At 42.6% G+C, this 57671-nt stretch carries 63 protein-coding genes, 1 pseudogene and 1 riboswitch (2 of these 65 running past the window's edge); of the genes and pseudogenes, 50 read left to right on the top strand and 14 right to left on the bottom strand.

Going from position 1 to position 57671, the window contains the following annotated elements; all coding sequences use genetic code 11:
- The 8 genes from NYE35_RS17605 to NYE35_RS17570 form a co-directional block, all read left to right on the top strand.
- On the top strand, positions 1–848 hold the 3' portion of the coding sequence (locus NYE35_RS17605) for an NADH:flavin oxidoreductase/NADH oxidase (RefSeq protein WP_341121801.1). It extends 187 nt beyond the left edge of the window; the window shows 848 of its 1035 coding nt (coding positions 188–1035); the start codon falls outside the window, past its left edge; it ends in the stop codon at positions 846–848.
- Positions 849–935: 87 nt separating this feature from the next.
- Entirely contained in the window at positions 936–1640 is a 705-nt protein-coding gene (locus tag NYE35_RS17600) for a dihydroorotate dehydrogenase electron transfer subunit (RefSeq protein WP_038571515.1), read from the top strand.
- Positions 1633–2565 carry a dihydroorotate dehydrogenase gene (locus tag NYE35_RS17595; protein ID WP_038571513.1) on the top strand — a complete coding sequence of 311 codons (933 nt, stop codon included), beginning with the start codon at positions 1633–1635 and terminating at the stop codon, positions 2563–2565. The genes NYE35_RS17600 and NYE35_RS17595 overlap by 8 nt, the downstream gene beginning before the upstream one ends.
- Positions 2566–2589: 24 nt before the next feature.
- The gene (lpdD, locus tag NYE35_RS17590; protein ID WP_244886346.1) at positions 2590–2928 is read left to right on the top strand and encodes a prenylated flavin chaperone LpdD; all 339 of its coding nucleotides are present in this window, start codon (positions 2590–2592) and stop codon (positions 2926–2928) included.
- Positions 2929–2998: 70 nt separating this feature from the next.
- Positions 2999–3667, top strand: a complete 669-nt coding sequence (locus NYE35_RS17585; protein ID WP_036687619.1) for a PspA/IM30 family protein — start codon at positions 2999–3001, stop codon at positions 3665–3667.
- Between the two features lie 123 nt (positions 3668–3790).
- The gene (locus NYE35_RS17580; RefSeq protein ID WP_036687618.1) at positions 3791–4195 is read left to right on the top strand and encodes a DUF350 domain-containing protein; all 405 of its coding nucleotides are present in this window, start codon (positions 3791–3793) and stop codon (positions 4193–4195) included.
- 14 nt (positions 4196–4209) lie between these two features.
- Positions 4210–4716, top strand: a complete 507-nt coding sequence (locus NYE35_RS17575) for a DUF4178 domain-containing protein (RefSeq protein ID WP_076130052.1) — start codon at positions 4210–4212, stop codon at positions 4714–4716.
- 168 nt (positions 4717–4884) lie between these two features.
- Positions 4885–6147 (top strand): molybdopterin molybdotransferase MoeA, encoded by a 1263-nt coding sequence (locus NYE35_RS17570; protein WP_341121800.1) that lies wholly within the window; start codon positions 4885–4887, stop codon positions 6145–6147.
- 701 nt (positions 6148–6848) lie between these two features.
- Here NYE35_RS17570 and xerS read toward each other — a convergent pair.
- Entirely contained in the window at positions 6849–7931 is a 1083-nt protein-coding gene (xerS, locus tag NYE35_RS17565) for a tyrosine recombinase XerS (protein ID WP_036687613.1), read from the bottom strand.
- Between the two features lie 165 nt (positions 7932–8096).
- Between xerS and NYE35_RS17560 the strand changes: the two genes are divergently transcribed.
- The 8 genes from NYE35_RS17560 (at position 8097) to NYE35_RS17525 (ending at position 14540) form a co-directional block, all read left to right on the top strand.
- Positions 8097–8606 carry a GNAT family N-acetyltransferase gene (locus NYE35_RS17560; RefSeq protein WP_052097079.1) on the top strand — a complete coding sequence of 170 codons (510 nt, stop codon included), beginning with the start codon at positions 8097–8099 and terminating at the stop codon, positions 8604–8606.
- Positions 8607–8973: 367 nt separating this feature from the next.
- Positions 8974–9075, top strand: a complete 102-nt coding sequence (locus tag NYE35_RS17555) for a sporulation protein YjcZ (RefSeq protein ID WP_197069683.1) — start codon at positions 8974–8976, stop codon at positions 9073–9075.
- A 185-nt stretch (positions 9076–9260) separates the two neighbouring features.
- Positions 9261–9884 carry a TetR/AcrR family transcriptional regulator gene (locus NYE35_RS17550; protein ID WP_038571504.1) on the top strand — a complete coding sequence of 208 codons (624 nt, stop codon included), beginning with the start codon at positions 9261–9263 and terminating at the stop codon, positions 9882–9884.
- Between the two features lie 61 nt (positions 9885–9945).
- Entirely contained in the window at positions 9946–10797 is an 852-nt protein-coding gene (locus tag NYE35_RS17545; protein WP_081382429.1) for a hypothetical protein, read from the top strand.
- Positions 10798–10830: 33 nt separating this feature from the next.
- The gene (locus NYE35_RS17540) at positions 10831–11310 is read left to right on the top strand and encodes a flavodoxin domain-containing protein (RefSeq protein ID WP_076099064.1); all 480 of its coding nucleotides are present in this window, start codon (positions 10831–10833) and stop codon (positions 11308–11310) included.
- 238 nt (positions 11311–11548) lie between these two features.
- Entirely contained in the window at positions 11549–12421 is an 873-nt protein-coding gene (locus NYE35_RS17535) for an AraC family transcriptional regulator (protein ID WP_076099065.1), read from the top strand.
- A gap of 225 nt (positions 12422–12646) precedes the next feature.
- Positions 12647–13621 (top strand): phosphotransferase enzyme family protein, encoded by a 975-nt coding sequence (locus NYE35_RS17530; protein ID WP_076099066.1) that lies wholly within the window; start codon positions 12647–12649, stop codon positions 13619–13621.
- Positions 13622–13799: 178 nt separating this feature from the next.
- Positions 13800–14540 carry a class I SAM-dependent DNA methyltransferase gene (locus NYE35_RS17525; protein WP_080742510.1) on the top strand — a complete coding sequence of 247 codons (741 nt, stop codon included), beginning with the start codon at positions 13800–13802 and terminating at the stop codon, positions 14538–14540.
- A gap of 221 nt (positions 14541–14761) precedes the next feature.
- Here the strand turns inward: NYE35_RS17525 and map are convergent, their stop codons facing one another.
- Together map and NYE35_RS17515 are read right to left on the bottom strand one after the other, a co-directional pair.
- A complete protein-coding gene (gene map / locus NYE35_RS17520; RefSeq protein WP_036687603.1) occupies positions 14762–15508 on the bottom strand; it encodes a type I methionyl aminopeptidase in 747 nt (248 codons plus the stop codon).
- Positions 15509–15515: 7 nt separating this feature from the next.
- A complete protein-coding gene (locus NYE35_RS17515; protein WP_254924482.1) occupies positions 15516–16061 on the bottom strand; it encodes a TetR/AcrR family transcriptional regulator in 546 nt (181 codons plus the stop codon).
- Positions 16062–16244: 183 nt separating this feature from the next.
- Here NYE35_RS17515 and NYE35_RS31445 point away from each other — a divergent pair.
- The 5 genes and pseudogenes from NYE35_RS31445 to NYE35_RS17495 form a co-directional block, all read left to right on the top strand.
- Positions 16245–16457 (top strand): annotated as a pseudogene (locus NYE35_RS31445) (DUF6262 family protein); the annotation flags it as partial.
- Positions 16458–16777: 320 nt separating this feature from the next.
- On the top strand, positions 16778–17590 hold the full coding sequence (locus tag NYE35_RS17510) for a hypothetical protein (protein WP_036687600.1): 813 nt from the start codon (positions 16778–16780) through the stop codon (positions 17588–17590).
- 537 nt (positions 17591–18127) lie between these two features.
- Positions 18128–19090 (top strand): helix-turn-helix transcriptional regulator, encoded by a 963-nt coding sequence (locus tag NYE35_RS17505; RefSeq protein WP_076099069.1) that lies wholly within the window; start codon positions 18128–18130, stop codon positions 19088–19090.
- Positions 19091–19199: 109 nt separating this feature from the next.
- Positions 19200–19826, top strand: a complete 627-nt coding sequence (locus tag NYE35_RS17500) for a type 1 glutamine amidotransferase family protein (protein ID WP_076099070.1) — start codon at positions 19200–19202, stop codon at positions 19824–19826.
- A 317-nt stretch (positions 19827–20143) separates the two neighbouring features.
- Positions 20144–20449, top strand: a complete 306-nt coding sequence (locus tag NYE35_RS17495) for a DUF3889 domain-containing protein (protein WP_076099071.1) — start codon at positions 20144–20146, stop codon at positions 20447–20449.
- A 560-nt stretch (positions 20450–21009) separates the two neighbouring features.
- On the opposite strand, the gene NYE35_RS17490 is transcribed toward NYE35_RS17495, so the two are convergent.
- Positions 21010–21945 (bottom strand): Gfo/Idh/MocA family protein, encoded by a 936-nt coding sequence (locus NYE35_RS17490; RefSeq protein ID WP_076099072.1) that lies wholly within the window; start codon positions 21943–21945, stop codon positions 21010–21012.
- A gap of 111 nt (positions 21946–22056) precedes the next feature.
- Between NYE35_RS17490 and NYE35_RS17485 the strand changes: the two genes are divergently transcribed.
- Positions 22057–23013, top strand: a complete 957-nt coding sequence (locus NYE35_RS17485) for a helix-turn-helix transcriptional regulator (RefSeq protein ID WP_341121796.1) — start codon at positions 22057–22059, stop codon at positions 23011–23013.
- A gap of 163 nt (positions 23014–23176) precedes the next feature.
- Here NYE35_RS17485 and NYE35_RS17480 read toward each other — a convergent pair whose 3' ends face one another.
- Positions 23177–24421, bottom strand: coding sequence for an MDR family MFS transporter (locus NYE35_RS17480; RefSeq protein ID WP_036687590.1), 1245 nt, complete (start codon positions 24419–24421; stop codon positions 23177–23179).
- 143 nt (positions 24422–24564) lie between these two features.
- Between NYE35_RS17480 and NYE35_RS17475 the strand changes: the two genes are divergently transcribed.
- The 3 genes from NYE35_RS17475 (at position 24565) to NYE35_RS17465 (ending at position 27950) form a co-directional block, all read left to right on the top strand.
- Positions 24565–26337 (top strand): ABC transporter substrate-binding protein, encoded by a 1773-nt coding sequence (locus NYE35_RS17475; RefSeq protein WP_341121794.1) that lies wholly within the window; start codon positions 24565–24567, stop codon positions 26335–26337.
- Between the two features lie 244 nt (positions 26338–26581).
- On the top strand, positions 26582–27502 hold the full coding sequence (locus NYE35_RS17470; protein WP_341121792.1) for a ketopantoate reductase family protein: 921 nt from the start codon (positions 26582–26584) through the stop codon (positions 27500–27502).
- A gap of 34 nt (positions 27503–27536) precedes the next feature.
- Positions 27537–27950: a VOC family protein gene (locus tag NYE35_RS17465; protein WP_038571468.1), complete on the top strand. Its 414-nt coding sequence runs from the start codon at positions 27537–27539 to the stop codon at positions 27948–27950.
- Between the two features lie 127 nt (positions 27951–28077).
- Here NYE35_RS17465 and NYE35_RS17460 read toward each other — a convergent pair whose 3' ends face one another.
- Positions 28078–28638, bottom strand: a complete 561-nt coding sequence (locus tag NYE35_RS17460; protein ID WP_076106790.1) for a TetR/AcrR family transcriptional regulator — start codon at positions 28636–28638, stop codon at positions 28078–28080.
- 153 nt (positions 28639–28791) lie between these two features.
- Here NYE35_RS17460 and NYE35_RS17455 point away from each other — a divergent pair, with 153 nt between their 5' ends.
- Positions 28792–29472 carry an SDR family NAD(P)-dependent oxidoreductase gene (locus NYE35_RS17455; protein WP_076106788.1) on the top strand — a complete coding sequence of 227 codons (681 nt, stop codon included), beginning with the start codon at positions 28792–28794 and terminating at the stop codon, positions 29470–29472.
- A 110-nt stretch (positions 29473–29582) separates the two neighbouring features.
- On the opposite strand, the gene NYE35_RS17450 is transcribed toward NYE35_RS17455, so the two are convergent.
- Positions 29583–29975 carry a hypothetical protein gene (locus NYE35_RS17450; protein ID WP_076106786.1) on the bottom strand — a complete coding sequence of 131 codons (393 nt, stop codon included), beginning with the start codon at positions 29973–29975 and terminating at the stop codon, positions 29583–29585.
- Positions 29976–30161: 186 nt separating this feature from the next.
- Here NYE35_RS17450 and NYE35_RS17445 point away from each other — a divergent pair, with 186 nt between their 5' ends.
- On the top strand, positions 30162–31034 hold the full coding sequence (locus tag NYE35_RS17445; protein ID WP_341122478.1) for a GNAT family N-acetyltransferase: 873 nt from the start codon (positions 30162–30164) through the stop codon (positions 31032–31034).
- A 121-nt stretch (positions 31035–31155) separates the two neighbouring features.
- Here NYE35_RS17445 and NYE35_RS17440 read toward each other — a convergent pair whose 3' ends face one another.
- Complete coding sequence (locus tag NYE35_RS17440) at positions 31156–31323, bottom strand: hypothetical protein (protein ID WP_169744777.1); 168 nt, start codon at positions 31321–31323, stop codon at positions 31156–31158.
- Positions 31324–31543: 220 nt separating this feature from the next.
- On the bottom strand, positions 31544–32002 hold the full coding sequence (locus tag NYE35_RS17435; RefSeq protein ID WP_076133714.1) for an Hsp20/alpha crystallin family protein: 459 nt from the start codon (positions 32000–32002) through the stop codon (positions 31544–31546).
- Positions 32003–32116: 114 nt separating this feature from the next.
- Between NYE35_RS17435 and NYE35_RS17430 the strand changes: the two genes are divergently transcribed.
- The 5 genes from NYE35_RS17430 to NYE35_RS17410 are packed head-to-tail and all read left to right on the top strand — an operon-like array spanning position 32117 to position 33780.
- On the top strand, positions 32117–32341 hold the full coding sequence (locus NYE35_RS17430; protein WP_036687577.1) for a spore germination protein: 225 nt from the start codon (positions 32117–32119) through the stop codon (positions 32339–32341).
- Positions 32342–32354: 13 nt separating this feature from the next.
- Entirely contained in the window at positions 32355–32582 is a 228-nt protein-coding gene (locus NYE35_RS17425) for a spore germination protein GerPB (protein WP_341121789.1), read from the top strand.
- Positions 32583–32624: 42 nt separating this feature from the next.
- Positions 32625–33239, top strand: a complete 615-nt coding sequence (gene gerPC, locus NYE35_RS17420) for a spore germination protein GerPC (protein ID WP_036687573.1) — start codon at positions 32625–32627, stop codon at positions 33237–33239.
- Positions 33217–33393 (top strand): spore gernimation protein GerPD, encoded by a 177-nt coding sequence (locus tag NYE35_RS17415; RefSeq protein ID WP_341121788.1) that lies wholly within the window; start codon positions 33217–33219, stop codon positions 33391–33393. The genes gerPC and NYE35_RS17415 overlap by 23 nt, the downstream gene beginning before the upstream one ends.
- Positions 33394–33396: 3 nt before the next feature.
- On the top strand, positions 33397–33780 hold the full coding sequence (locus NYE35_RS17410) for a spore germination protein GerPE (protein WP_036687572.1): 384 nt from the start codon (positions 33397–33399) through the stop codon (positions 33778–33780).
- Between the two features lie 6 nt (positions 33781–33786).
- On the opposite strand, the gene NYE35_RS17405 is transcribed toward NYE35_RS17410, so the two are convergent.
- From NYE35_RS17405 to NYE35_RS17395, 3 genes are all read right to left on the bottom strand, one after another.
- A complete protein-coding gene (locus NYE35_RS17405; RefSeq protein ID WP_341121785.1) occupies positions 33787–35100 on the bottom strand; it encodes an outer membrane protein assembly factor BamB family protein in 1314 nt (437 codons plus the stop codon).
- A gap of 188 nt (positions 35101–35288) precedes the next feature.
- Positions 35289–36245, bottom strand: a complete 957-nt coding sequence (locus NYE35_RS17400) for an alpha/beta hydrolase (RefSeq protein ID WP_341121782.1) — start codon at positions 36243–36245, stop codon at positions 35289–35291.
- A 198-nt stretch (positions 36246–36443) separates the two neighbouring features.
- Positions 36444–37766, bottom strand: a complete 1323-nt coding sequence (locus tag NYE35_RS17395; protein ID WP_094900655.1) for an APC family permease — start codon at positions 37764–37766, stop codon at positions 36444–36446.
- 128 nt (positions 37767–37894) lie between these two features.
- Between NYE35_RS17395 and NYE35_RS17390 the strand changes: the two genes are divergently transcribed.
- The 3 genes from NYE35_RS17390 (at position 37895) to NYE35_RS17380 (ending at position 40813) form a co-directional block, all read left to right on the top strand.
- Positions 37895–38797, top strand: coding sequence for a LysR family transcriptional regulator (locus NYE35_RS17390; RefSeq protein ID WP_341121780.1), 903 nt, complete (start codon positions 37895–37897; stop codon positions 38795–38797).
- Between the two features lie 28 nt (positions 38798–38825).
- On the top strand, positions 38826–39731 hold the full coding sequence (locus NYE35_RS17385; RefSeq protein WP_341121778.1) for a tyrosine-type recombinase/integrase: 906 nt from the start codon (positions 38826–38828) through the stop codon (positions 39729–39731).
- A gap of 110 nt (positions 39732–39841) precedes the next feature.
- A complete protein-coding gene (locus NYE35_RS17380) occupies positions 39842–40813 on the top strand; it encodes a glycoside hydrolase family 113 (RefSeq protein ID WP_341121776.1) in 972 nt (323 codons plus the stop codon).
- 191 nt (positions 40814–41004) lie between these two features.
- Here the strand turns inward: NYE35_RS17380 and NYE35_RS17375 are convergent, their stop codons facing one another.
- Positions 41005–41928, bottom strand: a complete 924-nt coding sequence (locus NYE35_RS17375; protein ID WP_036687562.1) for an L-lactate dehydrogenase — start codon at positions 41926–41928, stop codon at positions 41005–41007.
- 172 nt (positions 41929–42100) lie between these two features.
- Here NYE35_RS17375 and NYE35_RS17370 point away from each other — a divergent pair, with 172 nt between their 5' ends.
- The 4 genes from NYE35_RS17370 to NYE35_RS17355 all read left to right on the top strand — a co-directional run bounded on the left by NYE35_RS17370 (position 42101) and on the right by NYE35_RS17355 (position 45790).
- Positions 42101–43483 (top strand): amino acid permease, encoded by a 1383-nt coding sequence (locus tag NYE35_RS17370; RefSeq protein WP_036687561.1) that lies wholly within the window; start codon positions 42101–42103, stop codon positions 43481–43483.
- A 30-nt stretch (positions 43484–43513) separates the two neighbouring features.
- Positions 43514–44803: a VPS10 domain-containing protein gene (locus NYE35_RS17365; protein WP_036687559.1), complete on the top strand. Its 1290-nt coding sequence runs from the start codon at positions 43514–43516 to the stop codon at positions 44801–44803.
- Between the two features lie 223 nt (positions 44804–45026).
- Positions 45027–45203 carry a hypothetical protein gene (locus NYE35_RS17360; protein ID WP_169744776.1) on the top strand — a complete coding sequence of 59 codons (177 nt, stop codon included), beginning with the start codon at positions 45027–45029 and terminating at the stop codon, positions 45201–45203.
- 194 nt (positions 45204–45397) lie between these two features.
- A complete protein-coding gene (locus NYE35_RS17355; protein ID WP_036687780.1) occupies positions 45398–45790 on the top strand; it encodes a DUF2500 domain-containing protein in 393 nt (130 codons plus the stop codon).
- A 204-nt stretch (positions 45791–45994) separates the two neighbouring features.
- On the opposite strand, the gene NYE35_RS17350 is transcribed toward NYE35_RS17355, so the two are convergent.
- Positions 45995–46420, bottom strand: a complete 426-nt coding sequence (locus tag NYE35_RS17350) for a hypothetical protein (RefSeq protein ID WP_341121774.1) — start codon at positions 46418–46420, stop codon at positions 45995–45997.
- Between the two features lie 294 nt (positions 46421–46714).
- Here NYE35_RS17350 and NYE35_RS17345 point away from each other — a divergent pair, with 294 nt between their 5' ends.
- From NYE35_RS17345 to murB, 11 genes are all read left to right on the top strand, one after another.
- On the top strand, positions 46715–47146 hold the full coding sequence (locus tag NYE35_RS17345; RefSeq protein WP_036687557.1) for a cell wall hydrolase: 432 nt from the start codon (positions 46715–46717) through the stop codon (positions 47144–47146).
- Positions 47147–47267: 121 nt separating this feature from the next.
- Positions 47268–47732 carry a spore coat protein GerQ gene (gerQ, locus tag NYE35_RS17340; protein WP_036687556.1) on the top strand — a complete coding sequence of 155 codons (465 nt, stop codon included), beginning with the start codon at positions 47268–47270 and terminating at the stop codon, positions 47730–47732.
- Between the two features lie 314 nt (positions 47733–48046).
- Positions 48047–49363, top strand: coding sequence for a hemolysin family protein (locus NYE35_RS17335; protein ID WP_036687555.1), 1317 nt, complete (start codon positions 48047–48049; stop codon positions 49361–49363).
- 161 nt (positions 49364–49524) lie between these two features.
- Positions 49525–50277: a DsbA family protein gene (locus NYE35_RS17330; protein ID WP_036687554.1), complete on the top strand. Its 753-nt coding sequence runs from the start codon at positions 49525–49527 to the stop codon at positions 50275–50277.
- Positions 50274–50738, top strand: a complete 465-nt coding sequence (locus tag NYE35_RS17325) for a disulfide oxidoreductase (protein ID WP_036687553.1) — start codon at positions 50274–50276, stop codon at positions 50736–50738. The genes NYE35_RS17330 and NYE35_RS17325 overlap by 4 nt, the downstream gene beginning before the upstream one ends.
- A gap of 194 nt (positions 50739–50932) precedes the next feature.
- Positions 50933–51092, top strand: a riboswitch (cyclic di-AMP (ydaO/yuaA leader).
- A gap of 124 nt (positions 51093–51216) precedes the next feature.
- Positions 51217–53034, top strand: coding sequence for an APC family permease (locus NYE35_RS17320; protein WP_036687552.1), 1818 nt, complete (start codon positions 51217–51219; stop codon positions 53032–53034).
- 203 nt (positions 53035–53237) lie between these two features.
- Positions 53238–54245 carry an iron-hydroxamate ABC transporter substrate-binding protein gene (locus tag NYE35_RS17315; RefSeq protein WP_081384357.1) on the top strand — a complete coding sequence of 336 codons (1008 nt, stop codon included), beginning with the start codon at positions 53238–53240 and terminating at the stop codon, positions 54243–54245.
- 220 nt (positions 54246–54465) lie between these two features.
- Positions 54466–55521: a FecCD family ABC transporter permease gene (locus NYE35_RS17310; RefSeq protein ID WP_076217749.1), complete on the top strand. Its 1056-nt coding sequence runs from the start codon at positions 54466–54468 to the stop codon at positions 55519–55521.
- Positions 55521–56555 carry a FecCD family ABC transporter permease gene (locus NYE35_RS17305; RefSeq protein WP_076273257.1) on the top strand — a complete coding sequence of 345 codons (1035 nt, stop codon included), beginning with the start codon at positions 55521–55523 and terminating at the stop codon, positions 56553–56555. Before NYE35_RS17310 ends, NYE35_RS17305 begins: the two co-directional genes overlap by 1 nt.
- A gap of 55 nt (positions 56556–56610) precedes the next feature.
- Entirely contained in the window at positions 56611–57411 is an 801-nt protein-coding gene (locus NYE35_RS17300; RefSeq protein WP_036687549.1) for an ABC transporter ATP-binding protein, read from the top strand.
- Between the two features lie 152 nt (positions 57412–57563).
- Positions 57564–57671: the start of a UDP-N-acetylmuramate dehydrogenase gene (gene murB, locus NYE35_RS17295; RefSeq protein ID WP_341121772.1), read on the top strand. It continues 804 nt past the right edge of the window; only the first 108 of its 912 coding nucleotides appear in the window; the start codon lies at positions 57564–57566; its stop codon lies off the right edge, out of view.

Here is a 57671-nt window from a genome sequence, read left to right as displayed (position 1 = left end):
ATCCGGACGGTAGAATAACGAACCGGGATACAGGGATTTGGAGTGATACGCATATAGAGGCGTATCGTAAGCTCACAGATAGTGTACATGCCTATGGAGCAAAAATAGCCATTCAACTAGGGCATGCCGGACGTAAAGCGGTCGATGCTGAGCCGCCGGTTGCACCTTCTGCAATTCCTTTTGATGCTCGTTCTAAGCAGCCACAGGCGCTTTCTAAGGAAGGCATCCTTGAGATGATAGAAGCCTTTCGTGATGCCGCTCGTAGAGCTGTGGAGGCAGGATTTGATACTGTGGAGATTCATGGTGCGCATGGTTACTTAATTCACCAGTTTCATTCACCTCTGTCCAACCTCAGAGAGGATGAATATGGACAAGATCCTGCACTTTTTGGAGAACAAGTAGTTGCAGCAATCCGAGAAGTAGTGCCAGTAGATATGCCCTTGATCATGAGGGTATCCGCGAAAGAATATGTTGATGGTGGATATGATGCTGCCTATGCCCTGGAGTTTTGCCGCCGATATAAGGATGCTGGAGTGGATATGTTCCATGTGTCTTCAGGTGGTGAAGGGCCCATTGGCTCTAATGGTGGACCTAATGCGGGCCCAGCCTACCAAGCAGATCTGGCAGAATATATTCGCAGTGGATTACAAGTGCCAGTAATTGCGGTAGGACGGCTTGAAGCCTATTCTGAGGCACAGTCCATCATTGCAGAAAAAAGGGCGGAGCTTGTAGCTATTGGCCGTGGGATGTTAAGTGATCCTTATTGGGCTTTACATGCTGAAGAAGCGCTTGGTGGCGTACATGATGTACCTAAACCTTATGAACGTGGGATTTGGAAAAGAGGCTAGACCGTTTTCGATGTGAAGTTTGTCACAGATTTTATGCTCCTTCTAAGGCAATCTTAATAAAGATAAAATTTGAAGGAGCTTGATAACGTGGGGACGGTTCTAAGTAACGAACGGCTGACAGATGGTGTGTATCACCTTAAGGTAGAGACGAATAGTGGCGGAGCAATGGGTCAATTCTACATGTTACGGGCATGGGGAGCTTACCCCATCCTATCCAGACCCTTAAGTATACATGAAGTACACGAGGATAGTGTTGAATTTCTGTATCACGTAGTTGGGGAAGGTACGGAGATATTCTCACGACTGGGTTCAGGTGATTCGGTAGAGCTTGAGGGCCCTTTTGGAAATGGATTTCCACAGGTTGAAGGGAAGGTTGCGCTCATCGGCGGTGGGATCGGAATTGCACCGCTATATTATTGTGCGAAGCAGCTTCCGGGGAGTGATATCTTTTTGGGCTTTAGCCGTGAAGCTTACCGGACAGAAGCGTTTCGCCCACTTGCAAGTGAACTTGTAGTCGATGTTGGCGGTTTAATTTTGGATAGTGTGGATTTCAGCCAATATGATCATGTCTTTGTCTGCGGCCCACACCCTATGCTTAAAGCTGCTCAACGTAAAGGCATTGCTGCTGAAGAAGCAGGCAGTAGAACGAAAGTATACCTTTCTCTAGAGAACCGAATGGCTTGTGGGATTGGAGCCTGTCTGGTCTGCAGTGTATCCTGCCGTGATGGTCAAAAGAAGGCCTGTGCAGACGGACCTGTGTTTCTTTCTGAGGAGGTGATTTTCCATGACTAAGTTGAACACAACAATTGCTGGCGTTCATTTTAAAAATCCAATTATAATGGCCTCTGGAACGTTTGGTTTTGGCCGTGAATATGGCAAGCTGTATGATGTGTCTCTGCTGGGTGGAATCTCTGGCAAGGGGTTAACCCTCAATCCGAAAGCGGGGAATCCCGGCACTCGTGTATATGAGACAGCTTCTGGTATGCTGAATAGTGTGGGACTCGAGAATCCGGGTGTAGCTGCATTTATAGATAAAGAATGCCCTTATTGGGAAACACTCGATACTGCTCGTTTGGTCAACCTGGGTGGAGGCACACTTGAAGATTATGTTCTTGGTGCTGAGATGATTCAGCGGGATGCAGATGCTCGTGCGAGTGCAGGTAAGACAGCAGTGGACATGATTGAATTGAATATTTCTTGTCCAAATGTTAAAGAGGGCGGCATTGCGTTTGGGATCCAAACTTCAGAAGCTCAAAAAGTAGTACAGGCTGTTAGACGCGCAACTAAACTGCCCCTCGCTGTAAAGCTGTCGCCGGGAGCCGAAAATATCGTTGAAATGGCACAAATGTGTCAGGAAGAGGGGGCAGACGCTGTCTCGCTCATCAACACGATCTCAGGAATGAAGATTGATGTCCGCCGCAGAAGCAGTGTATTCAATAACTTATATGCTGGATTGTCTGGACCTGCGATTAAGCCTGTCGCTCTGCGTATGGTGCATCAAGTTGCACAAAACGTAACGATTCCCGTGATCGGAATGGGTGGCATCACTTCAGCGACGGATATAATCGAGTTTATTATGGCAGGTGCTGCAGTTATCCAAGTGGGAACTTATAATTTCATGAATTTGCGTGCAGGTAGTCAGCTAGTTGCAGAGCTTGAGCAATTTATGGTTGAAGAAAATATTCAATCACTAGAGGAAATACGGGGCATTATATAAAGTGAAGCAGTGAGGGGAATACTATTGACTACTAACCAGATTGATCCTGAGGATATTGAGCTGAAGGCGACGGCTGTCGGACGTGATCTCTTGCTCTTAATTAGTGGAGGTGTTCGGCATATTGGTGCGATGAGTACTGCTTATCTGGAGGGGGAGCAGGTTAAAGTACTGACTTCAGCGGTTCCTCATCATAAAGAGCATACGATAAGCGAGCCCATTGCGATCAGAGTAGCTGAAGCGCTGAACAAGACGGTCACAGTAGTGATGGGGATTCATTACGACAATCTCACGAAAGAAGGTATTATGGAAGTCGTGGAAATTGTGAATTTAAAAGTAAATCAATATTTAGCGCAACAAATATGAAACGGTAGTGGCAATTCTACGTAAAAGATAGCATGTGAGGAATTAAATTATCTTTTGGAGGAATGAAACCATGTCTATATTTAAAAGATTGCGCGATTTAACCATGTCTAATGTGAACGCGATTATTGACAAAGCAGAAGACCCGATTAAAATGACAGATCAATACATTCGTGATATGACCGAAGATTTAGAAGATGCAGAAAAAGCTGTAGCGGCGCAAATCGCCATTGAGAAGAAATTCAAACAGCTGTATGAAGAACAAGAAGCGCTTGTTAACAAACGTACCCAACAGGCTCATGCAGCAGCTCAAGCGGGTAATGTTGACCTTGCTCGCCGCGCTCTGGAAGAGAAAAATGCTGCTGAAGCTAAACTGGTAGAATACAAAGCCAGCTTTGATCAGAACAAAGCCTCTGCGGATAACCTTCGTGGCAAGCTTGAAGAGATGCGCAAACAGCTTACCCAAATGAAGAACAAACGTGAGACATTGGTTGCACGTTATAACGCTGCCAAAGCTCAAACCGAGATCAACAAAGCAATGAGCGGATTTAGCTCCGATTCAGCGTCTGCAGGTCTCAAACGTATGGAAGATAAAATGCTGCAAGCAGAAGCTCAGGCTGAAGCCAGCAATGAGATGAGTTCAGGCAATAAATCTCTGGATGACGAATTCGAGAAGCTGAACAAAGATCAAGCGGTTGAAGATGAACTGGCGGCTCTGATGAAACAATACGAGAAGCAATAACATTTGATCTTTAGCCGGTTCACGGCTGGTGTTCACAGGCGAAGGGGAGACAGAAATTCGTTTCTTCTTCGCTTTATCTATGCTTATGAAAGGCATGCAAAATGATTAAGCGGGGGCTATAGAATGGATCTCCATATTCTGGTGTCCATGGTCGTGTGGACGGTGAGCGGCGCTGTGTTGCTGTTTGTACTGATGTATATAGATTCACTTTTTACTCGTTATAACGATATTGAAGAGTTAAAGGCTGGAAATATGGCGGTGACTACACGGTTTGTAATGAAGCTTTTAGCTCAGGCCTTCATTTTATCTTCATCGATAGCGGCTTCCAATAGTTTGTTAGATGCGTTGCTGATTTCGTTGGTATCATTTTTGCTTTTGTTAATTTTAGAAAGAACGGTTCGGCTTCTACTAGCAAATTGGGGGAAGCTGGATCTGGATCATGGTACACAGCTTGGTAAAATCGGATATGGCCTGCTATCAGGTTCACTGCAAATTACGGGTGCTTTAATTATTACTGCCTTTATGTAGGAGGAACGATCAAGTTGAGTATGTGGAAACGTATAGGTAACCTTTTCTCTAAGCCAGCGCCTCAGGAAGTTCAAAAAAGTATGCTTAATTTGTCTCCCGGAGACATTTGTGAAGTATCGCTTGTCACCTATGAAGTTACTGGCCGGACACATAATCGGGGCCGTAATGCTGTAGTTCTGACCCTTAGAGATGGAAGCCAGATAGCTTATCTTCATATAGAAGAGCGGGAACAGCTGCAATATGGATTGTACAGACCTATCGATGGGCGGTTAGATAATCCTGCTGAGGTTCCAGCAACTCTTGAGCTCGATGGCTATACATTTTTCCTGGAGGAAGAATATGAAGGTTTTGTTGCTGTTGCAGGTCAGACGCCATTTATGAATGGTGGAGAGCAGCATGTGTGGCAATATCAATCAGATGATTCACGTCTACTGCGTGTAGAGTGGCAACATGGACGGTTTATGCTTTATGAAGGGGAGAAAATAATCCCTGGGGATGTAAAGGTAATTAGAGCATCCTAGCCTAGTAGAGAAGTAATAGATCACTATACCGGAAAAAATATTGTAGAAAAGGCTGCTGCCCATAAACATGGATGGTGGCCTTTTGTGTTTATAATTTTACTTCAAGAGGTCTCATGTTAAAATAATACCTATTACTGCAAACATCGACGTTTCAGAGCGGAGGTCTTTATGAAGGATAATAAATTTCAGCGTGAAGCACTGAAAGTAAAAGAAGCTCAGGCCAAAATAATCAAATATGCCAATCCGCTAGAATCAGAAAACGTATCGCTAGATGAGTGTTGTGGACGTTATTTGGCTGAAAAAGTGATTGCCCCACACCCATTTCCTGCGTTTAATCGTTCGAGTATGGATGGATATGCGATTATAGCGTCGGACACCCATAACTGTGTTAATGGACAAGTTGTATGGTTAGAAATTGTGGATAATATTCCGTGTGGCGCAGTGCCTGCGGTAGATATAACTCCGGGAACAGCCGCAAGAATTATGACTGGTGCACAAGTACCGGTTGGGGCAGATGCTGTGGTGATGCTGGAGGTCACGGAGAGACGTGAAGAGGAAGGAAAGACTTACGTTGGTATTCGAAAAAAACTAGAGGCAAACATTAATATCACACCTCAAGGTTTCGAATTAAGCCAAGGAGATCTTGTATTGCCTATAGGAAGGTTAATCTCTGCGGGGGATATAGCTGTTCTTGCAGCGTTTGGATTACATACCGTGAAAGTCTATCGTCGTCCTAAGGTAGCCATCTTTGCCACAGGAACAGAGCTGCTGGAAGTGCATGAGCCGCTGGAGCCTGGCAAAATCCGCAATAGTAACTCCCCTATGCTCGAAGCTCTAGTCAAAGAGACAGGGGGTGTTCCAGTAATGTTAGGCGCTATTGTGGATGATCTGGAGCTGGCTAGAAGTAAAGTACAGATGGCGCTGGAAACTTATGATTTTGTGATCACAACGGGTGGCGTTTCTGTGGGGGACTATGATATCATGGGCGACTTGGTTCGCGAACAAAGTGGTAATATGTTGTTCAACAAAGTGACGATGCGTCCGGGAAGCGTAACTACTGCTGCGGTTAGAGAGGGTAAGCTGCTGTTAGCTTTATCCGGGAATCCGGGGGCTTGTTTCGTTGGGTTTCAACTGTTTGCACGGCCTGTGATTTCACTGATGCAAAGTGCTTCTCAGCCTTTTTTACCGGAATGGAACGTTACACTCGGTACAGATTATAAAAGAGTGAATAATTTTACTAGATTTGTGCGAGCTCGCTTAGAAATAAAAGACGGCAGCTTGTTTGCTTATCCGGCACTCATTGATGAATCTTCCGTAACGGTCACGATCAAGGATAGCGACTGTTTGATAGTTGTACCCCCAGAAGAAAAGGGGCTATCTGCCGGAGATAAGGTAACAGTGATCAAGCTGCCAGGAGAGATTCGGGGCTAGATGTGGAGGGTACTCTGGCCATCGATGATTAACAAAATATCACCGCAGGTCTTGGAGCTATGAAAGGTATTTGATATCCACGTACGCACAGAAATCGCCATATAATTGTTAAGTCAACGTTATTATTTCCAACATTTCAACATATGAAAAATTCACAATAGATAAGCAAAAAAACAGCGTTCCTGCTAACCCAATAGTCGCTAACAACCGGTTTTAAAGGGAGGGTTACCCCAGAAATTAGAATAAGAAAACCCACTTGCGTACCGTAAGTGGGTTTTTAGTGCAACAATAATCGGGTTAGGGGTGCCCGCCGAATGTAATTCAAATTTGAAGAAAAGCGAAAGTAAAGTTTCCGGGTAGGCAACACAAATCGCAGTAAATCTCCTATCGGAAGAGTTACTGCTCTATTGTTTTGAGTTATTGGCTGCGCCACTGCCGAGATTAATCACCCGCGGACGCTTACGGACCCAGATGATCTTATTTGCATATTTATCACCTTTTAAGCGGGGTTTCGGACCTCAGCGTCGCTATTTCATAGAATGGAGCTCATATTTGCGTATTTCAGGCCAATAGCGACCTTGAGGTCCGTTAGCCACCCAAATATGAGATAATCTTGCGTTTAAGGTCAGCTAAGTCCGATAACAACTCTGCAATAGCGAAGAGCGGCTACTCATCCGAAGTATGAGCTCCCTTTGTGATGATTAATTATCGACACGCCGCTCGATCGCCTCAGACATCGTTTTATCCGTTAGATGAGCGTAGATCTCAGTTGTCTCGGTGGATGCGTGCCCGAGCTGTTCCTTCGTTTTATAAATATCATTTTGCAGATAATAATCTGTTGCAAAAGAATGACGTAGCTTATGAACCGTAAGATACGGTTTACCAAAGCGTTTAGCGTACTTAATAATCATTTCTTGAATCGCACGTTTGGTCATACGTTTGCCTTCTTGACGCCCGTTAGGGAGAGAGATAAATAAGGCCTTTTCTCTCTTGGGTGTTTTGTAGCGAGATTGGCGCAGACTAAGATAAAGAGCTAGATCATCTTTAGCTTGCTCTCTAAAATAGACGGGTGTCTTAAACGTTTCGTCATTATTCCCTTTGCGGGTGACATAGAGCAGCTTGTTGTTAATATCCAAATCGTCTACGTTTAGATTGACTACCTCAGATACACGCAGGCCAGAGTTCAGAATCAAGCTGGCAATACAGGCATCACGCTCGTGATTCAATTGAAACGAATAATAAGCCTGTTTGTTGCCTTCCACATCCCGTCCATACCCTTCATAAATGTACCCCACAAACTCCAGTAATTCCTCATCTTCCAAAATCTTACCCTTTAATTTAGCGGCAGTGTCTTTTGGCTTATGTGTTCGTTTGACCTCAACCTTAGCCATAATGTTTCGCTTAAGCAATGGATAAAAGTTCTCGTCCTCAGCGATTTGACTTAAATAATGAAATAAGGAGCGTAATGCAGATAGTTTACGGGATACAGTAACACGAGTGTTCGTACCTTCGGCTCGGGTAGTTAGATGCAACCGATATCCGACAATACTGTCCATATGTAGGGTTTCCAATTCTAGAAGCGTGATCTCGGTATTTGAGCCGGCTTGGGATAAGCCCTCTGCCCGCAACCAGCCGAAAAAAGATTCATAATCCCGGATATACTCCAGCAGTGTGGAGGGGGAGAGATCAGGTCGTTTATAGTCAATAAACTGCTGAACGAACCAGGGCATGAGGGGTAGCTTTTGATCAAGTTTTTTACGGTCATCGTTCTTTTGAACGCTCATGTGATTCACCTTTTTCCATAGATTGCATAAAATCTCTTCCTTCTATCTTAACATGTTTTGTCCCAGATTGGACTTCGAATGAAGGGAAAACTAGGGCCGAGCCTTGCTCCTGATGCCGCTAAGCTTTATGATGTGAAGTAAACATAAATGTCAGAGGTGCACATAATGAAACTTGAAATTGAGCTGGTTCCCAAAGAACGTAAGCATACTATAAGCAGATTAATGCAGTTCTACCTATATGATTTCACCCGTTATTTAGAATTTGATGTCAATCAAGACGGGGTATTTCCAGCCTATCCGGGTCTAGAAGCTTATTGGAGTAGCGGAAATAATAAATCAGCGTATTTGTTTAAGGTGGACGGGCATATTGCTGGTTTTGCTTTGGTGGACAGGTTATTGCGTAATCCTGAAGGCCAGTTTTATATGACTGAGTTTTTTGTGATGCAAAAATACCGCCGAAGTGGTGTAGGTACATGGGCTGCGCATAAGCTTTTTGATATGTACCCTGGTGAATGGAAGGTTTCACAAGTCCGTGCGAATACGCCCGCTCGTGATTTCTGGCATAAAGTGATCGGGGACTATACCCATGGAGAGTTTCAAGAGCGCTTTAATCCACAACAAGGCAATCCCAGCCAATACTTCAACACATTAACTATTAATCGAATTAAGAAATGAAAATCCGTGTGTTTTCGGGTTTTTCTTAAAGAAGGAGTTTACCATTAACAGCAAATGGAATGGAAAAGTGGTGCTAAGCGAGTGAGAGCTAGACAGTGGAGGATGACCAAGAGAGCGTCAAGAAGGACGGCTAGGAAACTGTATTTTTTTATATAACTGGCTAGCTATTAAGAATATATACGAATTGTAAAGTAATGAGCATCTAATGCTCTCTACTTTAGTTAACATAACATTATTTATGTAAACCAATTAAAACCATTCACCATAAAAAGGGTCGTTGGTTTATTTTTTGTGTTCAAAATACCCAGTCAGTGAGGGCAATATTGCATATCTTATGATGTACTCAATTACAAAGGAGGAGTCAACAATGGGCGAATTTGCAGGAGGATACGGTGGTTTCACTTCCACAGGAGCTATTCTGGTTCTGTTTATCCTGTTGGTTATCATTACTAAAACCCTCTGTCTGTAATCCTTTAACTTCACAAATTAAAGGTTCCGTCAGTCTAAATGACTGGCGGATTTTTTATGTCCAGATATGTACATTGGAGGAGGGGAATACATGTGACTAAGGATATTGACATAATACTAATCCAAAACATATATTAAACAGTGTTCAAAGATTAAACAGTGTTCAACACATGAGGAGACAAATTTATGACTAAAGAACAACGAAAAGTACGTGAGCGTGAAGAAATGAGGAATCTAATCCTGCAAAATGCAGCTTTATTGATTGCTGAAGAGGGAATAGAGAAGCTCTCTATCCGAAAAATCGCTGAGAAAATCGAATATTCACCGGGAATTATTTATCATTATTTTAAAGGCAAAGAAGAGATTATCGAGAACTATTTGCAACAAAAATATACGGATATGCTTACTGAGCTTCAGTCTGTGCAACAAGAGGTACAGCAGGAATTACCTCCAGATACACTTTTAAAACGATCATTGGAGAAGTTCATCAGGATGTCTCTTTCCACGGGTGTAGAATACCGGAATGTCATGCTAAACGATACGCCGGCTGTTCTTAGTTACACAGCTGTTCTATTTAGAGGAGCAGCACAGGAGCGTAAAGCGATTGGGATGCTCTGCCAGGGCCTGTTCAGATTTGAAGCACAGAAAAACCGTGAGGAAGCTTTCGTAGAACTCACTGCTCAGGTGATATGGAGTGCAGCGTTCGGTTTAATTATGCGTTTGCTTGTCGAAAAAGATCTGCCTGATGATCAGGTCGAAGCTCTGATTTCATGTCATTTGGATTCAATGGTTGCTATTGCCTCCAGGTAAAATCTAAATATTTTCATGAAGGGAGGGGGAGGTTGTTATAAAACATATAAGGAAAGTCGTAGTGCTGTCGGTGTTGATTTCGGTTATTGCAGTGTTTGCAACAGCGGTTGGGTTGTTTTCAGATGGGATAAGTGATGGAACAAAATATACTTTTACGTCAATATGGGGCGAGGATGTAAAGCTTCAGGGGTCAGGAGTGTACAGCCATGATTCTGTCTCTGCGGCGGCACAAGCTAAAGCACAGGATGGAGTTACATTATTTCTTGCCATACCTTTACTGCTCAGTTCGCTCATCATGACAATTAAAGGCTCGATAAAGGGGAGGATGCTCCTTACGGGCACTCTGGGGTACTTTTTATATACTTACGCATCCTACAGCTTTCTGACGATGTACAATTCATTGTTTTTAGTTTATGTGCTGTTGTTTTCTTTAAGTTTTTTCGCATTCATCCTAGCCTTATTTTCCTTCGATAAAGAATCCATACATACTTACTTTAAAAACAGTTTACCTTCTAAAGGAATCGGCTTTTCACTAATGGTTATTGCTTTTATGATTTTATTTCTCTGGCTAGGGAAAATACTGAATTCACTACTGGGGGGAATACCGCCACAAGGGCTCGAGCACTATAGTACGTTGGTAATTCAAGTTTTGGATCTTGCGATCTTGGTCCCATTAGCAATTGTTACGGGGATTATGGTCATTCGTAGACAACCTTTTGGGTACCTACTGGCAACTGTCGTTGTTTTCAAAGGAGTTACATTACTGCTAGCAATTACGGCAATGCTGGCGGCAATGATCTATAGCGGTGTGGCTGTGTCTATAGCCGAGTGTGTAATTTTTCCGACGATGGCTTTAGCTATTGCTGCTTGTATGGTTATTTTGTTAAAGCATGTACGTGAACCCTTAAGATAATAAGTGACCAGCGAGCGGAAGGGAGCGATTAGAATGAAGACAATAATTATGTTTACCTCGAAATATGGGTGTGCGGAGAAAGCGGCTTATTTATTAAAATCTCAACTGGGCGAAGAAACCGAAGTAGTTAATTTGATGCATGCTAAAGAGCCGACACTGGAACGATATGATACGGTCATCTTGGGAGGATCTATTTATTATGGGAAAATCCAAAAACAAATGACTGATTTTACAGCAAAATATCAACATGAACTAGGGAAAAAACGAGTAGGATTGTTTATTTGTGCAGGAGCAAAAGGTGAGGAGGCCTCACAAGAATTGAAATCTGCGTTTCCAGAAGTGTTATATAACCAATCTGTGACGAAAGAAGTTTTTGGAGATGAGATCTATGAAGAGAAGCTAACTTTGCTAGATCGGTTTGTATTGCGGATGGTAAAAAGAAAAAATAAGAACGTAAATGGGTTGTCAAAAGAGACGATAGAGCGTTTTGCGCTTGCTATGAAAAGGCAGTGAAAGTGAGTGGACAAACGAACTGCTAAACGTACTTCAGGTCATAGTTAACATAATTATGATTATGTTAACTATGATCTTGACATTCAAAAAAAGTAGTCCTTCTTGTGAGAAGAATTTTACTTCCTCATATCGAGTCTCTGTTCATCGAAACATGAAAACCCTACAGAATCGTGCAGAAAAAGTCGGGAAGGTAAAAACCTTCTCTGATAACCTATAATTAACGAGGGGAGGCAACGTCATGGATACGCTGATACAACTGAACAAAGCAATAAACTATATTGAGGAGAACCTAACAAATCAAATTGATTATCAGGAGGTTGTGAAAATAGCCTGCTGTTCGGAATATCATTTTACTCGCATGTTCTCATTCCTAGCAGGCATTACTCTGTCGGAATACATCCGGCGTCGACGTCTAACCTTGGCAGCACTCGAGCTATCACAAAGTAATATCAAAATTATCGATACCGCTCTGAAATATGGTTATAATTCGCCTGATTCCTTTTCTAGGGCTTTCCATAGCATGCATGGGGTAAATCCTTCGGAAGCTCGGGTCCATGGACAATCCCTTAAGGCGTTCCCTCGGATGTCGTTTCAGCTGACTATCAAAGGAGGAAATGAAATGAATTACCGTATTGAAATCAAAGAATCTTTTCACATCGTGGGCATAAAAAAACGGGTACCAATCATTTTCCAAGGGGTCAATCCGGAGATTGCGTCGATGTATGAAGGGTTGACGCCGGAAATGATTGATGAGATGAAGAGATTTTCCGATGTTGAGCCCTCAGGGTTTATAAGCGCCTCTACAAATTTCTCTGAGGGGCGTATGGAGGAAAAAGGAGAGTTCGATCATTATATTGGCGTTGCCACTACGAAAGACGCATGGAATGGCTTGGATCAGCTGGAAGTGGCGGCCTCCATGTGGGCTGTATTCACAGTCGTCGGCTCTTTTCCGAGTGCGCTACAAGAGATCTGGGGGCGAATATATTCGGAATGGGCTCCGTCATCGGGATATGAGCTAATTAAAGGGCCTGAAATTCTTTGGAATGAGCACAAAGATATCACATCGCCAAATTTTAAAAGCGAAATATGGGTGCCTATCACTAAGAAATAAAAGAGTTTGGTTGGATTAATGAGACTGAGAGCTGAATATCCTTTCACTACGAAGCTGCCGCGAAAAACATTCCGGCAGCTTCGTCAAGCTATAGGCAGGATATTTCGAAAATGTTGTAGAAGTACAATTGGTGAGTCGAATGATTTTTGGAATGTTGTAGATTTCAATTTTTATGATTCAGACGAAGATTGAATCAATGAATCCTTCTATTTTAAAGGAGTCCTTATGACGAACGAGAAGCTTTTGGACTTACTAGGCAGTTACGATATCCAACAGCCTGAGATTATTTTCTTAAGGCATAACGAGAACAGAACCTATCGTGTTAATGACAGAACGGGAAAATCATATTTACTCCGCATTCATGACCCTTTTATAGATGACATGAAAGGTCTGCAACATACATACGGCGGCATTCTTGGAGAATTGCAAATGCTTGAGAAGCTGGGAAGCTGGAGCAGCAACGAAATACAGACTCCCGTAAGAAACAATGAGGGTGAACTTATTACGATCATTGAATACGAAGGTGAACTGCTAAACTGCTCCGTCCTCACCTGGCTGGATGGAAGAGACATGAATATGAATGATGTTAACAATCTTGAACTGGTAAAAGAACTGGGATCGCAAATAGCAGAACTGCATACTTTTTTTCGGCAGTACGAACATACAGGTATGGAGATTCGACCGAGTCAAGGTAAAGCTTATAATGAACGGATGATCCGTGTGATTCATTCGGGTGTGAAAAAGAATTTATTTACGCCTTCTGATGCTAATGTCATTGAACAAACGCTGCAATTGATCAACTCCCGGTTAGATGACCGTGGCGGGGAGGCTGGCCCTGACCTTATTCATGGGGATTTGTGTATGGGTAATATCATCATCACAACCGAAGGAGAGGTGCGCTTCATCGATTTTGGCTTTTTCGGTAACGGTTATGCCTTACTTGATGTAGCCATGGGAGCTATGATGCTGCCATCCGATCGAAGAGATACTTTCCTAAAGGGTTACTACAGAGAGTACGAAAATACAGCGAATGATCTACTTCAGTTGGAAGGTTTAATGTTGGTCGCTATTATTGGATATTACGTCTTCCAGATGGAGAATGTACATGTTCATGCCTGGATGCGTGAAAGAATGCCCAAATTATGCGCTGAGTATTGTCGCCCCTTCCTCAATGGTGAAAGTATATTTTATAAAATATGAAATGGAATGTTCATGGTTGAACTAACGAGGAGTGGTAGGTTTGATAAAAATTGATTATATCCGTTTATCACCAAACGTGTTATCAAAAAAATAGTAAAATAATACTGTTAAGCGCGATGGCTGTCGATGAGCATTTATTTCGATTATATTATAACAAGGAATGAAAGGGGGAATGGTGTTGATTGAACATAGCAATCTTGAAGAATTTCAAGATCCGGTAAATTACGATCTTGAATTTGACGGTGAAATGGACAAATATCAGTTCTATCTTGAGCTTGCTAGATCGAGTCCTGGGGAAGTGTTAGAACTTGCTTGTGGTACAGGCTTAACAACGATCCCCCTCTCGAAAGCCGGTATAACAATGACCGGTGTAGATATCTCTTCAGCAATGATTGCATATGCGCGGTTGAAGGCGAAAGGGCTGACTGTTACTTTTATGGAAGGTGATGCCCGTACCTTCGAATCGGACAAGCGATTTTCGATGATTTATTTGACTGGTAATGCATTTCAGGCATTTTTAAGTGATCAAGATCAAAGCGATTTGCTCACGACCGTTCACAAACATTTACAACCTCATGGAATCTTTGCATTTGAGACCCGTAATCCGGAGGGAACGGATTTATCCGATCAAGAGGAGACAGAATGGGGATCATTTATTGATAAGGATGGAAATAACGTCAAGGTATCAGGCACACAATGTTACGATGCTGGCCAGCATATCATGCATTGGGTCACGATGCGTGATTGGGGGTATAAACGAACGACTTCCCGGATTGCTTGTCGGTTCACGGATCCGAATACGCTGCATTCTTTATTAACCCGTCACGGCTTTCGCGTCGAACATCTATATGCTGACTGGAATAAAACGCCGTTTTCTCCGTCATCTTCATCTATCATTAGCGTTTGTAGGAAATGTTAGGAGAAACGTAATGCATTGCAATAGAACTCCCCCTCAGATTGAGGGGGATTTTGTTGTTCCTAAGTTTAGCATACTTTTCGCATTAAGAATTCAATCGGTCCGCGGGACATTCGTTTTCTCCACCTATGTGAGAAGATCACACATGTATCGGATGAAGAAAGAAGTTCTGCTCAATAAATAAAAAAGAAGTCGACCCTCTCGTTGGTCGGCTTCTAATTGTTCTATTGCGCGGTCAGGATTTGTGGACCTTCAGCGGTGATGGCGATCGTATGCTCGTATTGGGCGGCGAGTTTGCGGTCCAGCGTCCGGGCGGTCCAGCCGTCCTGATCAATTGTCATGTTGTAGGTGCCTTCAGTGATCATGGGCTCGATCGTGAATACCATGCCTTCCTTGATGCGGGGGCCTTTGCCGGGCTTGCCGACATGCATATAGGTAGGCTCCTCATGCAGGTCACGACCGATGCCATGAGCGAGAAGGTCGCGCACGACGCCAAAGTTGTTCGATTCGGCATGCTGCTGGATTGCGCTCGTCACGTCTCCGAGCCGATTGCCGGGCTGTGCCTGCGCGATGCCGAGGTCAAGGCACTCCTTCGTGACGCGCATCAGCTTCTCAGCCGCCGGTGAGATCTTCCCGACCGCATAGCTCCAGGCTGAATCGCCGAGCCAGCCGTCGAGCTCCGCTACCGTGTCGATCGTCACGATATCGCCTTCCTCAAGTGGCTTATTTGTAGGGAAGCCATGTGCAATTACGTCATTGACGGAGGCACAGGTCGCATATTGATAACCATTGTAGCCCTTCGTATATGGTTTGGCGCCGTGCTTCAAAATAATATCCTCGAATATGCGCTCAATCTCGTTCGTTGTGATGCCCGGTTTGATGAGCGGGGCAATTGTGCGATGGCATTCGGCCACAACCTGGCATGCCTTGCGGATGGCTTCGATTTCATACTTGCTTTTTAAGATGACCATGTTTGTTTCAGGACTCCTTTGTAATGGCTTGTATCGCGAGCTGGGCGATTCGATCGATGTCCAGCTCGGAATTGCTCGCATAGTAGTGCAGCCCGCAGCAGCCGACCAACACGGCAAGCATAAGGTTGATGCTGTCGTCTTCACGCTGCATAGTCGATTGGAGTGGAACATACAGCCTTTCCATGAATCGTCTCTTGGCAGGGTGCCGATCTTTCTCTGGCAAGCCTGTAAAATGTTCCGCTGCCATTTTGTAGACGAGATATGCGCGGGCATCTGACTGCCACAACTGGAGTAGCGTCTTGCAATACGTTAACAACTGCCTGTCGTCAGGGTTGTCCCGGCTGATGTTCGCCCATTGAGTCAGGGTTTGCTCACATCGCTCGAAGCCGCTGCTCAGCACATCTTCTATTAGTAAATGCCGGTTGGGGTAATAATGGTATACCGTGCCATAACCGAGACCAGCCTCGCGGGCGACGTCGCGAATATCAAAGCTTCCGCCCGTACGGAAGTAGGTATGCGCGGCGAAGTCCAGGATCTGTTCTCTGCGCTGCATACGTATGAGCTCATTTTGTTCTTTGGTACGGGGGCACATGGGCGCGTTAACCTCCTTTTTTTATATAGACCTGCAAATTTGTCAATATAAAGAGTGTAACGCATGAGGCGGAGAAATGCAATTATCCGTTGGCGTTCGATGAAAACAAGTATTAGACTGAATAATAAAGTGCTTACCGGGTAAGACAATCCTGAGATACGAATTTGCATTGAATCGCTTCGTCAGCAGCAAGTTCAAGAGCCGACACCGAAACAAATTAAGCGGGAGATGGATGAAAACAACAAGGACGCCATCATTGCGTCGTTAAAACGAAAGATGAAGAAGCTCGAAGAAGAAAATAAAAAGTTGCGAGAACAACTTAAGTTTTCCTATGCGGAGGTCTATCAATGGATTTGAGGGAATGACTGTTAGCTTATCCAGCTTACGGGCAGCTTAATTTAAGATCATACTCGGTGAACTGTATCATAAATAGGGGCAAGTTTAACCCTTGAAACCAGTGAGCTAGGATCAATTTCGTTTCGAGTTAATGTGAATAATATCCATTATTTTTAAATATGCGACAAAAATTGCATTTGAAGAAATATTATTGTATGATTTTATTGTGTTAAAAATTGGAAAATTTAATCGTCATTGTGTGGACAGTACGGATACTACTTCAGCAGTTAATTATGGCGTAACCAAAGTTTCTTATACTTATTAACTAAGGAGAAGCAGCCTTGCGTAAGAAGAAATATGTTAGCATAGCCTCAATTACATTGATTGTGATTATGGTCGTTCTATTCTTCAGTATGAAAAATGTTCTTTTCGACGGCTCTTCTAACAAATCAGAGGAACAGGCCGTCACAACAACCAGTGAGATGATTAACGAGACAGAGAAACCAGCTGCCACAATAACGAATAAGGGAACCAATGAAAAGAAGAGCGTAACCGCGATGGAGGCACTGCGCCTTGGGTACTCAGAGGCGAATAAGCTTACGGAAGAAGAGCCATTACTTATTAACATAACAAGCACGGATGACACTTCTGTTTCCCAGGAACGAACCGATGGTTCGGATGGAACAAGAGATGCTTGGAATCTCGAATTTGGCAGCAAGAAAGGGAATGTTTTTATTTATATCAAGATCGATAATGGAATGGCCATTAAGACTGATGTGAAAAAGCACGATAAGAATTTACTTGTAAAAGGACAGTATGCGATATCTGATATTCAAATCGATTCTTCCGATGCAGTTAAACAAGCTGTTGAGAGACTGGGGATGAAACCAGGAAATCCTGCTATAGCAGATGACTGGATCAAGGGGTATCATTTTACTATCAGCAGGTATAATACTGATCCTAACTCCTCCAAAACACGTCTGCTGCTAAGAGTTATGGGTATCTCGCCAAATTCTCCTAATCGTGAGAATGACAGTTTGAGAATGAGCGCTTTCTTTGATGTCAAAACAGGCGAATTGATGAGCGCTACCGAGATGACAGGCTTCGACAAGGATGGGAATACCATGTGGAAGAATATTGAGCTTAAATACTGATGACGGCATAAATAAATGAAGAAGGAAGATATTTTCGTAAAAATACAACATATTACCAAATAAAGAGTTATTATTGATGGAACTTACCGTGCGTTACTGCTCATGAGCAGACGCATGGTAAGTTTGTTTTTGTGTAAAGGCGTTATTAACTGTCTACTTGGTAAAGTCTATACGCATCACTCAAGTTTATTGAACTGGAAATATCCATTCTTCGAGGTGATGTATATGCTGAGTATATTCTTTAGTCCCCTGAACGGCGGTTAGGGCAATTGGAACCTAGCGGATCAAAGAAAGAGCATCCTGCAAAGGATGACCCAAAAACTCACCGTTAAAAACAGCGCGGTGAACTGTATCACAAGTTGTGGTAAAGTAGATTGTTGGGTTGAGCTAAGAGCAGCAATGTTAAAAATTGCAGATTGTTGTTTATAGATTGCTAAGTGAGGATTGAAAGGCTGGAAGATCGATGAATAAAGGGATGCAGGCGATTCGCAAAGCTAATAATTTTGAGCGATCCTAATAAAAGATGAGGTATATGTGATGCCAAAAAACGATAATATGCTGGCAATCCTATGGATGCTGAATTCGGGTGTTAAAATGACCGCAAAACAAATATCCGAAAAGTTAGAAATAAATATAAGGACAGTCTATCGGTATATTGATGCGCTAAGTGCCAGTGGAGTGCCTATAATATCCGACACTGGTCATAATGGCGGGTATAGCCTACTGAATAATTTTATCAGAGCACCACTGCTATTTGATATTGAAGAAAAAAAAGCACTTCTTCATGCTGCTGTTTTTGCAAAAGAAGCCGGATACCCTTTGAGTGAGGCATTAGGTAATGCGACATCCAAATTGAAAATGTATTCGAATGAGGAACAGGAAAGTGTTCTCAGCCGTCATTTAGCCGGATTTGAAGTTATAAACCGTAGGGGAGATCCTTCTATTCAGCCAGTATTAGCGGAATTGGAGCAAGCTGTAGCAAACGAGTTCTCTGTAGAAATTGATTATCACACACGCCGTGATGATCAACCCAAGACTAGGGTGATAGATCCCTATGGTATGGTGTACTGGAACAATAAATGGTATATTGTTGCATTTTGCCACCTGAGAAATGAGATTCGCAGCTTTCGGGTAGAACGGATTTTACAAATCAAGCGGACTCAAAACATATTTAAACGTTCCGAAGCTTTTTTGGCTCGAGAATTTTTTTTGCGAAATCTATTACCTGATTTAGTCGGCAAGGACGGGTTAATTGCTTTAGTTATCGAAGGTAGGTCAGAGGCGTTGGATGACTTATGCCTGCATTGGTTTTTGGGGCATCATCTGAAAGAGCGTACATCAAATCAAGCAATCTTTTTACTTGAGGAAAAATCAATTCATACCTATGTTCCTAATTTTCTCTTATCCTACGGGAAATCCATTCAAGTAATCGAACCACAGAGTTTGAAGGAAAAACTTGTTGGTGTGGTGTCGGAGTTATTGGAATATTATCAACTTTAATAACTTCACTGACAGCGGATGTCAGTGAAGTCATTTTATAATGACGATAATCATTGATTACCGATGGTTGGTATCACTAGATGAATTGTAAAATAAGGAGAACTTGCAAATGAATAATACGGTATATCTTTATGTGTTTGACACAATGGCAGACTGGGAAATAGGCTACGTAACTGCCGAACTGAAATCGGGAAGATATTATAAAAAGGGGCTGGTCCCGTCAAAAATAGTTACCGTGGGAATTGATAAGACTCCAGTAACTACAATGGGCGGATTGAAAATACTGCCTGACATCAAATTGGATGAGTGCAGCATTGAAAGATCAGATCTATTGATTTTACCCGGTGGAGATACATGGACAGAAACCATTCACCACCCCCTCTTAAAAATCGCTGAAAGGTGTTTAAGGGAAGGTATATGGGTTGCAGCGATTTGTGGTGCTACAATGGGACTTGCCCAGACAGGATTGCTGAATTCACGTGGGCATACAAGCAATGATCTGGAATACCTTAAAATGATCTGTCCCACTTATACAGGAGAAAAGTATTACAAAATGGAGTCTGCTGTAACGGATGGAAAACTGATCACAGCATCTGGAATAGCTCCATTGGAATTTTCTGCACACATCTTGAAAGCTTTGGATGTGTTTTCTCCAAAAACATTAGACGCCTGGTATAGCCTTAATAAGACTAATGATTCTAAATATTACTATGAGTTGATGAATTCAATACAATGAAGGTATCAGCATTTAAGGAAAAGTGAAAGTGTGTTGTATATATGGATATGGACAAGATGCCACATGAGTAACAATGCGACTTAAAATATTCCTTCCATAGGAATCCTAATGGAGTACGATAGTTAAGCATAAAGGGTTCCACATATTAGTCATGTATAATATGTAGAACCCTTTATTATATCTGACTTTCCTAAATCTAGATCTTGATTAATTGAAAAAATAAAGTTGTAGACTGCACGCTGGCATTAAGTTGTTTAAGAATACATTTGGATAAAGTGGGAGATATTACTGAAAACTTCTCCAGATGGGCGGTTATTATGAAAAAAATACTGATATCATTTTTGGTGATACTTATTTTTTCCACTGTTACAGTAGTGGCTGCGCCTGAATACGCAAAATGGGGCAAAATTGCAGTAGAGGAAACACAAAAACGATACAATGCAGTCATAATTGATTATAAGCACATTGGTCGTACTGAACTAACACCTAAAAAGTCTGAAGAGAAATTCAAACTATGGATTAGAAGCAAAGCAGGTAACGAGTTTGGGGTTTTTGTATCAATCCAATTTGACCCATCAACTGATACAATCCAATCGATTCAGTTTTCTGAAACTAATCGTTAGATTTAATAAATCTCGCTATTTACGCTAATGGGGCACGATAGCACAATGACAACAGGCTGCCGAGATCATAGGCAGCCTGTTCAGCTAACGGGCAGAATAACGTGATGTAGGTGTGTATTTTAATGAGAAGAGTAATAGAGGTGGATTAAAGATAGGACTTTATTTTCCAGTCCAAGACTACCGCTGGTTTTATAAGGCGCCATTCTAAAAACCCTATTTTCCTCGGACATTACCTCCACAATATCAGCAGGGACCACGATCTTTGAGAATTTCCATCGTATGACTAGTTTAACCTCTAATTGAACTATCTTAATCCCAGGATGAAATCCCTGCAAAATGCTGTGAAATAACAGCATTTTATAAACTAGAACTAAGGACAGCTTACCTTACCAAAAAGGACTAAAATTACTACTTTGTTCTATAATTTCAACATATGAAAAATTCACAATAGAAAAATCAAAACCTATTCCTCTCCCTAGCTACAATTCACTAATTCAATAAGTTCTACGCCCCCACAAACAAAACCCATGAAAAAGGATACCCAACACCAACCTCTATGTTTACACAAGCTTTTTTTCTATTTTTATTGCTAGTTCCATAGCTTGTAGGGCATGGTCTAACTCGATTATGGATGAAGTACCCTCCTCTAAGCATTGGATAGCATGCGTAATACTCTTTTCAAAAGGATTAGCTTGTTCTATCAATAGTTGCTGTTTACCTGCAGAGGTATATTCAATTAATGATCCTTCAACCTTTCCGTTCATGTCGTCACTTTCTTGATAGACAAGCTTTCCTTGTTCAAAATAAGCTTCATACCCTACGGAAAAAGGATAACCAGCTGGCATTTGTGAGGATACAACGATTTCTGCGGAGACATTCGTTTTCTGAAAATGGGTACGTACTAACGCTTGTTCATTTCGTCCACCATCGGTTCCCCACACAGAGTATTCTTCTAAAGATCCAAGCAGCCAGGTAACAAAATCAAGTTCGTGAATCATCAGATTTGTGGAGATAGAATGAAGTCCGAGATCACCCCACAGAGGTGCCGTTTCTCTTTTTAAGGTGAAGGCTAAGAGCTTTCCATATTTCTCTTGATGAGTGGTTTCGTATAAATATTTGTACGCAGGATCAAATTTAATAAATTGGTTCACGAGGATTCGTCTGCCATACTGTTGTTCTGCTTCCTTCATCGCAAGGGCATCTTCATTGTTAAAGCATACAGGTGTTTCACAGAATACATGTTTCCCATGCTTAAGCGCCTCAACGGCAAACTGTCTATGTAAAGTTACGGGCAGACAGATATCGATCACATCAATTGTGGTATCAAGCATGATATCCTCTATATTTGTGGTAATCTCAACGCCTAACGCTTGTTTTAAATTTTGCAGCTTAGCTTCATTTCTACCATAAACAATAACTTTGTCTACACGCTCATTTTTCGTCAATAATTCTGCATGATAAGCTCCGAACCCTGTTCCTAAAACGGCAATTTTCATATGTTTCAGCTCCCTTTATGTAATGAACTAATCATAACCTCTTATTGTTGACAACATCATGGCAAGAATTTTGAAGTATACTTGATAAAAAAGAAAAGCTCGGAGGTTCCCATGCGTTTGCATCGTTTGATTGCTATTTTATTATTAGTGGAGTCGAGAGGGAAAATGAAGGCCAATGAACTAGCTCAAGCCTTGGAGACTTCTGTACGTTCAATCTATAGAGATATTGATGTACTAGCTGAAGCTGGAATTCCTTTGTTGTCTATGTCGGGGCCGAATGGTGGTATCTCTTTAATGGAGGGATATACAGTTAACCTGAAGCAGTTACATGGTGAAGATGTAATCAATCTATATTTAACAGGTATGGGCATCTATTCTGGGGGACATTCTGAATCTGGTCTTAAGCTGAAGACGACGCTGTTGAAATTAGAAAAAACATTGCCCGCATCCTATCAACCTGACATTCAGAAAGCGCAAAAGCGCTTTTATTTCGATGACACACCTTGGTGGACAGAACGAATAGAAATCCCCTGTCTGGAATCTATCCGGACAGCCGTTTGGCGATCTCAGAAACTACAGGTTAAGTACCAAAAGGTTAACGGAGAAGTATCGTGCAGGAAATTACAGCCCTATGGTCTTGTGGTGAAAAAAGAGGAATGGTATCTTATAGCCTACTGTGAAGAAGCTAATCTAATCCGAACGTTTAAATGTGAGCGAATTGTCTCTACACAGCTTGTGGAAGAAGAGTACTCTATACCTATGGATTTTTCATTAGAAGAGCACTGGAAGCAGCAGGGACAGGTTTTTAAGCAAGCGTGTAAAGAAGAAGAGGTCTATCCTGTTGTGATCAGAGCTGATAAGAGAATAATGTCTTTTTTATCTCAGCTAGAGATCATGGAAATGAGAGAAGAAGGGGATGCATTCATTTTAAAGGTGAATATGTTTGGTTATGAAAGTGCATGTGCTAATGTCTGGTGCATAATAGGTCATTCCGAAATCATGGAGCCCTTAGAGCTAAGGCAATATGTAAAAGGCCAGCTGAGTTTTCTTCAGGGAATATATGATTAACCGTTTTTTCTATGTAAAAGAGACCGTAGCTATTGCATATTCTGCAAAGATACGGTCCCTCTTTTCTGATTAAAAGAATTAATTCACATAATTGGTTTACATAATAATGATTATGTTAACCGAGATAAGGATGATCCAATAAACAACGTATTGAATTGGAAAATCATCCTTTTATTGCTCTATTTTTAATACCAAGTGTTAATTTCTCTCTGGCAACAAGTCTTTTGTGCGCTACGAGAAGAAAAGGAAGACCAAAAGCTGTTGTTAAAGCCAACGGCACAAAGATCGCAAGGCCATTCTGAGCGCCATAATGGTCTAACAACACCCCACCGAAGATAGGTGCCATAACACTCCCTAAATTATTAAAGCCAATCGTACCAAAGTACGTCCCTTTCATTTCAGGTTTGGCAATCCGATCGATTAACATATCCATCATCGTAAAGAGTAAGACTTCCCCTATAGTGAACAGAACTACACTGATCATTAGTAGAGCCACACCACCAGCAAGCCCCACTAAGAGAAGACTAAGTGCAACGCAGATATTCCCAAGTATTAAAGGGACAATCGGTGGAAATTTACTTGCCGTACGTACAATGGGATACTGCACTACTAACACGGTTATAGCATTCAGTGAAAGCATATAGGAGAACAATTGCCCCCCATTGGTGAAATGCGTGTTCATCGCTAAATATTGAGCCATTGTTGAGCCGAAGTGACCGTATCCTAACACACAAAAGATTGTACCCAGCAATACTGGCAGGAACACACGGTCTTTTCCTGTGATTGTCAAAGCTTCGAGTAAACGTGGTGCTTGAGCTTGTGTACGGGCGGGCATGCTTGAACGATGTGCCTTAAATTGCATGAATAATACAATTCCGTATGCAACATATACGATTCCGGCGATTAGAAAAGGAAAAGTTGATTCCGCAGAGCCGAGCTGTAGCCCAATGATCGGACCAAATACTACACCAAGATTAATTGCTGCATATCTAAGATTAAAGACAAGCAGCTTGCTCTCGGGTGGTGTAATATCGGACAAAAGTGCCCGTGAAGTAGGCTCGAATACTGATCGACATAAGCCATTTAGGGTGTTTACCAAGAAAAATACCCATAGATGCTGAGCCACTGAGAATCCGAAGAAGACGGCTGCCCAGCCAAATACCGAGATTAACATCACGATTTTGCGGCCAACAATATCAGAAATATAACCGCCATAGAAACTAGCCAATACGCCTGCCAGCGAGCTAACCGCGACCGTAATCCCTGTTTGTGTCGGGGAAGCTCCGAGAACTTGGGTCAGATAGATGGATAAGAATGGGATGCTCATCGAGGTCACCAGACGTCCGAACATGGTGCCGATGATAATTGTCCAGGCTAGAGGGTGAATGTGCCTTAGATGCTGTTTCATAATGATTACGATCTCCTAGTCTTATTGCTCTAATATTGTTGCTGCATATTCATTGTTGATTTATGTATAATTATAATGATAAAAGGGGGAAGGAAAAGTGTAAGAAATACATTGACCGTTTCACCTTTAAAGGAGTGAACCATTTGGACCAGATAAGTAATCATTTTTTATGTTTAGCAGCAGGCGTTACTAGTTCGTTCAAAGTGAATGAACCTGTTCCTGTGACGATAGATTTATTGGCTTCGATCCTAATTTGCACTCCACGCAATGTTAAATTCGTTCTGCGGAAACTGGAAGAGCAGGAATATATTCTATGGCAGCCGGGGAGAGGCAGGGGGCATATCTCTCAACTTACTTTTTTAAAAAGTATTGATGAGGTGTTCGAGGGTAGCTTTCAGGAGTTAGTCAGTAAAGGCAAGATAAAAGAAGCTATCGAATTGATGAGCAGCGATCAGGTGACCGGACCCTTAAAGGAACGATTGTTAACGATGTTAAATAAACAGATGGGTTTCCGTAGTGAAGCAGAGTCAACCTCAGGGCTGGACGTCCTGCGGATTACCCGTAACCGGCATAAGGAAGTACTGGACCCTGCTTATGTATACACCGCTTTTGAATCCTATTTGCTGGGTCAGATCTATAGCACACTAGTTACTTATGACGCAACGACCGATGCCTTTCTTCCTGGTTTGGCCCATATGTGGGAAGCTAATGAGGAGCATACAAGTTATATTTTTTACCTCCGCAAGGGGGTACGCTTTCATCACGGAAGAATTATGACCTCGAGAGATGTAAAAGAGACGCTACAACGGCTTATTGACTTGAATAGCCCTGCGGTGAACCTTTATAAGGATATCGAACGAGTAGAGGTTGAAGGAGATCATCGAATCCGGTTTGATCTGTCTCGTCCAAATCTCTTTTTTCTGCATCTGTTTAGTTGCATTCACATGTCCATACTCCCATACGATATAGACATCACTAGTGAAGTGATCGGTACAGGTCCTTACCGTTTAATGGATCTGAATGAGGATGTATTGGTGCTCGCAGCTTTTGATTTTTATTTCGGAATTCGGCCGCTCCTGGATCGTGTTGAGATTTGGTATTTGCCAAAAGAGGCTTCTAATGAACGCCAATACCAGCTGCCAGATCCTGAACATGGAGAACTTTTACCTGATATCATCAGCAATCACAGTATAGATTACCCGGCCTTAGGCTGTAGATATATTCTGTTTAATTTTCATAGAGAGGGAATTCATCAGCAGCTATGGTTTCGTCAAGTGATCCGTATCCTTTACAGTCGAACGGCTTTAATAAAAGAGTTGGGTGGCAATCGTATCACTCCAGCAGATAGCTTTTTGCCATGGGAGAGCAGTAAGAGAGAGCTTGTAGATCCAACTTTGGAACATGCCCGAGCGCTTTTAGCGGAAAATGGGTTTCAGGGAGAAGTCATTACTTTAGCAACTAAGGATAAAAAAGAAGAACGAGAAGAAGCGTTATGGCTCCAAACACGCGCTGCCTCCGTTGGTTTGCAAATTAAATTATACTTTTTCAATGAGTTTAAAGCAGATCATATACAGACAACAGCCGAGATCCAGCTTGCTGAAGAGGTTTTAGAAGACGATTGGCAATGGGGAATGATTAACTACTTTAATAATAAATCTAATTATTTATTTTCTTTGCTTAGAGAGGACCAGATTTCATTGTTTTCAAAGGTGTTAGGTCCTTTCACAGAATCTCCAAAGGATGAACGGGTGAAGCTGCTGAATCAAGCGGAGGGAATTTTACGAGACAATTATTGGGTGCTGCATGGCTGTCATATGAATAAAAAAGCTCAGCTAAATCAAAGCTTGTTTGGTCTACAAACCGGTTCCTTCGGGTTTTTGGACATCTCCAAGTTATGGATTAAAACTAGGCTTTAAGGTTTTCTTTTGTTATACTTTCCAGGGAGGCTGTATCGATAGAATCGAATGGTGCTCTAGTTGGATCAGATTTATGAATTGTAGCCATGGAGGTGAACTCGTTGGATTTTGCTCAGATCCGTATGGACCGAGACAAAAGAACGGTCGATACTTGACTCTTTTTTTGCCATTCGGACCTGTTTAGCGGATAAGCTAAGCGGTCTTTTTATTTGTTTAAAATAAGGTGAAAAAAGGGGAGACTTACATGCGTTTTCTATTCGTGGGTGCAGGAGCTATTGGTGGTTATTTTGGAGGGCGTCTAGTTCAAAAAGGGGAAGATGTAACTTTTCTAGTCCGTTCTACTAAACAAAAGCAGTTAGAAGATGAGGGTCTGGCAATAAAAAGTGTGCATGGTGACTTTCAGACTCCCGTTCGGACGATTACATACGGGGAGAAGGCAGAGCCTTTTGACTGTATTATTATTGCAGTGAAGGCCTATCATTTGCCTCAGGTGATGATGGATCTAACCCCTTTTGTCGGTGAACATACTATGATTCTCCCGCTCCTTAATGGGTATAAACATTTTGGTATTTTGCAGCAGCATTTTGGAGCAGAAAAGGTATTGGGTGGTCTTTGTTATATCGAAACAACGTTAGATTCGAATGGAGCTATCATACAAAGTAGTTCTTTCCATAGTATTGTGTTTGGTGAATGGGCGGGTGGGGAGTCAGAACGGATGCAGAAACTTCTCAGCCATTTGGATAAAGCAGGATTCACTGTGATATTAAGTTCTGATATTCAACGCGAAGTGTGGCAGAAATATATATTCGTAGCTAGTTTAAGCGGGATTACAACTTTAATGGATAGCTCGGTTGGACCTATTTTAGCCTCACCTATAGCTCGTGCTATTTATGAGCAGCTTCTGAATGAGATCGTGAGCATAGCGCAAAGTGCAGGTATGCCTGGACCAGATATGGTGTCGGTCACGATGCAAAAGATGGATTCGGTCCTGCCCGAATTCACCTCCTCTATGCATAGGGATATGCTTAAACATCTGCCAGTGGAAGCTGAGCATCTGCATGGTGCACTTTTGGCGATGGCTGTACCTGGTCAAGTTGCGTATCCCATTCTCGAAACCGCATATGCCCGTTTGAAAGTTTACGAAAGCGTTAATGATATGAGATGATCTGTATAAAATGACTGTAAGGAGCTGGACGATTATGAAGGAACTGAATCAAAAGATAATGACTTTTCTAATGTTCGAAGGGAAGGCTGAAGAAGCTATGAATTTCTATACTTCTTTATTTGATCACTCCGAAATCATCAGTATTAAACGTTATGGAGCAAATGAAGCAGGCCCTGAAGGGAGTGTCATGCAGGCTACTTTTTCATTACATGGACAAGTTTTTATGTGTATAGATAGCTACGTGAAGCATGGATTCACCTTTACTCCAGCGGTATCCTTATATGTGAATTGTGAAAGTGAAGCTGAAATTGACCGCGTTTATGAAGCATTATCCCAGGGTGGACAGGTGCTCATGCCACTAGGTGAATATCCATTCAGTTCGAAATTTGGCTGGGTGGCGGATCAATTTGGCGTGTCTTGGCAATTAAATCTTCTGGGGAATGTGTAAACGATTGATGTGTTGCACAGACAGATAATACGCTGTATCACAAGGGGCCGAGGTCATCTATAAAATGACGAACTCGGCCCCTTAGTGTCAGGCAGCGGAAAGGTCTGAAGACTCTTCTGATTTTAACTCACGATTGCAGCCCGCTTATGACTAATGATGAAATTCTCTCGGCGACTTCTTGTTGATTTATAGTATTATTCCCTGTTACCCATTGATAGACACCTTCATGGATCATTTGTGCGATGATCGGTACATAAAAGCTTTTCTCGTTATCTGGGTAGATATCTCCTAAAGCGTTAGATAAGTGAACCTTCAGTTCATTTATAATCTTCTCTTTCAATTGAGGGACAACCATCCCTATATAACTGCTGCGGCATTGTATGTTCGGTTGCTGATAGAAATCGAATACCGATAATACGAGTTGAATGATGCCTTCTTGATCGAATTTAATTTCTCCTTCAGTATGTTTTACAATAGCAGCGGATGCCGAATCACCCATAATATAATCCAATAATTCATATTTATCATTAAAGTGTGCATAGAACGTGGCTCGATTAACTTTAGCTCCCTTTGTTATATCGACGATTGTTATTTTCTCAAAATCCTTCAGGGAAACTAACCGTAAAAAGGAGTCAATTAAAGACTGTTTAGTCTGTGTCAGCCGAATATTGTTTACTTTAGTAGCCATTACTTCACTCCTACCCAACAATTTAGCAATCTTGTTGCTATAGCAACATTTGCAGGTTGATTGTTGATTGATACATTAAATTAGTAGCTGTATATTAGCAATTAAAGCAACAGCTGTTACTTTAATATATCATAGAAAAGGAGTTCATCAAAAATGAGAAATATTGTTATCGTTGGTGCAGGGCCCGGATTAGGATTGTCTCTAGCTAAAAAATTCGGAGTTAATGGATTTAGGGTGGCTGTCATTTCACGCAATCCCGAGAAATTATCAATGATCATTAGTGAACTTAAGAAACTTAATATTGAAGCACAATCTTTTGTAGCAGATGTGACAGATTTAGCAGCTCTAAAACAAGTCTTTCAAGCGATAATAAAAGAGTTTGGTTCAATCGATGTACTAGAGTTCAGCCCGTATGCAGGGTGGGATAAATTCACTCATGTGCTGGAAACTACACCTCAAAGTGTGTTGGAACAAATAAACAGTTACTTGCTGCCCGCCGTTCTTTCGGTTAATGAAGTATTACCCGATATGATCCATAGAGGATCAGGAGCCATTCTTTTTACCACTGGTATTTCTGCTATGTTCCCGTTGCCTTTTGTAGGAAATGGCGGCATTGTTATGTCCGGTATACGAAATTATGCTAATGCTTTACACAATGAGTTAATAGATAAAGGAGTATTTGTCGGCCATCTTTCCATAGGGACAATGATACAAGCTGGAACAGCTGGTGATCCTGATGTTATTGCAGAGACTTGGTATAGCTTATATAAAAAGCAAGATAACTTTGAGGAAGTATTCCCTCCTAGATTCGACCCGACCCATCTTCCAAATTAAAAAACTAAATCTTATTGGATAAGCAAGTCGCCTTAATGGCGGCTTTTTATCTATTAGAAGACTTATCTCTCATCAGAGTGAAGCAGGATTGAAGGGTCAGATGAAAGGATTTAATTACATTGCTGAACAACGGTTGTGCGTTCATTAGTAATCGTGACTTTGGAATGACCTGATAAATATTCGGTATAACCGCACACGGTTTGTTCTCTAGACTGTCCGTTAGAGTTGGTGTATCGAAGATATATAGCACCTTCACCATTTAAACTCAATTTTGGTTTGAATTTTTTCTTTTGTCCTGCTTTTATTGGACTTGTATACAATTTCTTTGAATCCGCACGAATTAATCCTACTTCGATAGAGCTAATATCAACATCAGATTGATTATCTACGATGACTGAGAAGCTTTTAAACGGACTCAGAAGATTTGATATCGTCCCTACGCTAAGAACAACTCCACAAGCAATCAGAAATATCGTAATCCCTATAAAAAATCGTTTTCTCATCTTTTAGTCCCCCTATATAAGTAAGACAGGGTTTACTTAAAAAATGTTACATCAAGGAGAAGTTATTTATAACAATTCATTACCAAATGTAGCGTGGACATGCATGTTATTATAAATATATTCCATATTAATGATTTGAAAAGGGGTTTTGCATTGACTACTATTCGTCATTTTGAACAAGGTGACATGCCATTACTTGGGGAACTTTATAACTCGGTATCTACAAAGGGGAATGTTGTTTTTTGGTGGGTTGGTAATGAGGAAAATTGGGAAAATGTATATTGCGCTTTCGAGGACGGTAAAATGGTGGCCAAAGGCCAAGTGAGCATCATCAATATTGTGCCGCCCGGCCGTTCCAAGGATAGCAGACATTCGATCTACCTGAACTTAAAAACAATACCAGAACGTGAAAGTGATTTTGATTTATTAGAAAAAGTGTATCAGTCACTCTTATTAAGAGCACTTGAATTAAAAGAAACGTTATCAAAGGATTACAAAACCACTCTATGTGTAGGGAACGATTCGGCAGAGGTCTTGAATACTCAATTTTTCGAAAAAGTGAAGGGCTTCTCTCATTATAATAGCTTATTTAAGATGAAACATAATTTAAAAGATGGTTTGTCCGAACCCACTCTGGCTGAGGCGTTTGAATTCGCAACCTGGGATATGGAGACGCCTGAAGATGACGAGCATTATTTGGAATTAGAAGCTGAGATTTGGCCGGAAACTCCGCTAGGGAAAGAACGGTTAGCTGAATTCAAACAAAATCCGCTCTGGACATCACTTGTTGTTCGAGAAGGGGAGAAGGTTGCGGGTAGCTTAATGGTCTGGCAGGAAGAGAAGGGCGGCTATATCGAAAATGTATTTGTACTTGAACCATGGAGAAGATCCGGAATTGCTAAGTACATGCTTTTTCAAGCATTGAACTATTTTAGAACCCACGGACTGGAAGAGGCATGCCTGATGGTGCTTACGGAAAATGATTCAGCATTACGGCTATATGAATCAGTGGGATTTATTCTAACAAATGAGGAAAGACGATATCGGATTGAGCTATAAAAGTTATTGAAAGTGAAGGATTACCAAGCAAAGTGCGATAGCTTTTTTGTCGAGCCTAGGTTCGAAGTTAAGGTCGCACTTTATTTGGTAATCCGCTCTGTGAATCATCTGCTAAATGCTTTCATGCCTTTTGCTTTCCATCACATTTCTTACATACGTTAAGCTTTTCACCTGAAATGCCTTTCCCGAAGTACAACAGCTTAATACGTGTGCTGCCACAGATCGGACATGTTCCTCTGGCACGGGAGGGAATGCGCCAAAGTGCTTTGCCGCGTTTGTTTTTTGACATGATTTGACCCCACCTTTACTCTTAATACTCCATCTTATGACCAAGAGGAACTTAAAGTTCGAAGAGTGAAAAGAATAGAAAATCAGAAGAAAAAGGGCTGAAAAACGCTCTCAAAAAACAGCGTATAACTTAAATTATACGCTGTTTTGATTTTAAGGCGTTTTTTTAGGGGGAATGGGGCACTTGGACGAGTAAGACAGGTGGATTTTAAAGGAATATTTTATAAATAACGGATGTCGATATCTTTGAATCTTCCCGCTGACATTTTAGGCATTCTGAATTGCAGGGAACCTTGCTTATAAGTGCCTCTGCTCTGATCTGGAATGACGGGAACTGGCAGCTGAATAATCTCGCTATGATCTTTTCCTAAACCTGTTAATTTAATTTGTGTGCGATTGATTTGTGCCCATATACTTTCGGGGTGGATTCCGCTCGGAATACGAATTTTGGTAATCAGGTGATTATGAGTGTCGATATGCTCAAAGCTTAAACTTGAGGTTTCGTTCATAAATGAAGAGGAGGTCGCTGCAGTTGCTTCTCGGATGACTTTTTCGACATACCCGTCAATTTGGTTAGGATCCAACTTCCACTGCTCTTCAAGAGCTTTCAAGGATAACTTTTTCTTAAAAAAGGGATCTTCATTCATCCAATCTAAAGGGTTCGTCTTATTGGGACTCATGGCTCTACGCCTCCTACGGTTTTTATCCATTGTATGGGCGTTTGACTTATTCAGTGACATCTGGGCGAATATCTACATAGAATAGCTTATCATTCCGAAAGGAGGAGTGGTTTGGTGGTTTCAATCATCGGCAATATTAAAATCAATAGCGTAGGCCCCAGCTCCACAGTCTTAGTAGGAAATACGGCATCCGTTATCCTGAGCAGCAACTCTAAGATTTATGCCGGTGCCAACTCCTTCTCCATAGGTGACTCCATAGGTACGAATATAACGAATAATGCGGCCAGCAGTACAAATACGATGGATTCAGATGTGGTGGATCAAGTATCACCTCCTTAAGGGTGGGGTTTAAATGAACATTACGGTATATCAATGCATATCGATCTATAATCTAAAAATCGGCACTATCTCTAATTCCTCGGTTCTTCAGATTGGTACATCGGGACGAATCAATACTTTGTCTCATAATTATGAGACCTCTGGAGCTCCATCATCGCCTCCAACATCTCCAGCAGAAAAAATGGATTCACCCCTTGTGTCCTTGCCGCCAGCGGCAGAACTGTATGCACATCTGAATTAGGCTCTTTGTCCCCGCATACAATAAACCATAGGAGGGGGTTGTATGCATCCGTATTACGCTCAGCAGGTTTTTAATACACTAAGATTGCAAGCGGAGAAGATTCAACAGCTAGAGAAGCAGCTTCGAGATTTGCAAGGCGATGTAGACAGCATAAAGAACAATAAATCTGCAAGTATAGGACCTATCAATTATCATTTTGAACAATTAAAAATCGAAAAGCTGGAAGGCACTTTAAATATAGGCATTACACCGAATGAGGGGAACAATCTGGATGAAGCGATGATCAACGGTAAACCTATTGGAGAGCAGGAGGTAGGTACAACTGCCTTATCGGATCAGATTCGCCCACAGATTCTGAAGTATGTGCAAGAAGAGGTTCCCTCGCAATTTTCACGTTTAGAAAAAGAGAAGAATTTAAGCATTGATGAGCAATATATCCAAATGGTGACTCAGGATCTGCTGAATCAGATGGATGGACGGATTAACGAGTATGTAAGCCAACTCCCTGCCACAGAAGAAGGGCGTGGATACACTGATGAGGAATGCGCTTCTATTGTAGAGCAAATCAAACGAGATATCGTTATGGCAGTAGAGCGGCATTTGGAAATAAATATAACCGGAAGGCGGGAGACGAATGAAGATAACGGTGATCAATAGAGATATTAGTGTCAATGCAGTGAAAGTCGTTTCGATCTCGGGTTCATCAGTATTTTTAGTAGGGGATACTCAATCCATTCATTGCTCCTCGGCGTTTGACAGCGTAATAGAATATACTCAGAGCGCTCCAGATCAAGTCGAAAAAGGCAGTTAACCTATGCACACCTCACGCATACAAGATGTCTATATCAACAATCTGTCTGACAGTTCTATCTTTATATGTGGATCTGTAGGCCGGGTTCAATCTAAATTCCTGGGAAGCAAGGAGAATTACCTTTTTAACATAAAGGAGATTAATAATCGCACGAAAGATACTACACTTATAGACATTCCTATCCCTGTATGGACAAACCAAGGGAATGAAGTGGATGAATTTGTGATATTAAAGGATTCCGCGGAATCAACGATTAATATACAATATATCAAAATTCTGTCGATTGGGTCTGGCACGACCTTCCAGATTGGAAACAGCGGGTCAGTTCATCTGGAGAGTCGAACCATTGAGTTTAAACGAGAAGTGGCTGCAAAAGATAAGGAGTAACAACAACTATTTTAATTCTTTTGGCAGAGAAATCGCGAATATATTGTGCTCCGTCTGGATGTAGAGAATACCATTCGCACTGAATAGTTTGCCGTATTGTTGTGCTCCAGTTTTTACTTTGCCAAGCGCTTTTCCTGTTTCTGCATTTATGATAAAGAAATATCCGTTCTCATAGCCGGCGTATAGCCCCTTACCCATAGATTGAACGCTTAACGCAGGACTGTCCGGCCCGTTGAAGCTTATAATGCGATTATCGTTCATTTGAACGGCAGTGATCTGTGCATCCTTTTGGAAAAAAGCCATGTTATTTACTGGACCAGCCACCCAATTTCCGTACTCCTCATAACTTTTGGGTTCACTCGCTGTTTCTTGACCTAAGGTAAAGCGGTATAGTGGATGACCCCCCCATTGGTCTAAACCTCCATCGACTGTATATAGATACGAGCCTTGAAGTGATGTGAAATAATTACCGAGTCTACTGACATCTTCGAGCGGTTTATAGTTCTTTTTGGTCTTCGCTTTTCCAGTTTTAACATCAACATGTACCAAGGTCAACTGATAGCCTTTAAGAGGCTCGTTAGAGGCATCATTTGCAGCATTTGCTTGTTCGCGGAGTAATAATTCACCATCCCGGTAAGCAACAAAGCTATAAAATCCCTGAATTCTCCATAACCTCTTGCCTGTAGCCGGATCGAGCCCGAAAAACTGTGTACGCCTATTATCAACAGTACTGGATACTACCAATACCCCGTTATATAGGCCGTCGATACTTCCTACATACATAGGGATGTCTTTATTCTCCCAGATTTTTTTACCAGTAACCGGGTGATAAGCTGCAATTCCACCATGCTCGTTCCGGAAGTACAACACTCCGTTAACTAACTCCGCGAAAGCACCGATTTCAATCGGATCTTTGGCAGCCTTAACCTTCCAAAGCAATTTCCCCGTTTGGGCATTAACTTTTACAAGATAACCCTCATAAGTGATAAAGAAAACCGAGTTATTCGTTATAATCTCAGGATTTGTTCCGTTTTTGTAGGACCATTTAACTTTGCCTGTACTGAGATCGGCGGCCTTTAGTGCCCCGCCTGATGAATAATAGAATAATCCATTTGCAGTAGGGGCCTGTTGGCTATAAATCCCTTGACCATCTGCCTTGTCGTGCCATAAGGGTTTAATTGTGGTGATAGAGTCGACGGTTGTTGAAGAGGAGGCAGGGGTTGTTACTGCTGCTTGAGCACCAGGCAAATATACACCAGCTCCAGATACGAGCAAGGAGGATGCTATAACGGTCTTTAGGATAAACGGTACATATTTCACGATTTTAGCTCCTTATAGATCATTTATAATATATTGACGCAGGGAATGGATATTTGTTTCTCAATTGTAAAAATACACTTGTTAACATAAAAAATATTATGTTAACAAGAAAAGACGAATCAGTTTCGCACAAAATTCTTGTGAGAACCAATTCGCCTAGTAAAAGAATATGTCAACAGTTGATTTGTTTAGAAACCTTCACGAAGCCATGTAGTCGCTAACTTGATAGCTCCTTTTTTAGCATGAGTCTCGGCTAAAGGATTCAGCATGACAAAATCATGAATGATGCCTTGGAAGCGGACAGCCGTAACATTCACGCCAGCTTCCCGCAATTTGGCGGCATAAGCTTCACCTTCATCCCGTAGCACATCTGCTTCACCAGTAATAACCAGTGCATCTGGTAAATCCCGTAGCTGCTCTAGGTTAGCCCGAAGAGGAGAGGCAGTGATTTGATTTCGTTCCTCAGGGTCAGTGGTATACTGATCCCAGAACCATTTCATGCCGTCCCGCTGCAAGAAATAACCTTCGGCGAACTCATGATAGGATTCAGTATCAAACGAGGCATCCGTTACCGGATAGAATAGTAGTTGTTTCGCTATCTTCGGTCCACTCCGTTCTTTCGCCATGAGAGTAATAGCAGCTGCCATATTCCCACCGACGCTGTCTCCGGCTATAGAAAGCTTGCTAGTATCAAATCCGTGCTCGCTTCCTTTTTCAGCTGTCCACTTGAGAACTGCGTAGATTTCTTCAATAGCTGTAGGATATTTAGCTTCTGGGGAGAGGCTGTAATTTGGGAAAACAATAGCGGCCTCCGCTCCGACAGCTAGTTCACGGATCAAGCGATCATGGGTATGGGCATTCCCAAACACCCAGCCTGCGCCATGAATGTACAGGATAACAGGCAACGATGCTGATGAGGAGCTTGGGGGACGAACGATTCTTATGGAAACATCACCGTTAGGTCCACCTGGCACCATTAGATCTTCAATATCAACTTCCGGTTTATATATATCACTGGATTGTACGCTATCTACCGTTTCACGACCTTTTTCTGGCCCAAGGTCAGGTAGAAAGGGAGGTTTCGCATTATCATCGGCAAATTTTTGAGCTGCTGGCTCAAGAATGATCTTAGTTTTGTTTGGCATGATTTATCGTCTCCTTTGACTGGTCATAGTCTAGTATACCCTCTTCATTCCATAACCATCTAAGCAGCTGCTGAAACGAATGCCAGTTTACGACTAGTTAGAGATTTGACACTATTTGCACATTTATCGCCTATTGAGCACGGTTTCGGAAACCAGTGTAACTATTCCTTTGGGAGAGGTTCAAACGCAGTTAGAGCCTTACAACACCTTTTGTTGTTTCTCATGCATTCCACGACTAATTTCCTCAGTGACACTTATCCTCTGTTTACTTTTATTACGGATAATCCAAACGAACACCAAAGTGATGAGCAGCGGATAGCCTATCGCCCAACCCGTAAAAGGAAACACAGCAGCTGTTGCTAAAAAAGAAATCCAGCTTATCGTCACGCCTAAGCGACTTCCTTTGAGCAGACGTATTCCTGCAGCACAACCTCCGATATAAGTCAGGATAAAAGTAGCGTTCGGGAACTGGATCAGAGTGGTGATGGAGATGGACCCGCTGCCATACAGTGTCATCACTGTTACAAAACAGAGCAGAAGAAAAGCTATGCCACCGATAGGGGTATGGTATAGTTTGGATATTTTACCCATCCATTTCGGTGCGGAGCCTTGGCGCGATAAAGCATAAGCCACACGTGAGGCAGCTCCTGCATAGGCAATAATTGTGGCTGTACAGATGAACAGACCGGTAAGTCCGGCGATAAATCCTCCCCAGCGCCCAAGAGGTTGACTAATAATCCAGACGAGTGATGTGCTTGCTCCACCTTTGAGATAGCTTTGTGTACCAACAGTTGCTAGTGCGGAGAGAAAATATAGAATCCCTACTATAATAGCGGCGATGGTGACCCCTTTAACGGCGGCACGCTGTGGGTCCTTGAACTCCTCAGATAGGTGTGAGACAGCTTCCCAGCCAATAAAACACCAGAATAAGATTGCTGCAGCCTGGCCAATGCTCATCCATCCATGTGGGACAAAGGGAGTGAAGTGTTCGACTTCCATGCGGGGCAGTGCAGTAGCAAAGGAGAAGACCAGCACAGCAACAATCGCTATTACTACCGCTATCTGTACCTTTCCAGCGACCTGCATGCCAATCCAGTTCGTAATCAGACCAATGACCAGCATAATAGCGGCGATAGTAATTCTCGCAGATTCGTCCCAGCCCATAGCGGCTGTCATATAACCCGCTCCAGTCAGTGCAGCAACAGGTGCACCAATCGGAACGGACATCAGAAAAAACCATCCCACCAGTGAGCCAGCTTTTGGACCAAAAGCAAGCGTTACAAAATGGGACACGCCTCCAGCGTTAGGGAATTTAGCAGAGAGCAGACCCATTGATAAGGCCATCGGCAAAATCAGCAACGACATAAATCCCCACGCCAGTAATGAAGCGGGACCCGCCATTTCTGCAGCTAAACCAGGAACAAGTAAGACCCCAGAACCCAACACAGCCCCGATGTAAAGGGCAATAGCCTGAGGCATGCCAATGTTTTTTTGTAAAGTGTTTGAACCGGATTCCTTCATGTTTTTTTATCCTGCTTTCCTTGTCTTTTGTTCTAGAGTAGCAGATAATAGATCCATTGGAAAAACAGAATTTTTGAATAGTATCCATTCGATATTCCGATGGTTCATTTTCATTTAGGGGGAAATTCATGGAGTCACGTCATCTTTTTACCTTCTTAGTGGTAGTGGAGACGGGCAGTTTTACTAGAGCAGCACAGAAGCTCGATTATGCACAGTCCAGTATTACTGCACAAATCCAAGCACTAGAGTCTGAAATTGACCAGCCATTATTTGATCGGATCAGTAAAAAGATTATTCTAACCGACGCAGGCCGTCGTTTGCTTCCGTTCGCACAGGAAATATCCAGAATGCACAATTTAGCACAGGACGCGTTACGCTCGGATAGTGAACTAACGGGTTCTTTGCGGATTGGGGCTCCTGAATCTCTGGCTGCTTTTCGCTTACCAGGCATTATTAAGGAGTTTCGCGCTAAATATCCGCAGGTGCAAATTATTCTGAAGCCTGGAGCTTGCTGGGAACTATCAGATTTTGTCCGTTCGGGTGAACTGGATTTAGCGTTCTTATTGCAACCGGAGACGGAAGATAAAGATTTAAATATAGAAACATTAGTACATGAGCCGATGACGCTGATCGCAGCGCCAGATCATCCCTTATTAAACCTTGCTGAGGTAGAACCCCTTCATTTAAAAGGAGTGACCATACTTCATACCGAAACTGGCTGTTCCTACCGGACTTTATTTGAACGGCATTTGAACAGTTACGGTGTATTTCCTGACCCCACGTTAGAGTTTTGGAGTATCGAGGCGATAAAGCAATGTGTAATGGCTGATCTTGGCATTGCCTTTCTTCCATTAATTACTGTAAAAAATGAACTGGCTGAAGGCAAACTTGCCAGATTAAATTGGAATGATGAATCACAGCGTGTGGCGACGCAGATCGCCTATCATCATAAAAAATGGAAATCGCCCGTGCTTACGGAGTTCTTACTTGCAATAAAAAAACATGCTGAGCAATGGAGAAGTCTAATATAGATCAACATTAACAAGGAGGCTCTAAGGCATGAATGAGTGGTGTGAAGACTACGAAGAAGGGCTGGAGGCCTTTCTCATCTGGATGAAGGATGCCGGGTACACTCCCTATACGCAAAAATCCTATTTAGTAGATGTGAAACAGTTTTTAGACAGTCTGAATGGTAAAAAGCTTGAGACAGTGAAGAAGCTGCATGTCATTTCCTTTTTGACCTCTGTCCGCGAACGTGGAGTGAGTGATGCCACCCGTAACCGGAAGCATGCTGCGATTAACTGTTTTTTCAAGTCATTGATCGAGCTGGAACTACTACAGAACAACCCGGCAGCCGGAATTAAGAAATCCAAAACTGAGATCAATCGTGAGCCGGTTTACTTAGATGAAAGTGATCTGGGGCGGTTTTTATCTTCTATAGATGGTAAATACAAAAAGCGTAATTTAGCAGTTTTTTTGTTGATGTCCTATATGGGGCTTCGGGTGGGGGAAGTCCACACGCTGAATTTGAGTGATTATAATGTAGAAAGACATTCCCTCCGTGTGTTTGGGAAGGGGCGTAAATGGCGTAATGTGCCGATTCCCGAGGATGTAGTGCCTTTTCTCGACTCCGCGTTAGCAGAAAGGTTAGACCCTTGGCGCAGTAAAGAGGAAGCGATGTTCATTTCACAAAAAGGACGCAGGTTGTCTATCCGAGGCATTCAGCAAATCGCAGCAGATACCTTCGATCGTTTCCAAAGGGATGTGCCAGCAGCACAGCGACGCCCGTATTCAAGCCATAAGCTCCGACATTCTTTTGCAACCATGCTGCTGAGAAAAGGGGCAGATCTGCGTACCGTACAGGAACTGCTAGGTCACTCCTCGATCCAGACTACAACCGTATACACACATATCACGAGTCGTGAGAAGGAAGAGGCCATGTCTAAATTACAAATCCAGCTGTGATTGAAAAGAAAGCAACCTCCTTAGAAAATCGATAACAAAAAATAACTTGTTATTATAACGGTATTGATTTATTCTAACAGTTATTAAGAGTTTTATAGGAGGTCCTAATCGTGAAGAATGTTTTTCTAAAAGGGATGACTTATGGCTGGGGATCAAAACGAGGTGAATACCGTACAGAATATGCAGAAGATTCGATGAGAAAGCTGGCAGAGACAGGTAGTGAATGGATTGCCTTATCTTTTTGGACATGGCAAGACACTGTGCATTCAACAGAAATTCATTATGATTACGGTTACACGGTGACTGATCGTGATCTCGCACATGCGGTACAACTGGCAAAACAGCTTGGTCTTAAAGTTTGTCTTAAACCTGTAGTGAATTCGAGGGATGGCATTTGGAGAGCTAGGATTGGATTTCCGGAAGAGGGAGATGTTTATTGGGCAGCATGGTTCCGTTCTTATACTAATTTCATTAAACACTACGCAGAGTTGGCGGAAGAACTTGAATGTGAGATGTTCTGTATCGGCTGCGAAATGGTCGGCACAGAGTCTAGAACTGCGGAATGGAGACAATTGATTCAAGAGGTCACCAATCTTTATACAGGGCCGATCATTTATAATGCCAATCATGGCAAAGAAGAAGGAATCGAGTGGCTGGATGAGGTGGATTTTATCGGAACCAGCGCTTATTATCCGGTAGCTTCCGTGCCGGGAGATTCTTATGAGAATATGCTGGCTGGTTGGGAGCGGCAGAAACCGCGGCTTAAGTCACTCTCTGAGCGATTTGGCAAGCCTCTCGTATTCATCGAGATTGGCTGCCGAAGTGCTCATGGGTGTGCCACCATGCCATGGGACTTTACATACACAGACTTACCATATTCAGAAGATGAACAGGCCAACTTCTATCGTTCAGCGCTGGAAGCATTCTGGAATGAACCTTGGTTTGCCGGTTACTTCTGGTGGGATTGGAGCACGAAATTGTATGAATTAGAAGAGGCTTCCATTGACCGTGGTTTTGATATTTATGGCAAAAAAGCCGAACAAGTTCTCAAAGAATATTATAAGCAAACTATCACTAAATAAATTGATAAAAAAGATCCGGAATTTCAGGTGAGCCTGGCCTGCTAAAGGATCTTTTTGTCATTGGCAGGCTAAGTTAATTCGTGTTATATTAAAAACCGTCCTTTTCATAGTGGAGGCAACGCTCCACATATAAAAAGGACGGTTTCTTGTGTCTTTTGTAGTCAAAAAGGGCTGTTTCCAGCCAGATTCGCTTACAATTCTAGCTTAGCTATTTCTGCTTTTAGCTTCTCAGCGGATTTCTGGAATAAAGCCTGTTCGGTTTCATTGAGTGGGAGGTCCAGTACCTGTCGAACACCCGAGCGATCTACTACGCAAGGTGCACCGAGATAGACATCCGAAACCCCGTTATAGTTATTTAATAAAGTAGAAACATTCAACACGGCGCCTTCATTATGAAGAATGGAGACTACAATTCGGTCCAGTGCAAGCGCTATTGCATAAGAGGTTGAGCCTTTGGCATCAATTATTTCATAGGCTGCATTCTTGGTATCTTGGAAGATTTCTTCGCGTTCTGCTTCATCAAAACCAAGATCAATCCCAGCTACATTCGCAAGACTCCAAACCGGAAGCTCTGAATCTCCATGTTCACCGATGATCTGTCCGTGAATACTGCGAGGATCGATTTCTTTGTGAAGACCGATCAAATAGCGAAAACGAGCACTATCAAGTACCGTACCAGAACCAATTACACGTCTGCGGTCAAACCCGCTTATTTTCAAAGTCGCGTAAGACAGAATATCTACAGGGTTAGTCGCAATAAGTAGAATGGCATGTTGGTTATACTTTGTAATTTTTTCAATGATATCTTTAAAAATCGAAATATTTTTACGAAGCAGATCTATCCGGGTTTCTCCCGGTTTTTGTGATGCACCGGCAGTTACTATAATGATATCTGCTTCACGGCAGTCTTCATAAGTACCAGCCCATAACTTCACACCACCGACAAAAGGCATGCCGTGATTCATATCCAGTGCTTCGCCAAGTGCTTTCTGATGATTAACGTCAATAAGTACGAGTTCGGGCATACGTCTACGTAACAATAATGTATAGGCTGTAGTTGTACCAACTGCTCCAGTACCGATAACTACGACCCGATTGGGTTTTGGGGGGGCCATGTCTCCATCTCCTTAATATTTCAAATTTTTGGTTTCAATCTTGTCCATCATAATCGTTAACGGTAGTGTTTTCAAGCTGATCTTATTTAATGCATTACCCTAATTAAGGCCATACTAAAATGTGATTTTTATTTCATTATCTTAGCAAGACTAGACAGGAGAGAATGTAAGGATGGATTTATTTCGTAAAAAGGCTCTAAACATACCCACAAGTTCTGAGGGGACGCAGTTAAACAAGACGTTGGGTGCCCTGGATCTAACAATGCTTGGGGTAGGAGCCATTATCGGCACAGGTATTTTTGTAATGACAGGAGTTGCCGCAGCAGAACATGCAGGTCCTGGTCTTATAATTTCTTTTTTACTGGCGGCGTTTGCCTGTGTGCTCTCGGCATTATGTTATTCGGAATTTGCTTCGACCATTCCTGTTTCCGGGAGTGCTTATGCTTATAGTTATGTAGCCTTTGGAGAACTATTAGCTTGGATCTTAGGCTGGGATCTCGTCTTGGAATACGGAGTTGCCGCAGCGGCTGTAAGCAGTGGCTGGTCAGGGTATTTTCAGGGGTTATTAGAGGGCTTTGGGATACATCTCCCAACCGCACTATCGGGGGCTTATAATCCGGAAGCGGGTACAATAATAAATCTGCCTGCAGTAATCATCATTTTGTTAATTTCCTATTTACTGACTCGGGGAACGAAAGAAACGGCACGTTTTAACGCCATCATGGTCTTTATCAAAATAGCAGTGGTGCTTCTATTTATCGTAACTGGATTTTTCTATGTGAAGCCAGAGAATTGGACTCCATTTCTCCCCTTTGGATACCATGGCGTGATCAATGGCGCGGCCACAGTGTTTTTTGCCTACATAGGTTTTGATGCGCTAGCAACCGCTGCAGAAGAGGTGAAAAGACCCCAACGCGATTTGCCGATTGGAATTATTTCATCCCTTGCTATCTGCACTGTCTTGTACGTTCTTGTCTCACTCGTATTAACAGGTATTGTTCCATATACTGATCTCAATGTTAGTGATCCTGTATCTTATGCGCTTCGCTTTGTAAATCAGGATATGATTGCCGGTCTGATCTCTGTCGGAGCCATTGCGGGTATGACTACGGTATTGCTCGTGATGTTATTCGGTCAAACCCGGCTGTTATTTGCCATCTCACGTGATGGCCTACTGCCAATAAGTTTATCTAAGATTAATGCTAAAACACAGGTACCTGTACGAAGCACATGGATGGTAGGCATCTTAATAGCCGTGTTAACGGGTTTCATCCCACTGGACCGGTTGGCAAATCTGACAAGCATAGGAACATTGTTTGCCTTTTTTGTAGTGTCTTTAGGGGTAATCGCGCTTAGATATATTCATCCGGATTTAAAAAGAGGGTTCAGAGTTCCATGGGTACCTTTCATTCCGCTGTTAAGTGCGGCAACTTGTGGTATTTTGATGTATAATCTAGGAAGTGAGACATGGATTGGTTTTCTAATTTGGACAGTTGTTGGACTTCTAATCTATGCACTATACGGCTATCGTAATAGTAATTTGAATCATAAATAAGATTCAATCCATCCGAGAGGAGAGAGGTTATTGGCATCTAAGATTGCTGGATTGAAGGGAATAAGATTAATATTGATGCTGATTTTGTTAGCGTGGGTGGTCACGGCTTGTTCATCTCCTCCCCCGGAACCTACTCAGCAGCCCCAGCCGACAGAGGCACCTGAAGAAGGACAGACGATAACCCTGATTACTCCAGACGCGAATCATGTTGACAATGATAGTGCTCCGAAATATCAAATTCAGACTCGTCTTACAGATTTTCAGCTGCTTAGTGAAAGTGAAGGTCTGGCCTGGGGGGTTACCAAAAACGAACTCCGGTTGTACTTAACTCGGGATAACGGAGCAACTTGGGCTAATATTTCACCAGCACCAAATGTGCAGTTCCTCTCCAACCCTGTGTATGGGAAGGGGATTTTCTTCACGGATCCATCACATGGTTGGATTATAAGAAGTGCTTTTGGCTCGACAGAAACGATTGTGCTGCGAACCACAGATGGTGGCCAAAGCTGGAAAATCTCATCTTTAGGAGATGTTAATACAGTATCCTCTGTATATTTCAACTCACCCAAACGGGGTTGGCTGATGACCTCATGGAACGCATCTTCCAATAAAGAGAACAAGGCACTTTTTTCAACAACAGACGGTGGGGCCACTTGGGAAGAAGTGATGCAGAATGAGCAATACAATCCGAATTTCCCTAATGATTCGATACCGTTTGCCGGCGTCACCACTGGAATGATTTTTCGCAATAGTACACATGGATTTGTGACAATGCAGACAGGCGCTCTTCCCAAAATCTTTATGACAAAAGATGGCGGTAAGAGCTGGAGCCTCGGGCCAGCTTTTCTAGTTAACGAACGTTTAGAAGATTGTGACCGAGTAATTACTGGCAAACCGGAGTTCTTCGATGCCAGTAAGTCTACTGGTTGGATGTCTGTTGGCTGCCAAAAGGATAAAGAAAAAACAATCGCCTACCATGGATATTTTACAGCTAACGGAGGTGCTAACTGGAAATTTGCATCCTTTGGATTGAACGCACAAGCTGGTGTTAATCGTCAAATTACTCCGACGTTTTTGAACTCACAGATCGGTTGGACCATACTCGGCGACACTCTTTACCATACGGTGGATCAAGGAGCTACGTGGTTGCCCCTTAAAGAGAGTAGTGTACTGCGATCTAAGCTTCTGGAATATCCGGAGATTGTAAAGCTGCAGTTTTTTTCCACTGAGGTGGGGTGGCTTTTGATTGAGAAAAAAGAGGACAAGCGCTCGATACTGTTACAGACTACGAATGGTGGTATCAGCTGGCGCGTAATGTAATAAGGAAAAAGAACCTGCCTGTTGGTAGGTTCTTTTGTTGTTAGCAGAGTGGGGGTTTATTGTTGTTTGTGAATGATTGAATATAAGGAAAAAACTTATTTAAAATTTTCTTTATAAATGTGAAAAAAATCACATGACATTTAAAGAATCCTGTGATATATTTAACACATAGAAAACAAGTTCAAATTTTCACAAACTCAGACATCGAATAGGAGAGATTACAATGAAAACATTCGAAACAGATTATATGACAAGAAACCTTTTGCAACTTTGCTACAACTGTGATGACGCTCATCTTTGTGAAACTGAAGAACAATGCAGAGCTTGCTGGGCTGAAAATGGAATGTTAGATGATCAGACAGACGAAACTAAGAAATTGCTAGACCTAGTTCATGCTTAATTTAATAACTGAAAACTCTGTATAGAGACCACTCGAATTCTTGATTTCTAAGAAAACGAAGTGGTCTTTTTTGCATCTAGTCTCACTTATTTAATGCTTTCTGGACTAGATGAGGCATATACATGTACAGAAGTACCCAGAACGCAGCAATTAGGCTGAATTACAAGGGGAAGAAGGGGGAAACTGTCATGGGAATGGGCCCGGATCTTTCGTGGATGTTTGATTTTGCCGGAACGGTGATGCCGATCTTTATCGTTGTTATGATTGGTATTCTTGCTATATCAGCAGGCAGGGGCTTGCTTCAATGGGGCAGGAACAATGGCTCACCCATACTAACAATCCCTGCACATATCGTTAGCAAACGGACTGAAGTACGTCAGCAGCAGCTTCAGGAAGAGAATGGCTCAACTCGTACGAGTACAACTTACTATTTAACGTACGAGCTGGAAGGCGGCAGTCGCATGGAATTTAAAGTAGATGGCCATGAATATGGCTTGAGCGCAGAAGGCGATAGAGGAATGCTTACTTATCAAGGAACTAGATATCATGGATTCCAACGACAGCCACAATACTCAACTGCGGAGTAGTCATTTGTATTAAATCAAAACAGCGATCCTCATGCTCATGGGGATCGCTGTTTTGCGTTTTGGTTATGTACAATTCAAGTTCATTGACCCTGTAGCTCTCAAAGCTCACTATAAGTGCGATCATCTACTAAGTAGCTGATTATCATCATCCCCTTACCTTACGGACCCAGATGACGTTATTTGTAATTTCACAGCCTTTTGAGCCTAGTTTCGGACTCCAATGCAGCTATTCATTAGAAAGATGCTTATAATCGGTGCTTTGCGGGCCAATAGGGGCTTTGGGGTCCGATAGAATCCCAAAAGTGGATTAATATCGCGAATAAGGTCAGCTGTGTCCGATAGCGCATTCTGAGCGGACGTTGACGTGGATGCTGTTGCTGACGTTGAAGCTATTGCTAACAAGGACATCGACGCTGACGTGGACATTGTGGCTAACACCGACAACGATTCCAGCACCGATTCGACGCTAAAACCGACGCCGACTCTGATGCTGTACTGACGCGCTAACACCGACGCCGACCCTGATGATAACACCGACGCCGACCCTGATGCTGCCACCAACATCGACTCAGACGCTAACGCTGTCGTTAACAAGGACATCGACGCTGACGTGTACATTGTGGCTAACACCGACACCGCCCCCCGACTCAGACGCTAACGCTGTCGTTAACGAGGACATCGATGCTGACGCTGACATTGTCGCTAACACCGCAGCTGCCCCCGACTCTTACGCTGTAACGCGAATGTAATTGGGCAAACGCAGCTTAGAGTGTAGATAAAGGGGATTTGCTGAGTGGTTAAAAGGAAAAATCCCTACTCTAAAAAATAGGCGGGAACTGTCACCTCTTAGGCGAATGCACATACTATACAGCATGCAGTTAAGAACGAGGTTGCTACAAGAAGTGACCCCAAGGAGGAGACAGCGTGGCCGTCATCAAAACGAACTCGGAAGATGTGAAGGTGCTGGCGCGGTTGATGAGAGCGGAAGCTGAGGAAGATGGAGAACTCGGTATGCTCATGGTCGGCAATGTTGGCGTCAACCGGATTCTTGGCAATTGCTTGGACTTTAATAACATTCGGAATGTGAATGACATGGTCTATCAAAGTCCAGGAGGTTTCGAAGCGCCGCAGAAGGGATACTTCTATCAGCGAGCCAGAGAAGCAGATATCCGTCTAGCCAAACGTGTAATTGCTGGTGAAAGAACCTGGCCAGCTACCAATGCTTTGTGGTTCTTCAGACCCGCAGGTGATTGTCCTGCAACCTGGTATAACCAACAAAACACAGGCCGCTTCAAAGCCCATTGCTTCTTTACTCCGACCGGAGAAGATTGCCCGACTGTATTTATCGGCAATTAGTATGGTAACTGTGCAAAGAGAATTACTCAATAAAATGAGTAATTCTCACAGAAAGTAAGAGTGATTTCAATTGTGTCCAAAGGAGTTTATGCTCCGATAAACATTTAGGAGGTTTCATTAAATGATCGTTCAACCTTACCGCCCCGTAACTTATACCATCGGTAGTGTCTCTTCTTCAGGTATGCCAATGTCTTCCGGAATGCCGATGTCATCAGGAATGCAAGGCATGGGCAGCATGCCACCTCAAGTAAGCAGTGGCAGTCCAATGACGCCAGGGGGAGTAGTAGTTCAGAATCCACCACAAACGTTCGAACAATCCTACATCGAAAATATTTTCCGCCTGAATTTAGGAAAAGTAGGTACGTTTTATTTTACTTATGAGAACAACAAAGACTGGAATGCCAAAGTTTACAAGGGTGTGCTGGAAGCGGCAGGCCGTGACCACATTATTATCAGTGACCCTGCGACTGGCCAACGCACCGTCTTACTTATGATTTATTTTGATTATGCTACCTTCGATGAGCCCCTTACTTATCAATACCCAGGTGTAATTGGCAATCCTCCAACGATGAGAAATTGTCGCTAAATGTAATCCATCTTCGATGAGAAGAACTCCAACGCCAAACGGTTAGGAGTTCTTTTTATTTGTGATTAATTTATGGAATAATCTTGATAATCACTGCCCATTTTTTTTCGAAAGGACACGCATGCTTGCGGTTTGCCCCAATATATTAATATAATAAAGTATATATTCAAAAACGTGATTCTAGACTGGAGATGAAACCATTGGGAAATTGATACTGAAAGGAACAAACGGCGAGCATTTTGCCAATACTCTGAAAAAACGAAGGAGGTGGGCCTATCCATCCATGTACGGAAAATGGTGGATAGGAGTATAAATTGAGCGACCCTTTACCCGGTATATTACATGTTGGTCTTATTATTTTGTTGGTATTGTTAAATGGATTTTTTGTTTCAGTCGAATATGCAATGGTGAAAGTGCGAAGTGGTAGAATTGATACCCTGATTGAAGAAGGTAGTAAAAAAGCTTTTAATGCAAAAAGCATTGTCAGCAACCTGGATGGCTATCTCTCAGCCTGTCAGCTCGGCATTACATTGGCTTCTCTTGCATTAGGGTGGCTGGGTCAACCAGCTATAGCTAATCTTATAGGGCCTTTATTAGGAAGCATAGGTTTAGGAGAAACTGCTGTTAATGTTGTATCTTTGGTTATTGCTCTTATGTTCATTACTATCTTGCATATCGTATTAGGTGAGCTTGCACCTAAGACCATTGCTGTTAACAAGGCTGAATCTGTCCTTTTACTAACAGCAGGACCGATGAATGTATTTTACAAAATCATGTATCCAGTGATATGGATCGTTAATGGGCTGGCGCGTGGTTTACTGCAAATTTTCCGATTAGCCCCGGCTTCAGAGCTGGGAACGGCGCATACGGAAGAAGAAATTCGTATTATCATGCAGGAAAGTAACAAAAGCGGCTTTATCGATAATACTGAAATGGCTTTGGTTGACAATATTTTTGAATTTGTGGATACCATGGCTCGGGAGATCATGATTCCGCGGACAGAGATGATCTGTCTGAATAATCATGTTTCTGCTGAGGAGAACCTTGAGATTGCCTATGATGGCATGAGGACACGTTATCCCGTCTGTGATGGTGATAAGGATCATATTTTAGGCTTCATCCATATAAAGGACTTAATTAAGGATCGCCCGCAAAGTTATCAGAAATTAATTCGTCCAATATTAACCGTGCCGGAATCCATTCAGATTAGCGCTTTGCTGAAAGTTATGCAGCGTGCGAAGACACAAATCGCCATATTGATCGATGAATATGGTGGAACTTCAGGAATGGTGACATTGGAAGATATCATGGAGGAAATTGTTGGAGAAATTCAGGATGAATTTGATGAGGAACGTCCCGGTGTTGAGAAGCTTGGCGAGGATGAACACTCCATTGACGGTTTGATGCTTATTGAAGAGATTAATGATCTTTTGGGTCTTCATATGGAGACTGAGGATTACGATACGATAGGCGGCTGGCTGTATTCTAAATTGGAGGTTAATCCACCTCAAAAAGGGCAATCCGTAGAATTTGATGATCATCTATTTATTGTAGAAGAGACTGAGAATAAGCGAATTTCTCGAATTAAGCTATTGCGGTTACAGTTATTGAATGAAGAAGCTGGAGCTTGATGGAATTATATATTTTTAAAATAAGAGCAGCGTTTCTCCTTTTGGAGTCACGCTGTTTTTTTTGACTATACTGTTTGCCAAAAAGAGATTAATAATTATATAATTTTAAATGTATATGATAAAAACTACATTAGTCCCTAGAGGACAGAAAGGAATTCTCCTTGAGTAAACCTAAAAAAAGTCCAAATGTTCCCCAGTTGAGCAAACAAGAGAAACGACGGGTAGAACAGGAGCAACAGAAGCAGAAAACGAGAATTTTAGTTATTAGTTCAATAGCTGTAGTAGTTATCATTTTTGTTGGATTGTTTATGTTAGCTTCGAAAGATGCAGCAAAGAATGTCTCTACAGGAGAACCGGTAGAATTCAATTACAGTGAGCTACCTAGGATTGGTAATGAGGATGCACCTGTTAAGCTTGTTGAATTTGGCGATTTCAAATGTCCAGCTTGTTCCCAGTTTGCTGGCTCCATGAAACCGAAAATTGTTCAAGATTTTGTCAACGAGGGAAAAGCAGCTCTTTACTTTGTAAATATGGCTTTCGTTGGTCCTGACTCTGAGACAGCTTCACTAGCTGCATTGTCTGTATACCATCAGAATAAGGATGAATTCTGGAAGTTCTATGATGCTGTATATGCGCAGCAAGGGGATGAGAGCGACGAATGGGCCACTGAGGATTTCTTGATAAGCCTTGCTGAAAAAGAGAAATTAGCGATCGATTACGATCTGTTGCGTAAAGACATCCAAGAGAAAACTTATGCAGATGAGCTGAAGAAAGACATTCAGTTGGCAACTGACGCAGGCGTGACAACTACGCCATCGCTCTACATTAATGGGGTGAAAACGGCTGAACCTTTCGATATTGAAGCGATTACATCTGAAATTAACACCGCCGCAAAAGCAGTGGAGGCAAAGTGACAAAATTCCTATCTTTTTGCAAGCGTAACTGCCTCTATCTGGCCTGGTTTGTCTCTTTGGTTGCTGTAGCTGGTAGCTTGTATTTAAGTGAAGTCTTGAAATATGAACCTTGTAAGCTTTGCTGGTTTCAGCGGATTTTTATGTATCCGCAGTTATTTTTGTTGGGAATTGCCACTTTCCGTGGAGATAAGCGCATCATTCCTTATGTGCTTCCATTAAGTTTGATTGGTGGCAGTATCTCAATCTATCATTATGCGGAACAGAAGATTCCAGCGTTAAGTAAAGTTCTACCTTGTACAATTGGTGTTCCTTGTAATAAAGATTACTTGAACTACTTCGGATTTATTACGATTCCTTTGTTAGCTTTAATCGCTTTTGCTCTAATTAGTCTCCTTCTTTGGTATGGACGTAAGGAAGAAGAAATGATTGAAGTAGATGCAGAGGAGAGCTTAGGATTTTAGTTTTCGCTTTGGAAGTTACAAAAAAGCTGAAAAGGTATTAAAATCACGGGCTAGAGGGATAATTGAAGATAATGAAAGAGAGCATCCAATAAGACGCTATATTTGAGCTTATTGGATGTTTTTTCATTCTTTTTTCATTTTTTTCAACGCTTTACTGTAGGCACTTTGTAGACTAATATTAGACCTTGTGAGAAGTTGAATATGCGCTGAATTTTCTTAGGAAAAACGGGGGAACCAAACTTGGCATTCATGCCAATGGGGTGAATCGGAACCGGGTCGAACAGACCTGTACCGTAGGGCTATAACCACAGCCCGAATCCGCCAGCTAACCTCGTAAGCAAGGTGGGAAAATGACCATGCATAAGCATGCGGATCATTTCCGTATGCTTATTTTTGTGTCTGCATTTATGAAATCCACCGATGAAAACAGCGCACGGAAATTCCGTTTCAGCTCCCAAAGAAAGGAACTGTATCCACCATGGTAAGCAAGGTAAAACGACTATTGATCGGACGTCCGATGAAGTCGAATGAACTCGATCATGAAAAGTTATCCAAGGTTAAAGCACTGGCTGTCCTGTCTTCTGATGCGCTCTCGTCTGTAGCCTACGGAACGGAACAAATACTGATTGTACTGGTGGCTGCCGGGTTTACTGCCATCTGGTATTCCCTGCCAATTGCATTAGCCGTATTGGGCCTGCTGGCCATCCTGATTTTATCCTATCGGCAGACGATTTTTGCTTATCCGCAAGGAGGCGGAGCTTATATCGTAGCCAAGAGCAATCTTGGTATTCCGACAGGGCTGCTCGCTGGGGGTTCATTATTGGTGGATTACATTCTTACCGTAGCGGTTAGTGCCTCGGCAGGGACGGATGCGATCACATCGGCTTTTCCAAGTCTTCATAATCATACTGTTCTCATCGCTGTATCTGTTATCGTTCTATTAACAATCATTAATCTTCGCGGAGTGACTGAATCGGCTTCGTTCATCGCAATTCCAGTGTATTTGTTTGTGGTTTCGATTGTTGTTCTGATTATCTCCGGTATCGTTAAATATGCAATGGGTGGCGCGCATGCGAATGTTCCTGAAATAGGCAGCGCCGTATCTAATGTAAGTTTGTTTCTACTATTAAAAGCGTTTAGCTCTGGTTGTTCAGCCCTAACGGGGGTTGAGGCCGTATCTAATGCGATCCCAAACTTTAAAGCACCGGCTGAGAAGAATGCAGCCAAGACGCTAATGATCATGGGACTTATCCTTGGCTTTATGTTTACCGGAATCACTGTGCTGGCGTATTGGTATGGTATTGTGCCAGATGAAAAGGCTACGGTTGTCTCTCAGATCGCTGAATCGACCTTTGGCCGTGGCGGATTGTACTTTTTCATTCAAGGGATTACAGCAGTGATTTTGTTCTTGGCAGCTAATACAGCATATTCAGCGTTTCCGCTGCTTGCCTTTATGTTTGCAAAAGATAAATATCTGCCACACGCATTTATGGTCCGTGGTGACCGCCTGGGCTTCTCAAACGGCATTATTTTTCTAGGAGTTATGTCTATCATACTTGTGGCTGCATTCCATGGGAATACGGAAGGTTTGATTCCACTTTATGCGGTAGGCGTGTTCATTCCTTTTACCTTATCCCAACTGGGGATGATGGTGCATTGGATCAAAACAAGACCTGCTGGATGGGTGAAAAGATTTGTTGTAAATACCATCGGTATGCTGACTACATTGACGATTACGCTTATATTTATCATTACTAAATTCTCGAGCGTATGGATGGCATTCATTTTCTTACCTGCTGTAATGTTCGTGTTCCACCGTATTCATAAGCACTATTTGAACACTGCGGATCAACTGCGTATATGTCCGGCTACTGATAAACCTATAATTAAAGGAAGTACTGTAGTTGTTCCTGTTGCAGGGGTTACACGTGCCGTATTACATTCCATCAGCTATGCGAAGTCTCTAACAGATAATGTTGTTGCTGTGTATGTAGGCTTTGATGAAGAAGACATTCATAAGATGGAGCAACGGTGGGAGGAATGGAATCCAGGCGTACGCCTGATTGTACTTCGCTCCAGATATCGTAGTATCATTCGTCCGTTAGTGAAGTTTATCGATACGGTTGAGTGGAAGACAGCTGCGACGGATCACATCACGATTCTGATTCCACAGTTTATTACCAAACATTGGTGGCAAGCCGTGCTTCATAATCAGACCAGCTTTTTAATCCGCTCGTATCTAATGAATCAAAAGGACGTTGTAGTAGCGACTGTCCCTTATCATTTAAATAAATAAGTAGAAGATTAAAGATGAGGTTATATCCGGAACGTTCGGAATATAACCTCTTTTGTATTTTATATGAAGGAAATTGTTGCAAATCCACAGAATTTGAAATTTATATGTTGACACAGAGAATGAGAATCAATATCATTTAAAAGTGAAGCAGAGGTAAAGGTCACCTTTGAATATCAAAGCAGTTACATATAGGAGGGTTTTTAATGTTTTGGCTTAACAGAAAAAGATCAGGAAGCATGAAAGTGACAATGAGCGGACTAATAGTGATGACGCTATTACTTTCCGCTTGTGGTAATAATAATGCTGAAAGCTCATCAAATGCAGGAACAGCGCCTACAACAGCTCCTACAGCAGAATCTACAGAGGCACCTGCTGCTCCTAAGACATTAACAGATGCAATGGGCCATGAAGTAACGATTCCGGCTAATCCACAGCGCGTCCTGGGTTCATATTTGGAAGACTCATTGGTAACTCTGGGTGTAACTCCAGTAGCTCAATGGTCAGTTACAAATGGCGTTCAGGATTATCTGACCACTGAATTGAAGGATGTTCCTACAATTAGTTACGATCTTCCGTTAGAGGCTGTAACCAGCTTTGCTCCGGATCTTATTATCATCCCATCGGAGTCTTCTGTTCAGAACGGGATTTACGATCAGTTGAATAAGATTGCACCCACTTATGTAATTGGGGATGAACTAAATCAAGATTGGCGCAAATCTTTGCTCAAGATTGGTGAGATTTTGAACAAAACCTCTGAAGCAGAAAAAGCCATTAAAGATTATGATGTTAAAGCAGCGGCTGCGAAAGAACAGCTTGCAGGAGCTATTGGACAAGAGTCCGCGGCTATTCTATGGTTGGTGCAAAAAAACTTCTATATTGTAGACGAAACCCGCAGCAGTGGTGCTGTATTATATACAGACCTTGGCGTAAAGCTGCCTAACTTAGTAACAGAGATCCCAGTAGGAACAAGAGCAACTTGGAATCCGATCTCGCTAGAGAAGCTTTCTGAGCTGACCGCAGATCATATTTTCCTTGTAAATAGTGATAAGACTGAGGGTTCGGAGATCCTAGATAGTGCAATCTGGAAGGGTATCCCAGCTGTAAAAGCTGGAAATGTGCATGAAATGAGCTCAACAAGCAGCTGGCTTTACAGTGGTGCGAACGCTGGCAGCAAAATCATTGACGATGTGCTAAAAAGTCTTGTGAAATAAAAGTCGTAATTCACCATGAATGAGACTGATCATTTCGGTGGGGAAGGGCGTGCAGATCAAGTATCTCGGGATACAAAGATCTGCACCATTTTTTTATAAACCAATCCCATAGTACGGAAAAATCGTTCCTGCAATTGTACAACATAATTTTTTTTGCGATAATGAGAATGATTGTTGTTATCATATAAACCATTGTAACTATTGAATAAGGAGACAACCCATGGTTTCACCCTCAGATTTCGCAAATCGTATTAAAAATGAACCCAAAAAAGCTTTACATACCCGACCGGCAGCTGCCATTGGTATTCTTATTTTTGGACTTGCTGCTATTGCCTTCGGATTGGCACTTTCGGTCTCAGTGGGTGCGGCAGATATCAAGTTAGCTACAGTATGGGAAGCTATATTTCATTTCAATCCAGATTTACAAAAACATCAGGTGATCAGAGAACTGCGATTTCCACGTGCTATTGCTGGCGCCTTAGTCGGTGCTTGCTTCGCAGTAGCAGGGGCTATCATGCAGGGGATGACAAGAAACCCGCTTGCGGATTCAGGGCTGTTAGGCTTGAATGCAGGAGCAGGAGTAGCGTTGGCAATAGTATTTGCTTTTGCACCCTCACTCTCATTCACTTCACTAATGTTGTATTGCTTTATCGGTGCCGCTGTGGCCTCTTTTATCGTATTCGGAATCGGTTCGCTTTCTTTTAATGGCCTGACCCCCTTGCGATTGACACTAGCAGGTTCGGCAGTTAGTGCTTTATTGGTTGCTATTAGTCAGGGAGTAGCTATTCTTTTCAACTTATCTCAGGATATAGCCTTCTGGTTAGCCGGTGGGATGGGGGGAGCTAGCTGGACTCAGATCAAGATTATATTCCCTTGGGTGGCCGTAGCCTTAATTGCAGCGATGATGTTATCACGATCCGTTACATTACTCAGCTTAGGAAGAGAAGTTGCGGTTGGTCTGGGGCAGCGGACAAGGTTAGTTCAGTTGGCATGTATGATTGTTGTGGTTATCTTAGCTGGAAGTGCGGTTTCAACGGTTGGCCCGATTGCTTTTATAGGACTAATTATTCCACATGTTACACGTTATTTCGTTGGAGTGGACTACCGCTGGATTATACCTTGCTCGGCTGTTCTGGGGAGCTTATTGATTATCTTTGCAGATATTGCCGCAAGAATGATAAATGCACCGTATGAGACACCGCTAGGAGCCTTAATTGCCATCATCGGCGTACCTTTCTTTATTTATTTAGCGAGTAAGCGGAAGGGGGAGCTGTAATGCCCAAAATAACCCTTACTCCAGATGAAAAAGAACGCCGTACACGCACCATAACGGTGTTATCGCTCCTTGCTATACTGATCGTCGTGGTGTTTATAGTCAGTATGAATACAGGGTTTATGCGTCTATCCCCACTGGAGGTATTACATACACTGCTGGGTGATGGAACACATCAGCAAAAGCTTATTTTATTTGATTTCAGATTACCCCGCATAGTAATTTCATTGTTAGTTGGAGCGGGCTTTGCAGTGTCAGGCTGTATTCTACAAAGTCTCGCGCGAAATGCACTTGCTGAACCGGCTACGCTGGGGATAAGTGCTGGTGCAGGTTTTGCTGTAATCATTTTTATCTCGTTCTTTCCGGCTACAACAGCAGCTCCGGTATTTGTCTTGCCTCTCCTAGCGCTTGGTGGGGCTGGCCTGACTGCAGCTTTAATCTATATTCTTGCCTACCGGAAGGCAGATGGTCTGTCTCCTACAAGGCTGATCCTTATCGGGATTGCGGTCGCTGCAGGAATCAATGCTTGCCAGCTTGTATTGGCACTTAGGCTTGATCCTAATAATTATCAATTTGTAGCTACTTGGATCGCCGGGAAAATATGGGGTGGGGATTGGAGATTCGTCCTTGCTTTGCTGCCTTGGATCGTGATTCTGTTACCGTTCGCCTTCTATAAAGCCCGGGTTCTAAATGTATTGAATCTAGGGGACCATACTTCATTAGGTCTAGGAATGCGTGTGGAGAAGGAACGTATTCTCCTTCTGGTAACAGCCGTAGCGCTTGCCGGCTCCTGCGTCGCAGTAAGCGGAGGTATTGGCTTCGTCGGCCTGATAGCACCACACCTGGCTCGCAGGCTCGTGGGACCCCGTCATCAGGTGTTATTACCTGCTAGTGCTTTGACAGGGGCGCTTCTTATGATTACCGCTGATACCATCGGCAGATGGGTGTTGCAACCTGCGGAAGTTCCGACTGGCATTGTGGTTGCGATTATTGGCGCACCTTACTTTTTATATTTACTCGCCAAGTCTAAAGCGTAAATTAGTTCATACTTAGGAGCATAGCTCCATAAAACTTTTAAGGGAGTTGTAGATCATGTCAGAACGTTTGAATACAGAAGAATTAAGTATTGGGTATGCAGAGGCTACTATAGTTAAAGGATTGAACTTGTCTATCCCTACGGGAAAAATCACTGCACTAGTAGGTGCTAACGGCTCCGGTAAATCTACAATCCTCAAAACGATGGCCCGGATTATGAAGCCGAAGAGTGGCACCGTAATGCTGGACGGCAAATCGATCCATAACTTTTCAACTAAAGAGGTTGCTAGGCAGCTAGCGATTCTACCGCAGAACCCAACGGCTCCTGACGGTCTGACGGTATCTGAGCTGGTCAGCTACGGTCGTTTCCCTCATCAAAAGGGATTTGGCACGATGACCGCTGAGGATCGCAACATCATCTCCAACGCCATCTCTGTTACGGGCATGGAATCTTTTCATGATCGCCCTATTGACCGTCTCTCAGGTGGACAACGTCAACGCGCATGGATCGCTATGGCGTTAGCTCAAGAAACAGATATTTTATTCCTTGACGAGCCTACAACCTTCCTAGATATGGCGCATCAGCTCGAAGTTCTTCAGCTATTGCAAAAGCTGAATGAGGAAGAAGGTCGTACCATCATCATGGTCGTGCATGATTTGAATCATGCTACTCGTTATGCGCAGCATATGGTAGCGATTAAGTCCGGTACTGTGGTTAGCGAAGGCTCACCTACTGAGGTTATGACACCAGATGTATTGCGGGAAGTGTTTGGAATTGAAGCGGATATCGTTCCGGATCCACGTACGGGTGTGCCACTGTGTCTTCCTTACGAGCTTGCTGCCTATAAAGCTGTGTAATTTTATCATCTAAAATCATACAACGAACAGGCTCCCGTCATTGACAAGGGAGCCTGTTCGTTGTTACAGTTGTGGTTGCCTACAATTTCATAATAACTCTTTAAAATAGATCAAGGACCATCATTTATACATGGTTAAAGGAGCATGAAAACATGAATATTGACAAAATTCAAGATGACCTAGAGCAGCTAATGACTGCAGGAATAGTGAAAAGTCATGAGAATTTAAAAGATCACGTGTACACTAAAATGGGCGGCAAA

The organism is Paenibacillus sp. FSL L8-0494 (assembly GCF_038003695.1).
In the GTDB taxonomy this organism is placed as follows: Bacteria; Bacillota; Bacilli; order Paenibacillales; family Paenibacillaceae; genus Paenibacillus_AQ; species Paenibacillus_AQ odorifer.
Note: the sequence above shows the minus strand (reverse complement) of the source record. Positions and strands in the feature narration are given on the sequence as shown.

What these genes read in the sequence shown, in the direction of transcription:
- NYE35_RS17595 (WP_038571513.1), top strand. Translation starts at nt 1,633, where the DNA reads ATGACTAAGTTGAACACAACAATTGCTGGCGTTCATTTTAAAAATCCA.
- NYE35_RS17585 (WP_036687619.1), top strand. Translation starts at nt 2,999, where the DNA reads ATGTCTATATTTAAAAGATTGCGCGATTTAACCATGTCTAATGTGAAC.
- NYE35_RS17580 (WP_036687618.1), top strand. Translation starts at nt 3,791, where the DNA reads ATGGATCTCCATATTCTGGTGTCCATGGTCGTGTGGACGGTGAGCGGC.
- NYE35_RS17570 (WP_341121800.1), top strand. Translation starts at nt 4,885, where the DNA reads ATGAAGGATAATAAATTTCAGCGTGAAGCACTGAAAGTAAAAGAAGCT.
- xerS (WP_036687613.1), bottom strand. Translation starts at nt 7,931, where the DNA reads ATGAGCGTTCAAAAGAACGATGACCGTAAAAAACTTGATCAAAAGCTA.
- NYE35_RS17560 (WP_052097079.1), top strand. Translation starts at nt 8,097, where the DNA reads ATGAAACTTGAAATTGAGCTGGTTCCCAAAGAACGTAAGCATACTATA.
- NYE35_RS17555 (WP_197069683.1), top strand. Translation starts at nt 8,974, where the DNA reads ATGGGCGAATTTGCAGGAGGATACGGTGGTTTCACTTCCACAGGAGCT.
- NYE35_RS17550 (WP_038571504.1), top strand. Translation starts at nt 9,261, where the DNA reads ATGACTAAAGAACAACGAAAAGTACGTGAGCGTGAAGAAATGAGGAAT.
- NYE35_RS17540 (WP_076099064.1), top strand. Translation starts at nt 10,831, where the DNA reads ATGAAGACAATAATTATGTTTACCTCGAAATATGGGTGTGCGGAGAAA.
- NYE35_RS17535 (WP_076099065.1), top strand. Translation starts at nt 11,549, where the DNA reads ATGGATACGCTGATACAACTGAACAAAGCAATAAACTATATTGAGGAG.
- NYE35_RS17530 (WP_076099066.1), top strand. Translation starts at nt 12,647, where the DNA reads ATGACGAACGAGAAGCTTTTGGACTTACTAGGCAGTTACGATATCCAA.
- map (WP_036687603.1), bottom strand. Translation starts at nt 15,508, where the DNA reads ATGGTCATCTTAAAAAGCAAGTATGAAATCGAAGCCATCCGCAAGGCA.
- NYE35_RS17515 (WP_254924482.1), bottom strand. Translation starts at nt 16,061, where the DNA reads ATGCAGCGCAGAGAACAGATCCTGGACTTCGCCGCGCATACCTACTTC.
- NYE35_RS17505 (WP_076099069.1), top strand. Translation starts at nt 18,128, where the DNA reads ATGCCAAAAAACGATAATATGCTGGCAATCCTATGGATGCTGAATTCG.
- NYE35_RS17500 (WP_076099070.1), top strand. Translation starts at nt 19,200, where the DNA reads ATGAATAATACGGTATATCTTTATGTGTTTGACACAATGGCAGACTGG.
- NYE35_RS17495 (WP_076099071.1), top strand. Translation starts at nt 20,144, where the DNA reads ATGAAAAAAATACTGATATCATTTTTGGTGATACTTATTTTTTCCACT.
- NYE35_RS17490 (WP_076099072.1), bottom strand. Translation starts at nt 21,945, where the DNA reads ATGAAAATTGCCGTTTTAGGAACAGGGTTCGGAGCTTATCATGCAGAA.
- NYE35_RS17485 (WP_341121796.1), top strand. Translation starts at nt 22,057, where the DNA reads ATGCGTTTGCATCGTTTGATTGCTATTTTATTATTAGTGGAGTCGAGA.
- NYE35_RS17480 (WP_036687590.1), bottom strand. Translation starts at nt 24,421, where the DNA reads ATGAAACAGCATCTAAGGCACATTCACCCTCTAGCCTGGACAATTATC.
- NYE35_RS17470 (WP_341121792.1), top strand. Translation starts at nt 26,582, where the DNA reads ATGCGTTTTCTATTCGTGGGTGCAGGAGCTATTGGTGGTTATTTTGGA.
- NYE35_RS17465 (WP_038571468.1), top strand. Translation starts at nt 27,537, where the DNA reads ATGAAGGAACTGAATCAAAAGATAATGACTTTTCTAATGTTCGAAGGG.
- NYE35_RS17460 (WP_076106790.1), bottom strand. Translation starts at nt 28,638, where the DNA reads ATGGCTACTAAAGTAAACAATATTCGGCTGACACAGACTAAACAGTCT.
- NYE35_RS17455 (WP_076106788.1), top strand. Translation starts at nt 28,792, where the DNA reads ATGAGAAATATTGTTATCGTTGGTGCAGGGCCCGGATTAGGATTGTCT.
- NYE35_RS17450 (WP_076106786.1), bottom strand. Translation starts at nt 29,975, where the DNA reads ATGAGAAAACGATTTTTTATAGGGATTACGATATTTCTGATTGCTTGT.
- NYE35_RS17445 (WP_341122478.1), top strand. Translation starts at nt 30,162, where the DNA reads ATGCCATTACTTGGGGAACTTTATAACTCGGTATCTACAAAGGGGAAT.
- NYE35_RS17440 (WP_169744777.1), bottom strand. Translation starts at nt 31,323, where the DNA reads ATGTCAAAAAACAAACGCGGCAAAGCACTTTGGCGCATTCCCTCCCGT.
- NYE35_RS17435 (WP_076133714.1), bottom strand. Translation starts at nt 32,002, where the DNA reads ATGAGTCCCAATAAGACGAACCCTTTAGATTGGATGAATGAAGATCCC.
- NYE35_RS17425 (WP_341121789.1), top strand. Translation starts at nt 32,355, where the DNA reads ATGAACATTACGGTATATCAATGCATATCGATCTATAATCTAAAAATC.
- gerPC (WP_036687573.1), top strand. Translation starts at nt 32,625, where the DNA reads ATGCATCCGTATTACGCTCAGCAGGTTTTTAATACACTAAGATTGCAA.
- NYE35_RS17415 (WP_341121788.1), top strand. Translation starts at nt 33,217, where the DNA reads ATGAAGATAACGGTGATCAATAGAGATATTAGTGTCAATGCAGTGAAA.
- NYE35_RS17410 (WP_036687572.1), top strand. Translation starts at nt 33,397, where the DNA reads ATGCACACCTCACGCATACAAGATGTCTATATCAACAATCTGTCTGAC.
- NYE35_RS17400 (WP_341121782.1), bottom strand. Translation starts at nt 36,245, where the DNA reads ATGCCAAACAAAACTAAGATCATTCTTGAGCCAGCAGCTCAAAAATTT.
- NYE35_RS17395 (WP_094900655.1), bottom strand. Translation starts at nt 37,766, where the DNA reads ATGAAGGAATCCGGTTCAAACACTTTACAAAAAAACATTGGCATGCCT.
- NYE35_RS17390 (WP_341121780.1), top strand. Translation starts at nt 37,895, where the DNA reads ATGGAGTCACGTCATCTTTTTACCTTCTTAGTGGTAGTGGAGACGGGC.
- NYE35_RS17385 (WP_341121778.1), top strand. Translation starts at nt 38,826, where the DNA reads ATGAATGAGTGGTGTGAAGACTACGAAGAAGGGCTGGAGGCCTTTCTC.
- NYE35_RS17375 (WP_036687562.1), bottom strand. Translation starts at nt 41,928, where the DNA reads ATGGCCCCCCCAAAACCCAATCGGGTCGTAGTTATCGGTACTGGAGCA.
- NYE35_RS17370 (WP_036687561.1), top strand. Translation starts at nt 42,101, where the DNA reads ATGGATTTATTTCGTAAAAAGGCTCTAAACATACCCACAAGTTCTGAG.
- NYE35_RS17360 (WP_169744776.1), top strand. Translation starts at nt 45,027, where the DNA reads ATGAAAACATTCGAAACAGATTATATGACAAGAAACCTTTTGCAACTT.
- NYE35_RS17355 (WP_036687780.1), top strand. Translation starts at nt 45,398, where the DNA reads ATGGGCCCGGATCTTTCGTGGATGTTTGATTTTGCCGGAACGGTGATG.
- gerQ (WP_036687556.1), top strand. Translation starts at nt 47,268, where the DNA reads ATGATCGTTCAACCTTACCGCCCCGTAACTTATACCATCGGTAGTGTC.
- NYE35_RS17320 (WP_036687552.1), top strand. Translation starts at nt 51,217, where the DNA reads ATGGTAAGCAAGGTAAAACGACTATTGATCGGACGTCCGATGAAGTCG.
- NYE35_RS17315 (WP_081384357.1), top strand. Translation starts at nt 53,238, where the DNA reads ATGTTTTGGCTTAACAGAAAAAGATCAGGAAGCATGAAAGTGACAATG.
- NYE35_RS17310 (WP_076217749.1), top strand. Translation starts at nt 54,466, where the DNA reads ATGGTTTCACCCTCAGATTTCGCAAATCGTATTAAAAATGAACCCAAA.
- NYE35_RS17305 (WP_076273257.1), top strand. Translation starts at nt 55,521, where the DNA reads ATGCCCAAAATAACCCTTACTCCAGATGAAAAAGAACGCCGTACACGC.
- NYE35_RS17300 (WP_036687549.1), top strand. Translation starts at nt 56,611, where the DNA reads ATGTCAGAACGTTTGAATACAGAAGAATTAAGTATTGGGTATGCAGAG.